The 56,252-nt window shown below is 59.0% G+C and carries 56 protein-coding genes and 1 pseudogene (1 of these 57 running past the window's edge); 29 read left to right on the top strand and 28 right to left on the bottom strand.

Annotated features, from left to right (window positions below; all coding sequences use genetic code 11):
- Positions 1–926: the 3' portion of an ABC transporter substrate-binding protein gene (locus JJQ51_RS24580; RefSeq protein ID WP_269245425.1), read on the top strand. 691 nt of this gene lie to the left of the window's left edge; the window shows 926 of its 1,617 coding nt (coding positions 692–1,617); its start codon lies off the left edge, out of view; its stop codon occupies positions 924–926.
- Positions 927–988: 62 nt separating this feature from the next.
- Here JJQ51_RS24580 and JJQ51_RS24575 read toward each other — a convergent pair whose 3' ends face one another.
- Genes JJQ51_RS24575 through JJQ51_RS24545 form a run of 7 tightly spaced genes read right to left on the bottom strand, consistent with a single transcriptional unit; the run spans position 989 to position 8,678 of the window.
- The gene (locus JJQ51_RS24575; protein WP_269245424.1) at positions 989–2,410 is read right to left on the bottom strand and encodes an FAD/NAD(P)-binding protein; all 1,422 of its coding nucleotides are present in this window, start codon (positions 2,408–2,410) and stop codon (positions 989–991) included.
- Positions 2,411–2,413: 3 nt separating this feature from the next.
- A complete protein-coding gene (locus JJQ51_RS24570) occupies positions 2,414–3,649 on the bottom strand; it encodes an acyl-CoA dehydrogenase family protein (protein WP_269245423.1) in 1,236 nt (411 codons plus the stop codon).
- Between the two features lie 60 nt (positions 3,650–3,709).
- Positions 3,710–4,768: an aldo/keto reductase gene (locus tag JJQ51_RS24565; protein WP_269245422.1), complete on the bottom strand. Its 1,059-nt coding sequence runs from the start codon at positions 4,766–4,768 to the stop codon at positions 3,710–3,712.
- 14 nt (positions 4,769–4,782) lie between these two features.
- Positions 4,783–5,718 (bottom strand): ABC transporter ATP-binding protein, encoded by a 936-nt coding sequence (locus tag JJQ51_RS24560; protein ID WP_269245421.1) that lies wholly within the window; start codon positions 5,716–5,718, stop codon positions 4,783–4,785.
- Positions 5,696–6,691: an ABC transporter ATP-binding protein gene (locus JJQ51_RS24555; protein ID WP_269245420.1), complete on the bottom strand. Its 996-nt coding sequence runs from the start codon at positions 6,689–6,691 to the stop codon at positions 5,696–5,698. Before JJQ51_RS24555 ends, JJQ51_RS24560 begins: the two co-directional genes overlap by 23 nt.
- Positions 6,688–7,692, bottom strand: a complete 1,005-nt coding sequence (locus tag JJQ51_RS24550; RefSeq protein WP_269245419.1) for an ABC transporter permease — start codon at positions 7,690–7,692, stop codon at positions 6,688–6,690. Before JJQ51_RS24550 ends, JJQ51_RS24555 begins: the two co-directional genes overlap by 4 nt.
- Positions 7,689–8,678: an ABC transporter permease gene (locus JJQ51_RS24545; protein WP_152095080.1), complete on the bottom strand. Its 990-nt coding sequence runs from the start codon at positions 8,676–8,678 to the stop codon at positions 7,689–7,691. Before JJQ51_RS24545 ends, JJQ51_RS24550 begins: the two co-directional genes overlap by 4 nt.
- 288 nt (positions 8,679–8,966) lie before the next feature.
- On the opposite strand from JJQ51_RS24545, the gene JJQ51_RS24540 reads away from it, so the two are divergent.
- Genes JJQ51_RS24540 through JJQ51_RS24525 form a run of 4 tightly spaced genes read left to right on the top strand, consistent with a single transcriptional unit; the run spans position 8,967 to position 13,987 of the window.
- A complete protein-coding gene (locus JJQ51_RS24540) occupies positions 8,967–10,571 on the top strand; it encodes an ABC transporter substrate-binding protein (RefSeq protein ID WP_269245418.1) in 1,605 nt (534 codons plus the stop codon).
- A gap of 23 nt (positions 10,572–10,594) precedes the next feature.
- Positions 10,595–11,773, top strand: a complete 1,179-nt coding sequence (locus JJQ51_RS24535) for an LLM class flavin-dependent oxidoreductase (RefSeq protein WP_152095078.1) — start codon at positions 10,595–10,597, stop codon at positions 11,771–11,773.
- An 11-nt stretch (positions 11,774–11,784) separates the two neighbouring features.
- Positions 11,785–12,822, top strand: a complete 1,038-nt coding sequence (locus JJQ51_RS24530) for an ABC transporter substrate-binding protein (protein WP_152095077.1) — start codon at positions 11,785–11,787, stop codon at positions 12,820–12,822.
- Between the two features lie 16 nt (positions 12,823–12,838).
- The gene (locus JJQ51_RS24525) at positions 12,839–13,987 is read left to right on the top strand and encodes an acyl-CoA dehydrogenase family protein (RefSeq protein ID WP_152095076.1); all 1,149 of its coding nucleotides are present in this window, start codon (positions 12,839–12,841) and stop codon (positions 13,985–13,987) included.
- 37 nt (positions 13,988–14,024) lie between these two features.
- On the opposite strand, the gene JJQ51_RS24520 is transcribed toward JJQ51_RS24525, so the two are convergent.
- Positions 14,025–15,626, bottom strand: a complete 1,602-nt coding sequence (locus JJQ51_RS24520; RefSeq protein WP_269245417.1) for an ABC transporter substrate-binding protein — start codon at positions 15,624–15,626, stop codon at positions 14,025–14,027.
- 326 nt (positions 15,627–15,952) lie between these two features.
- Positions 15,953–16,531, bottom strand: a complete 579-nt coding sequence (locus JJQ51_RS24515) for a TetR/AcrR family transcriptional regulator (RefSeq protein ID WP_269245416.1) — start codon at positions 16,529–16,531, stop codon at positions 15,953–15,955.
- A gap of 138 nt (positions 16,532–16,669) precedes the next feature.
- Between JJQ51_RS24515 and JJQ51_RS24510 the strand changes: the two genes are divergently transcribed.
- The 11 genes from JJQ51_RS24510 to arcC all read left to right on the top strand — a co-directional run bounded on the left by JJQ51_RS24510 (position 16,670) and on the right by arcC (position 27,469).
- Entirely contained in the window at positions 16,670–17,404 is a 735-nt protein-coding gene (locus JJQ51_RS24510; protein ID WP_152093911.1) for an SDR family NAD(P)-dependent oxidoreductase, read from the top strand.
- Between the two features lie 33 nt (positions 17,405–17,437).
- Positions 17,438–18,232 carry an SDR family NAD(P)-dependent oxidoreductase gene (locus JJQ51_RS24505; RefSeq protein WP_269245415.1) on the top strand — a complete coding sequence of 265 codons (795 nt, stop codon included), beginning with the start codon at positions 17,438–17,440 and terminating at the stop codon, positions 18,230–18,232.
- A 28-nt stretch (positions 18,233–18,260) separates the two neighbouring features.
- Positions 18,261–18,860: an NADPH-dependent F420 reductase gene (locus JJQ51_RS24500; protein WP_145636434.1), complete on the top strand. Its 600-nt coding sequence runs from the start codon at positions 18,261–18,263 to the stop codon at positions 18,858–18,860.
- Positions 18,861–18,870: 10 nt separating this feature from the next.
- Positions 18,871–19,353 carry an NADPH-dependent F420 reductase gene (locus tag JJQ51_RS24495; protein WP_269245414.1) on the top strand — a complete coding sequence of 161 codons (483 nt, stop codon included), beginning with the start codon at positions 18,871–18,873 and terminating at the stop codon, positions 19,351–19,353.
- A gap of 283 nt (positions 19,354–19,636) precedes the next feature.
- Positions 19,637–20,626: an AraC family transcriptional regulator gene (locus JJQ51_RS24490; RefSeq protein WP_173004543.1), complete on the top strand. Its 990-nt coding sequence runs from the start codon at positions 19,637–19,639 to the stop codon at positions 20,624–20,626.
- 57 nt (positions 20,627–20,683) lie between these two features.
- Positions 20,684–21,892, top strand: a complete 1,209-nt coding sequence (locus tag JJQ51_RS24485; RefSeq protein WP_113353490.1) for an MFS transporter — start codon at positions 20,684–20,686, stop codon at positions 21,890–21,892.
- Positions 21,893–22,171: 279 nt separating this feature from the next.
- Positions 22,172–22,666 (top strand): NUDIX domain-containing protein, encoded by a 495-nt coding sequence (locus JJQ51_RS24480; protein ID WP_113353491.1) that lies wholly within the window; start codon positions 22,172–22,174, stop codon positions 22,664–22,666.
- A 145-nt stretch (positions 22,667–22,811) separates the two neighbouring features.
- Positions 22,812–24,278, top strand: coding sequence for an arginine-ornithine antiporter (gene arcD / locus JJQ51_RS24475; RefSeq protein ID WP_113353589.1), 1,467 nt, complete (start codon positions 22,812–22,814; stop codon positions 24,276–24,278).
- A 14-nt stretch (positions 24,279–24,292) separates the two neighbouring features.
- Entirely contained in the window at positions 24,293–25,510 is a 1,218-nt protein-coding gene (locus JJQ51_RS24470; protein WP_113353492.1) for an arginine deiminase, read from the top strand.
- A 17-nt stretch (positions 25,511–25,527) separates the two neighbouring features.
- Positions 25,528–26,529, top strand: coding sequence for an ornithine carbamoyltransferase (gene argF / locus JJQ51_RS24465; protein WP_113353493.1), 1,002 nt, complete (start codon positions 25,528–25,530; stop codon positions 26,527–26,529).
- Position 26,530: 1 nt separating this feature from the next.
- A complete protein-coding gene (gene arcC / locus JJQ51_RS24460; RefSeq protein ID WP_152093906.1) occupies positions 26,531–27,469 on the top strand; it encodes a carbamate kinase in 939 nt (312 codons plus the stop codon).
- 212 nt (positions 27,470–27,681) lie between these two features.
- Here arcC and JJQ51_RS24455 read toward each other — a convergent pair whose 3' ends face one another.
- From JJQ51_RS24455 to JJQ51_RS24430, 6 genes are all read right to left on the bottom strand, one after another.
- Entirely contained in the window at positions 27,682–29,172 is a 1,491-nt protein-coding gene (locus tag JJQ51_RS24455; RefSeq protein ID WP_113353495.1) for an acetyl-CoA hydrolase/transferase family protein, read from the bottom strand.
- A 207-nt stretch (positions 29,173–29,379) separates the two neighbouring features.
- Positions 29,380–30,639 carry an MgtC/SapB family protein gene (locus tag JJQ51_RS24450; protein ID WP_331275831.1) on the bottom strand — a complete coding sequence of 420 codons (1,260 nt, stop codon included), beginning with the start codon at positions 30,637–30,639 and terminating at the stop codon, positions 29,380–29,382.
- Between the two features lie 72 nt (positions 30,640–30,711).
- Positions 30,712–31,833, bottom strand: coding sequence for an ABC transporter permease (locus tag JJQ51_RS24445; protein WP_269245412.1), 1,122 nt, complete (start codon positions 31,831–31,833; stop codon positions 30,712–30,714).
- Position 31,834: 1 nt separating this feature from the next.
- Positions 31,835–34,552 carry a ribosome-associated ATPase/putative transporter RbbA gene (gene rbbA / locus JJQ51_RS24440; protein ID WP_269245411.1) on the bottom strand — a complete coding sequence of 906 codons (2,718 nt, stop codon included), beginning with the start codon at positions 34,550–34,552 and terminating at the stop codon, positions 31,835–31,837.
- Positions 34,549–35,583, bottom strand: coding sequence for an HlyD family secretion protein (locus JJQ51_RS24435; protein WP_113388834.1), 1,035 nt, complete (start codon positions 35,581–35,583; stop codon positions 34,549–34,551). Before JJQ51_RS24435 ends, rbbA begins: the two co-directional genes overlap by 4 nt.
- A 275-nt stretch (positions 35,584–35,858) precedes the next feature.
- Positions 35,859–36,029, bottom strand: coding sequence for a hypothetical protein (locus JJQ51_RS24430; protein ID WP_173002517.1), 171 nt, complete (start codon positions 36,027–36,029; stop codon positions 35,859–35,861).
- A 167-nt stretch (positions 36,030–36,196) separates the two neighbouring features.
- On the opposite strand from JJQ51_RS24430, the gene JJQ51_RS32990 reads away from it, so the two are divergent.
- A complete protein-coding gene (locus JJQ51_RS32990; protein ID WP_113388835.1) occupies positions 36,197–36,646 on the top strand; it encodes a DUF2267 domain-containing protein in 450 nt (149 codons plus the stop codon).
- A gap of 91 nt (positions 36,647–36,737) precedes the next feature.
- On the opposite strand, the gene JJQ51_RS24425 is transcribed toward JJQ51_RS32990, so the two are convergent.
- Positions 36,738–37,097 carry a hypothetical protein gene (locus tag JJQ51_RS24425; protein ID WP_113388836.1) on the bottom strand — a complete coding sequence of 120 codons (360 nt, stop codon included), beginning with the start codon at positions 37,095–37,097 and terminating at the stop codon, positions 36,738–36,740.
- Positions 37,098–37,115: 18 nt separating this feature from the next.
- Positions 37,116–38,717: an MBL fold metallo-hydrolase gene (locus JJQ51_RS24420; protein ID WP_113420644.1), complete on the bottom strand. Its 1,602-nt coding sequence runs from the start codon at positions 38,715–38,717 to the stop codon at positions 37,116–37,118.
- A gap of 126 nt (positions 38,718–38,843) precedes the next feature.
- Between JJQ51_RS24420 and JJQ51_RS24415 the strand changes: the two genes are divergently transcribed.
- Positions 38,844–39,677, top strand: coding sequence for a universal stress protein (locus JJQ51_RS24415; protein WP_113388865.1), 834 nt, complete (start codon positions 38,844–38,846; stop codon positions 39,675–39,677).
- A 326-nt stretch (positions 39,678–40,003) separates the two neighbouring features.
- Entirely contained in the window at positions 40,004–40,651 is a 648-nt protein-coding gene (locus JJQ51_RS24410; RefSeq protein ID WP_113353504.1) for a BON domain-containing protein, read from the top strand.
- A 97-nt stretch (positions 40,652–40,748) separates the two neighbouring features.
- Here the strand turns inward: JJQ51_RS24410 and JJQ51_RS24405 are convergent, their stop codons facing one another.
- Positions 40,749–41,255, bottom strand: coding sequence for an Hsp20/alpha crystallin family protein (locus JJQ51_RS24405; RefSeq protein WP_113353505.1), 507 nt, complete (start codon positions 41,253–41,255; stop codon positions 40,749–40,751).
- A 285-nt stretch (positions 41,256–41,540) separates the two neighbouring features.
- On the opposite strand from JJQ51_RS24405, the gene JJQ51_RS24400 reads away from it, so the two are divergent.
- Together JJQ51_RS24400 and mgtA are read left to right on the top strand one after the other, a co-directional pair.
- Positions 41,541–42,362, top strand: a complete 822-nt coding sequence (locus tag JJQ51_RS24400) for a universal stress protein (RefSeq protein ID WP_269245410.1) — start codon at positions 41,541–41,543, stop codon at positions 42,360–42,362.
- A gap of 259 nt (positions 42,363–42,621) precedes the next feature.
- Positions 42,622–45,222: a magnesium-translocating P-type ATPase gene (mgtA, locus tag JJQ51_RS24395; protein ID WP_269245409.1), complete on the top strand. Its 2,601-nt coding sequence runs from the start codon at positions 42,622–42,624 to the stop codon at positions 45,220–45,222.
- 37 nt (positions 45,223–45,259) lie between these two features.
- On the opposite strand, the gene JJQ51_RS24390 is transcribed toward mgtA, so the two are convergent.
- The gene (locus tag JJQ51_RS24390; RefSeq protein ID WP_269245408.1) at positions 45,260–46,252 is read right to left on the bottom strand and encodes a zinc-dependent alcohol dehydrogenase family protein; all 993 of its coding nucleotides are present in this window, start codon (positions 46,250–46,252) and stop codon (positions 45,260–45,262) included.
- Positions 46,253–46,507: 255 nt separating this feature from the next.
- Between JJQ51_RS24390 and JJQ51_RS24385 the strand changes: the two genes are divergently transcribed.
- The gene (locus tag JJQ51_RS24385; protein WP_267903952.1) at positions 46,508–46,630 is read left to right on the top strand and encodes a hypothetical protein; all 123 of its coding nucleotides are present in this window, start codon (positions 46,508–46,510) and stop codon (positions 46,628–46,630) included.
- Complete coding sequence (locus JJQ51_RS24380; protein ID WP_442967345.1) at positions 46,627–47,685, top strand: ABC transporter transmembrane domain-containing protein; 1,059 nt, start codon at positions 46,627–46,629, stop codon at positions 47,683–47,685. Before JJQ51_RS24385 ends, JJQ51_RS24380 begins: the two co-directional genes overlap by 4 nt.
- Here JJQ51_RS24380 and JJQ51_RS24375 read toward each other — a convergent pair.
- From JJQ51_RS24375 to JJQ51_RS24350, 6 genes are all read right to left on the bottom strand, one after another.
- The gene (locus JJQ51_RS24375) at positions 47,659–47,832 is read right to left on the bottom strand and encodes a hypothetical protein (RefSeq protein WP_269245483.1); all 174 of its coding nucleotides are present in this window, start codon (positions 47,830–47,832) and stop codon (positions 47,659–47,661) included. The genes JJQ51_RS24380 and JJQ51_RS24375 overlap by 27 nt on opposite strands.
- A gap of 255 nt (positions 47,833–48,087) precedes the next feature.
- Positions 48,088–48,342: a toxin-antitoxin system HicB family antitoxin gene (locus tag JJQ51_RS24370; RefSeq protein WP_269245407.1), complete on the bottom strand. Its 255-nt coding sequence runs from the start codon at positions 48,340–48,342 to the stop codon at positions 48,088–48,090.
- The gene (locus JJQ51_RS24365) at positions 48,339–48,758 is read right to left on the bottom strand and encodes a putative toxin-antitoxin system toxin component, PIN family (protein WP_269245406.1); all 420 of its coding nucleotides are present in this window, start codon (positions 48,756–48,758) and stop codon (positions 48,339–48,341) included. Before JJQ51_RS24365 ends, JJQ51_RS24370 begins: the two co-directional genes overlap by 4 nt.
- 56 nt (positions 48,759–48,814) lie before the next feature.
- Positions 48,815–49,039, bottom strand: a complete 225-nt coding sequence (locus JJQ51_RS24360; protein WP_269245405.1) for a hypothetical protein — start codon at positions 49,037–49,039, stop codon at positions 48,815–48,817.
- Positions 49,029–49,241 carry a helix-turn-helix transcriptional regulator gene (locus JJQ51_RS24355; RefSeq protein ID WP_269245404.1) on the bottom strand — a complete coding sequence of 71 codons (213 nt, stop codon included), beginning with the start codon at positions 49,239–49,241 and terminating at the stop codon, positions 49,029–49,031. Before JJQ51_RS24355 ends, JJQ51_RS24360 begins: the two co-directional genes overlap by 11 nt.
- Before the next feature lie 446 nt (positions 49,242–49,687).
- Complete coding sequence (locus tag JJQ51_RS24350) at positions 49,688–49,936, bottom strand: helix-turn-helix transcriptional regulator (RefSeq protein WP_269245403.1); 249 nt, start codon at positions 49,934–49,936, stop codon at positions 49,688–49,690.
- 122 nt (positions 49,937–50,058) lie between these two features.
- Between JJQ51_RS24350 and JJQ51_RS24345 the strand changes: the two genes are divergently transcribed.
- From JJQ51_RS24345 to JJQ51_RS24325, 5 genes and pseudogenes are all read left to right on the top strand, one after another.
- Positions 50,059–50,763, top strand: coding sequence for a hypothetical protein (locus JJQ51_RS24345; RefSeq protein WP_269245402.1), 705 nt, complete (start codon positions 50,059–50,061; stop codon positions 50,761–50,763).
- A gap of 63 nt (positions 50,764–50,826) precedes the next feature.
- Positions 50,827–50,973, top strand: coding sequence for a hypothetical protein (locus tag JJQ51_RS24340; protein ID WP_269245401.1), 147 nt, complete (start codon positions 50,827–50,829; stop codon positions 50,971–50,973).
- Positions 50,974–51,172: 199 nt separating this feature from the next.
- On the top strand, positions 51,173–51,499 hold the full coding sequence (locus JJQ51_RS24335) for a conjugal transfer protein TraD (RefSeq protein ID WP_269245400.1): 327 nt from the start codon (positions 51,173–51,175) through the stop codon (positions 51,497–51,499).
- Position 51,500: 1 nt separating this feature from the next.
- Positions 51,501–51,755: a conjugal transfer protein TraD gene (locus tag JJQ51_RS24330; RefSeq protein ID WP_269245399.1), complete on the top strand. Its 255-nt coding sequence runs from the start codon at positions 51,501–51,503 to the stop codon at positions 51,753–51,755.
- A gap of 111 nt (positions 51,756–51,866) precedes the next feature.
- Positions 51,867–52,004, top strand: a pseudogene (locus tag JJQ51_RS24325) (DUF2026 family protein); the annotation flags it as partial.
- 73 nt (positions 52,005–52,077) lie between these two features.
- Here the strand turns inward: JJQ51_RS24325 and JJQ51_RS24320 are convergent.
- Positions 52,078–53,307, bottom strand: coding sequence for an MFS transporter (locus JJQ51_RS24320; protein WP_269245398.1), 1,230 nt, complete (start codon positions 53,305–53,307; stop codon positions 52,078–52,080).
- Between the two features lie 647 nt (positions 53,308–53,954).
- Between JJQ51_RS24320 and JJQ51_RS24315 the strand changes: the two genes are divergently transcribed.
- Positions 53,955–54,623, top strand: coding sequence for a response regulator transcription factor (locus tag JJQ51_RS24315; RefSeq protein WP_269245397.1), 669 nt, complete (start codon positions 53,955–53,957; stop codon positions 54,621–54,623).
- 236 nt (positions 54,624–54,859) lie between these two features.
- On the opposite strand, the gene JJQ51_RS24310 is transcribed toward JJQ51_RS24315, so the two are convergent.
- Both JJQ51_RS24310 and JJQ51_RS24305 read right to left on the bottom strand, forming a co-directional pair.
- Complete coding sequence (locus JJQ51_RS24310; protein ID WP_269245396.1) at positions 54,860–55,534, bottom strand: type 1 glutamine amidotransferase domain-containing protein; 675 nt, start codon at positions 55,532–55,534, stop codon at positions 54,860–54,862.
- A gap of 623 nt (positions 55,535–56,157) precedes the next feature.
- On the bottom strand, positions 56,158–56,252 hold a 95-nt coding region (locus JJQ51_RS24305), incomplete at its 5' end, for an integrase core domain-containing protein (RefSeq protein ID WP_143556301.1).

The raw sequence follows: 56,252 nt of genomic DNA, 5'->3' as shown, positions 1-56,252 counted from the left end.
TGGTTCGCTTCGTGCCCGATGGCGCTGCCCGCGCGGCGGGCTTCGAGACCGGAGAGTTCGATCTCGGTGGCGACAATCCCATCCCGCTCGCCGATCTCGAGCGCATCAAGGCGCTGCCGAATATCGGCATCGATTCCCGCGGCTACGAGACGAAGGGCGACCAGACGCAGCTCATCCTCAACCTCGATAATGAATACCTGAAGGATGTCCGCGTGCGTCGCGCGATCGCGCATGCGATCGACCTCAACGTCATCCTCAATACGGTCTGGTATGGCTATGGCCACGTCTCGCCAACGCCTATCAGCACCTTCCTGCCGCAATATCTCAATGCCGCGATCAAGCCCCATGCCTTCGATCTCAAGGCGGCGGAGCAATTGCTGGACGAGGCCGGCTATAAGCGAAACGGCGGCGGCACTCGGTTTGCGCTTCGCCTGACGCACAATTCCTACAATGAAGGCTTCAAGCGCGTCGCCGAATATCTGAAGCAGAACCTCGCTCGCATAGGTATCGACGCGAGGATCGATTCCTACGACTTCTCGACCTACATCCAGAAGGTCTATACCGAGCGCGCCTTCGACCTTACGGCGGAATATCTCGGCAACCAGTTCGATCCGACGCTCGGCGTGCAGCGCATCTACTGGTCGAAGAACTTCAAGCTCGGATTGCCTTTCTCCAACGCCAGCCACTATCAGAATCCGGAGGTCGACAGGTTGCTCGAGACAGCTTCGATCGAAGTCGACGAGGCAAAGCGCAAGCAGGAATTCAACGACTTCCAGAAGATCATCGCCGATGAGCTGCCCGTCATCAATCTGATCTCGCTCGAAAACGTCACGGTCTTCAATAAGCGCGTCAAAAACCACACGATCGGCGCGGAAGGCGTGCAATCGAATTTCGCCGATGTCTATATCAAGGAGGGCGAAGGCTGACACTAAAAGCAGTCCGTTCTGCTTTGAGGGGGCGATGCGGCGCCCCCTTCCTTTATGTCGGATTATGAGGCGGCAAGGGCGAGCGGCGTCAGTTTGGCGAGAATACGATCGGCCAGCGCAATCGCCTGCGCCCGTTGCTCCGAGATCGAGCTTGACTCCCAGGCAACGCCGCGCAGCGGATGACCAATGGCGCTGATGTTGCGGTGAACACGCCCCTCTTCCGAAATGACATCCCCTTGTTCCGTGGCATCGAGGCCGAAACCGGTGCTGTGCGGGCGAACCTCTCCGCTTTCGATGAGGCTCCTGACGAAGGGATCGGAAATGCGTCGCCAGTCGTGTAACTGATGGCCACGGCAATCGATGACGCCGCCGAAAGAATGGGACTCGGTACCCGAACGCGTCTTCAACGTCGCCGTGATCAAGCGGCCAGCGGGCTTCATGGAAAGCAATCGCGCGGGCCCGTGCCGGAGCCTGCCTTCGGCAATCGCCTTGGAGACGGCGCGATAGCTGTCAGGCGCGGCGCGATGCGCCGTAACATCCCAGAATGCCCGCAGATGACGTGCGAACCGCGCTCTCTCGACATCGTCAGCCTTTTGCCACAAAGGCAAAATGTAGGGCCGGATGGCGAGCGGCAGCGCCTGCCAATCCTTGGCCTCGGCCGCCAGTGCGCGACGTTCGGCCTTGACGATCGACAGCAAGGACCGCGCGGTGGTCGGTAGAGGTCTCTCCGCGAGGAAATCACGCTCCAGCGCAACATTGCGCCGATCCTCTATGAATTGACCACGCCTGGATATGACCTGATAGCGGCCCTGGAAGCCTCGCGCTTCCATGCTTGCGACCGCATCGACCATCGACAGGCTCGAGCCGATGAGCAAGATCTCGTCTGTTTCCACCAGGCGATCGAGGGCTGCGGCATCCCACGGAGATGCGGCAAAACCTGGATGACGGGCAACGGATGCTTCCTGTCGCGCAAGGTCGGGCTGGAAGACGCCGAGGGCCAGAACTACCTCGTCCGCTTCGATAGTCTCGCCTTCACTTGTCGTGATCTCCACCCTGTGCGGAGCGGAAACGAGACGGCTCGCCGCGGCCTTGACATGCCGGAATGTCGATCCGGAGCGTGCTGTCGATATCGCCCGGCGCAGCTCATCGCGGACATAGGTTCCATAAAGGTAGCGCGGCGGAAAACTGCCTGCGATATCGGCAGGCGGCGTCCAGCCGTAACGTAACGCGTTCTCCGCCAGCCAATGAGTAAGATGGTCGGGCTCTTCCGGATGAAGGGAAAAGGTACCGGCGGGGCCATTGACGAGATGCACGCCCTCGGTCGTGCTATAGGCGACCCCACGCCCAAGCTCCTCGCGGGGCTCCAATATCGTGATCGAAAGCGGCACCTCCGTCTTGTCGAGCAGCTTGATCGCGGTCAGCGCACCGGCAAAGCCGCCGCCGACAATGACGACGGAATGATGGGAATGCGGGTCTATGTGCATGGCTCAGAAGACCTTGCCTTCTTCCAGATGCGTCGTGGTGCCGTTGATGTAATAGTCGCCGACCACCCGCGCCTTGTGCAGCAGCGGATTGTGGTTAAGCACCGTGCGGATGTTGCGCCAGTGGCGATCGAGGTTAAGTTGCCGCGACGTCGCCGAACCGCCGCCGAGCTCGAAGACGTTGGTCGCGGCAGCAAGGGCAAGCTGCGATGCAACGATCTGGGTGCGCGCCGTCGTCAGCGCGCTTTCGACCAAAGCCGTCTCCAAGATCTGCGGATCATCGCCCGCAAAAGCCGAGGCCGTCCGATCGAGCCCGCGGGCGCTTTCGCGGATCAGCGTATCGACGGCAAAGGAGTTTGCCGCGATCTCACCCAATATCTTCTGGACGAAAGGATCGGCATTGGCCGTCTCGGCCGCACTGTGGGCTGCCGAGCGCGCCTGTCTGCGTACATATTCGGTGCCTTCCGCCAGCGCGCCGCGGACCGCGCCCGCCATCGAGGCGGCAAGATGCAGCTGACGCAGTGTGGACGTGTGCCTGCCGATCAGCGTGTTCAACCCGCGCCTCGAAATCTCGTGCGGCAGCACTTCCACGTCGTCGAGCAGCACGCCACCGCTTGCCGTCAGACGCTGACCCATGCCGTCCCAATCGTCGAGGATGCTGATCCCCTTGCGATCGACGGGCAAAAGCACGCTGACGAGTTGGTCTTCATCATCCTTGGCGCTAAACGAGGCGAAATCGGCAAATGCCGTGCCGGTCGCATACCATTTGCGCCCGTTGAGCCTGTAGCTCTCGCCGGATTTCGTCAGCCGCGTCGTGACCTCGCCGGGACGCTTCGTTCCCTGTTCCGTATGGGCGCCGCCGAAGAGCTTGCCGCCAAGGACGCGGGCAAGCTGCGTGCGATCGACCGAACTGCTCGGATTGAGCAGCAGCGCTTCCGTGAAATTGAAATGGCTGCGGAGCGCGTGGGCGACATTGGAATCGGCCGCACCGATCGTCATCACCATCTCGATGTAATCGAGCACCGATCCGCCCGGACCGCCAAGCGCTGTCGGTATACGCAACGCGCCAAGGCCGGCCTCCTTGAACAGCTTGAAAGCCTCATGGGGCAGCTCGCGTTCGAGGTCTCGACGCGCAGCGCCTTTTGCGATCTCCGCAGCAAGATCGGGTATTCTTGCAAGCAACGTCGCCCGATTGGTTTCAACGGGTACGGAGGGCACGGCTGATGAAACTGTTATGGGCATGAAAGGCTCTTTGCGCCGGAAGGGGAAGGCCCCGCTCAAGCAGGGCCTTAGGCTGGATGATCAGGCTACGGCGCGAGCAAGCGGCACGACGTTTTCATTGTCGCCGGCGGCACTGACGGGAACGCGACCCTCGACTGGATGGCTCGGATCATTGAAGCCCGGCGTGGACGGATGCCCTGTCGTGACCAGACGGTCGACCAGAGCCTCGTCCTCAGCAGTCAGCTTGACGTCGAGGGCTCGGATATAGCTATCCCAATGCTCTTCCGTGCGCGGGCCGGTGATCGCCGAGGTGATCAGCTTGTTGTTCAGCACCCAGGCGATGGCGAATTCGGTCGGCGTGACCTTCTTGGCGGCGGCGTGAACGGCGATCTCCTTGGCGATGGCGATCGATTCCGGACGCCATTCGGTTTCGAGGATGCGCTTGTCGCCGCGGCCGGCACGGGTATCGGCGGCCGGCTCCTTGCCCGGCTCATACTTGCCCGTCAGCACACCGCGCGCCAGCGGCGAATAGGAGACGACGCCGAGGCCATAATGATGAGCGGCCGGAAGCTGCTCGGCTTCGGCGGTGCGGTTGACGATGTTGTAAAGCGGCTGGCTTGCGACCGGGCGATCGATACCGAGCTGGTCGGCGAGATGCGAGATCTCGGCGATGCGCCAGCCGCGGAAGTTCGAGACGCCGAAATAGCGCAGCTTGCCCGCGCGGATAAGATCGGCAATCGCACGCACCGGCTCCTCTAGCGGCGCGTCGAAGACGGCGCGATGGAAATAGAGGATGTCGATATAGTCGGTGTTGAGACGGCGCAGCGAATTTTCGACCGTCTCGATCACCCATTTGCGCGAATGACCGCCGAGATTGGGACCCTTCTTATGCGAGTTGACGAACTTCGTCGCAAGCACCCAATGATCGCGGTTTGCCTTGATGCCGCGGCCGACCACCTCTTCCGATTTGCCGTCATGATAGACGTCGGCGGTGTCGATGAAATTGATGCCCTGATCGCGGGCCTTGTCGATGATGCGGAAAGAGACCTCGTCGGGCGTCGGGCCGCCGAACATCATCGTCCCAAGGGTGAGAGGCGATACCTTCAGCGCGCTGCGCCCGAGATAGCGATAATCAACCATGTCATTTCTCCATTTCATTGTGCATGATGGCAGGCGACCGTGTGACCACTGCCCATTTGCCGATAGTCCGGATCATCGCTCCGGCAGATGTCTGTTGCGAGCGGACAGCGCGTATGAAAGCGACAGCCGGACGGCGGATTGTGCGGGCTCGGCAGATCGCCGGTGATCGGTGCCGCCTGCTTGCGCCGCGACGGATCGGGCACCGCGGCTAGCAGCGCGCGCGTATAAGGATGCTTGGCATCGCTCCAGAGCCTTGCCGTCGGCGCGCTTTCGACGATGCGGCCGAGATACATGACCAGCACCCGATCGGCGAAATAGCGCACGACCGACAGATCATGGGAAATGAAGAGGTAGGAAAGCGAAAGCTCCGTCTTCATCTCGACGAGAAGATTGAGGATCTGCGCCTGGATCGAGAGATCGAGCGCGGACACGGGCTCGTCGCAGATGACAAGCTCAGGCTGCAGGATCAAAGCCCGGGCAATCCCGATGCGCTGGCGCTGGCCGCCGGAGAACTCATGCGGATAGCGATCGAGCGAATCCGCCGGCAAGCCGACGTGAAGAACCATAGAAGCGGCGATAGTGTCACGGCTCTTGCGATCACCGATGCCGTGAACGGCGAGCGGCGCTGTCAGGATTGAGCGGATCGTCTGGCGCGGGTTGAGCGAGGCGAACGGATCCTGAAAGATCATCTGAATATGCCGGCGGACGGATTGCAACTCCCTGCCCGACATGGCGGCAACATCGCGCCCCTTGAAGGTAACACGCCCGGAACTGGGATCGACGAGGCGCATCAGGGATTTGCCGAGCGTCGACTTGCCGCAGCCGGATTCTCCCACAAGCGCTACGGTCTCCCCTTCGAGGATCTCAAGCGATACGTCATCCACGGCCCGCACCGTTCCGGCCGCAGCCGGATAATGCGTCGAAAGCCTATCGACCGACAGAAGCGACATGGGCTCTCTCCGTAAGGACTGGAACATAGGGACAGGCCACTTCACGGTCGATTGAGACCTCGACAAGCGCCGGCACGGATATGCCGCAGGCCGCTCGCGCCACCGGACAGCGCGGCCGGAACGAACAGCCCTTTTCGCCGACCGCAGAAACGATCGAGCCGCGAATTTCCGTCAATGGCCCATCGCGATAGTGATAGTCGGCCTTCAATCGCGGTGAGGCCGCGAGCAGCCCCTGCGTATAGGGATGATACGGCGTCTCGAACAAGGCATCGGGCAGGCCCTGCTCGATCTTTCGCCCCGCATACATCACGACGACCCGGTCGGCCCATTGCGCGACGATACCGAGGTCGTGCGTGATGAGGATGACCGCCATGTTGAGCTGACTGCGCAGGCGATCGAGCAGTTGCAGCACCTGTGCCTGGATCGTGACGTCGAGTGCCGTGGTCGCCTCGTCGGCAATCAGAAGCCGTGGATTGCAGGCGACCGCAATGGCGATCATGACGCGTTGACGCATGCCGCCCGAAAGCTGATGCGGATAGTCGTCGATACGTTTTGCCGCCTCTGGAATGCTGACGAGATCCAGCAGATCGATCGCGCGCTGGCGCGCCTGCCTGCCGCTCAGTTTTTCATGAATGCGCAGCACTTCGACGATTTGGGCGCCGATTGTCAGCACGGGATTGAGCGACGTCATCGGCTCCTGAAAAATCATGGCGATGTCGTGCCCGCGAATGCTCCGCATCTCCCGTTCGCGCAATTTCAGGAGGTCGCGGCCGTCGAACAGGATTTCGCCCGCCGTCTTGGCGTGCCGAGGCAGGAGCCCCATCAGACCGAGCGCGGTCAGCGACTTGCCCGAGCCTGACTCGCCGACAACAGCCAGCATCTCGCCGGCTGCCGCCGTGAAGCTGACGCCCTTGACCGGCTGGGCGCTCCCGAAACCGACCGAGAAATCGCGGACGTCGAGAAGTCCCGTCATCGACGCTCCTCCGAAAAACGCGGGTTAAGGGCATCGTTCAGGCCATCGCCAATGAGATTGAGCGACAGCACCGTGAAGACGATGGCAAGACCCGGCAAGGCGGTGAGATACCAGGCGGTGCGGATGACATCGCGCCCCGCGCCGATCATCGAACCCCAGGAGACACGATTGGGATCGCCAAGCCCCATGAAGGACAGCGCCGATTCCATCAGGATCGCGCTCGCCACCATGACGGACGACGTGACGATCAGGGGCGGCAAAGCATTCGGAAGGATTTCCCGAAAAATGATGCGGGCATGGCCGAAGCCGAGGCTGCGGGCAGCGAGAACATAGTCTTTCTCCTTTATGCCGCGAAACTCGGCGCGTGTCAGACGTGCGACCGTCGGCCAGCTGACCAGTGCAATCGCAACCGTCACCGTCGTCGTGGTCGGCTGTGCGATTGCCACCAGCACGACAAGCAGGACGAAACTCGGCATGGTCTGGAAGATCTCGATGAGCTTGACGAGGAGGTCATCGACCACACCGCCGAAATAGCCGGCAAGCGCGCCGACCGTCACCCCGGCGCCAAGGCCGAGCAGGGTCGCGGCAATGCCGACGGTCAGCGAGATCTGGGCACCATGAAGAATGCCCGCCAGCACATCACGCCCCATGGAATCCGTTCCCAACGGATAGGCCGGATTTTGGCCCGGCCAAAGGAAGGGTCGCGCCACCATCTCCAGGGGATCGCCAGGATAGAGGATCGGCGCAAGCAGGGCCGCAAACACGATTGCCGCCAGAACGGCAATGCCGAAGAGCGCGTTGGGGTTGGAAAGAAAGATCCTGAGCTCACGCCGACGCCCTTGCCAGCGCGGGGCCGAAACAGCCGTCGTGCGGGCATCGGGCGCATGGATGTGGGTCCAACGGCGTTCGGGAACGGGTGCGGCCTTTGCCGCTGTTTCGGACTCCTCGGCACTGAAATCGCGCGCCGCGTCCGCATAGATCTTGAGTTCTTGCGCTTTCATCGATTCGCTCCGATCCGCGGGTCGAGCCAGGCTTGCAGAAGATCCACAGCAGCGTTGGCGATGATGACGAGAAGTGACGAGAGCAACAGGATGCCAAGCAGAACGCTGAAGTCGCGGGCCATGACGGCCTCGAAAGCCAACCGCCCAAGCCCGGGCCAGCTATAGACCGTCTCGACGACGACGGCGCCGCCGAGCATGCCGCCGAAGTGCATTCCAGCCATTGTCGTGATCGGGATCAGCGCGTTGCGCAACACATGCCGCGTCGTCAGCTTGAACGGCGAAACGCCCTTTGCCCGCGCCGTGCGCACGAAATCCTGCGACTTGACTTCAAGCATGGCGGCGCGCGTCAATCTTGCATAGATCGCGAGGTAGAAGAGTGCGAGCGATATGGCCGGCAGCACCATGTAGCGCGCCCGGTCAAGCAGCGCCGGCAGGCCGGTGAGCCGCGAACCGATGGTGCTGTCGCCGCCGCTCGGCAGCCATCCGAGCTTGACGGAAAACAAGAGGATCAGCATCAGCCCGATCCAGAAACCCGGGATCGAATAGAAGAGGAGCGAGACGATCGAGATCAGCCGATCCGGCAGCCGCCCAGCAAATGTTGCCATCAGCGATCCGAGGATCAGGCCGATCGCGATCGCGGCGGCGAGTGCAGCCACCATCAGCGTCAGGGTACCGGGCAATCGCTGGCCGATCAGATCGGCGACGGGCATGCCGTAGCGCGGCGAAAAGCCGAGACTGAAATGCGCGAGATTGTTCAGATAGTTGGCGAGCTGCACGAGGACCGGATTGTCCAGGCCGAAGCGCTCGCGCAGCGCTGCCATGGTCTCGACCGTGGCCGAGCCGGCCTCAGCCGCCATGACATCGGCTGCATCGCCCGGCGCCAGCTTGAGCAGAAAGAAATTCAGGATGACGATGCCAAGCATCGTCGGCACCGCCTGCACGGCCGTCCTGCGTAGCGTTCGTCCTATCCGCATATATGCCGACATCGAAACTCCTCGGCAGCGCCTCCGAAATTTCAAGCGCTGCATCGCAATAGTAGTTGACTAAATCTGTAGGTTTTGTCAAATCGATATCGGTAGATATTTCTGAAATTTCTCAAATCGACGATGTAAATTAGAATAAATTTGCAGAGATCTGAAATTTACGCATCAATTTTCCCAAGAAATGAGCGCAAGGCAACAAAGCAACCTACGAGAACCGCTCCCTTCGAGAACATAAAACCAGCAACCGTTCAGGCTCGGTAGCCCCACCTTAGACAGACGAGGCAACTTCAGATGACCAGGCTTTCCACAATTACACGCCGGAGTTTCCTGCTCTCGTCGGCAGCGCTCGGCGCGATCGCCGTAACGGGAACAACAGTCCATGCGGTTCCATCGCGTGGCGGTACCGCGACGCTTCTGCTTTCGGCTGAACCGCCGGTCCTGACGACGATCGCCCATACGGCCTTCAACTCGGTCTATGTCTCGCCGAAGGTGACCGAGGGGCTGTTGACCTATGATTTCGATCTCAATCCGCAGCCGCTCCTCGCCAAACAATGGGCCGTCAGCGATGACGGGTTACGCTACACCTTCAAGCTGCGCGAAGGCGTCAAATGGCACGACGGCAAGCCTTTTACCGCCGATGATGTTGTCTTCTCGATCAAGACGCTCAAAGATGTCCACCCGCGCGGACGCAACACCTTTCTGAACCTCGTCGAGATCGAGACACCCGACCCCCTGACGGCGATCCTGGTTCTCTCCAAACCAGCCCCTTATCTGATTACCGCTCTCGCCGCATCGGAATCGCCAATCGTTCCCCGCCATCTCTATGAAGGCACGAAGGTCGCCGAAAATCCGGTCAATCTGGCGCCGGTCGGCACCGGACCGTTCAAGTTCAAGGAATGGATACGCGGCAGCCATATCGTCTATGAGCGCAATCCCGATTATTGGGACCAGCCTCGTCCCTACCTCGACCAACTGATCGTCCGCTTCATTCCAGACGCCGCCGCGCGCTCAATCGCGATTGAGACCGGCGAGATCGATCTGGCGCCATCGACGCCCGTTCCGCTCAGCGATCTCGATCGCCTCAAGGGCGTGGCGAGCCTCGCCTTCGAAACAAGGGGTTATCAATATTCGAATGGCGTCAGCCGTATCGAATTCAACCTGGAAAGGCCGGTGTTCAAGGATGTCCGCGTCCGGCGGGCCTTCGCGCATGTCATCGACCGCAAGGTGATCCGCAACACCATCAATTATGGCTATGGCGAAGCGATCCCCGGCCCGATCAATCCCAATCTGGCGAAATGGTTTGTCGCCGATCTCAAAACCTATCCGATCGACCTTGCCGCGGCGGAGAAGCTGCTCGACGAGGCCGGCCATCCGCGCGGTTCGGACGGTGTGCGCCTGCGCCTCAATCTTGACTATGTGCCGAGCGGCGAGCCCTACAGCCGCGGCTCGGAATATATCCGCCAGGCGCTCGCCAAGGTCGGCGTCGAGGTGACGGTGCGCAGCCAGGATTTCGCCACCTATACCAAGCGCATCTACACCGATCGCGATTTCGATTTCGCCTATGAAGGAATGAGCAATCTCTTCGATCCCACGGTCGGCGTGCAGCGGCTTTACTGGAGCAAGAACTTCAAGCCGGGCGTGCCCTTCTCCAATGGCTCCGCCTATAGCAATCCCAGGGTCGACGCCCTTCTCGAGGCCGCCGCCATCGAAGTCGATCCCCAGAAGCGGGTCGAGCAATGGCGCGAGATCCAGACGATCCTCGTCGAGGATCTGCCGGCCCTCGACATCGTCAGCCAGCCGGAACTGACCATCTACAACAAGCGTATTGCCGACCACACGCTCGGCGGCGAAGGCATCGCCGGCAGCCTTGCCTACGCCTACATCGCAACCGCCTGAAGCACCGAAAGCAAGGGAACGCCATGTCCATCCAGCACCGTCCCGGCTCCATCGTGGGCCTGCCGAAATTCGCCGCGCCGACCGATTTTCCCGATAGCCCGCTATCGCAGGCCCTGAAGCAGCCGGTTCTGCTCGGCCTTTTTCTGCCGATTCAGGCCGGAGGCTGGACGCAATCGACGCTGGAGCGCTCCACCGACTGGCGCTTCGACTACAACAAGGCGCTGACGCTGCGAGCGGAGGAGCTGGGTTTCGATCTGGTGTTCGCCCTGTCGCAATGGCTTCCCAAGGGTGGCTATGGCGGCGTCTTCGACGGCCACGCACTCGACAGCTTCGTCTCGACCGCAGCACTTGCAGGCCTCACCAAGAAGATCATGCTCATCTCGACGATGCATGTTCTCTACGGCCCGTGGCATCCGCTGCACCTTGCCAAGTTCGGCGCCACGCTCGATCACATCACCCGTGGCCGCTGGGGCATCAATGTCGTCACCGGCCACAGGGCCGTCGAGCACGAGATGTTCGGCTGGCAGCGCATCGAGCATGACAGGCGCTATGAGCTTGCGGCGGAATTTCTCGAAGTCGTGCAGCGGCTTTGGAGCGACGACGAGAACTACTCCTTCGAAGGTGAAAGCAGCTGGAAGCTCGGTGGCGGCTACGTGACACCGAAACCGAATTTCGGCCGCCCGATCCTGGTCAACGCCACCGGATCCGATGCAGGCATCGCTTTCGCCGGCCGCTACTCGGATATCGTCTTCATCACCAGCCCGACCGGCGCGGACATCGACAGCGCCCTCGCCTCCCTGCCGGCTCATAGCAAGAGGGTGAAGGATGCCGCCGCCGATGTCGGACGCAGCGTGCGCACCCTGCTCAATCCGATGGTCATTTGCCGTCCGACCGAGAAGGAGGCATGGGAACTCGCCGACCGGATCGTCGCCCATGGCGACCAGCGTTCCCGTAAGGGCTTCCAGTCGCTGGATTCCGACGCCCATGCCTGGAAGGGCCGCGACGCCCAGGATCCCTATCGCTTCATCGGCGGCAATATTCGCGTCATCGGTTCGCCGGAGCAGGTGGTCGACCAGTTCGTCAAGCTGAGGGCGGCCGGAATCGACGGCTTGCAGCTCAGCTTCTTCGATTTCCGAGATGACCTTGAATTCTTCGGCAGCGAGGTCCTGCCGCTGATGAAACAGGCCGGCCTGCGCCACTGAAAGGAACGATCATGACCAGCAATGCCATTTCCGAAATCTGGTACACGCGCTGCCCCGTCCCGACGCCTGTGGGACTGGCCGCACAGCTCGGCTACCTCGAAGACGGCTTTCGCAGCGAAGGCGTCGCCCTGAAATCCATCATCGACTCTCCGGACAGGAACATCCGGCGGAGCCATTTCAACCACACACTCGACTGGTCCTTCCGCCATGGCGGCAATGTGCCACCCATTCGTGCGCGCTCGGAAGGACGCCGCACCCGTCTCGTCGGCATTACATGGACGGACGAGTTTCAGGCGATCATCACGCTGCCGGAAACCGGCATCAGGACGACCAGGGATCTCAAGGGTCGCCGCTTCGGTATTGCCCGCCGCCCCGAAGGGATCGTCGACTTCATGCGTGCCACGGCGCTCAAGGGATTGATCTCGGCTCTGTCGCTTGAAGGCTTATCCATCAACGATGTTGAGATTGTCGAGATTGCGCTCGCCGATTCCGTGCTCGCAAGCCAGGAAGGCCCCTCCCTCTTCGGCCTCAAGCGAAGGCAGGCCTATGGCGAGGAGATCGCCGCTCTCCTGCGCGGCGAGGTGGACGCGATCTATGTCAAGGGAACCGCCGGGATCAATGTCGCCAATCTCATCGGCGCGGTGCAGGTTGCCGAATTCGGTTTTCATCCCGATCCGAAAATCCGCATCAATTCGGGCTCGCCGCGGGTGCTGACGGTCGATGAACTGCTGGCGGAAGAACGGCCCGATCTCGTGCGCAAGCTGATCGAGGCGATTTTCAAGGCAGGCGCCTGGGCGGAAGCCCATCCGGAAGAAACCCGCCGCTTCGTGGCGCGTGAGTCCGGAGCGACGGAGGAGCAGGTTCTTGCCGCCAATGGGCCGGAAATCCACCGCCATCTCGGCCTGGGATTGGAACCGGAACTCGTCGGCGCAGTCGAACACTACAAGAATTTCCTGCGCGACTTCGGCTTCCTGGCCGGCGATTTCGATATTGGCGAATGGGTGGACCGCCGTCACCTCGAGGGTTTCGCCACACGCGCCGTCGCCTGAACCACGTTGTAACGAAATGACAGAGACCATTGATGATCTGATCGGCAAGGCGAAAAACCTTGCCGAGGACTTTTCCAGGAGGGCCGCGCATCACGACGCAACGGGCGCCTTCCCTTTCGAGAATTTCGACCGGCTTTTCGATGCCGGCCTGCTCGGCCTCGTCAGCGACCGGGATCATGGCGGCCACGGCGAGGGCCTGACATCGGCGCAGGCCATCATCAGCGAGATCGCCCGTGGTGAACCCTCGACCGCGCTGGTGCTCGCCATGCACTACACCTCGCATTTTACAATCCGCCGCCTTGGCAAATGGCCCCGCCATCTCGCGGAGCGCGTCCTGTCGGCAAACAGGCAGGGCGTGGCGCTGATCAACAATGCGCAAGCCGAGCCGCGCATCGGTTCGCCCGCCCATGGTGCCCTGCCCGAGACGATCGCGCGCCGTGACGGCGATCGATGGTGCATTTCCGGCCATAAGAGCTATGTGACCGGCATCCCCGTGCTGAAATGGGTGTCGCTTTTGGCCGTTACCGACGAGGAGGAACCGCGCCTTGCCTCGTTTCTGGTGCCGACCGATGCCGCCGGCTTGCGGATCGAGAAGAGCTGGAATGCGGCCGGCATGCACGCGACGGCGAGCGATGACATCATTCTCGAAGACGTATCGGTACCGCTCGATGATCTCATCGAGGCGCAACCGGCCAGCGAACCGATGCGCCGCGACGAGCATGCCGCCGCCTTCTTCTTCGGCTTGCTCGGTGCGGTTTATCATGGCGTTGCCAGAGCAGCGCGGGACCGCGTTCTTGGCTTCGCGAGCAAGCATAGCCCTGCCAGCCTTGGCGCACCAATCGCGACGGTGCCGCGCGTCCTGGATGGCCTCGGTGAAATCGAGGTGCGGCTTGCGACGAACGCCCGGCTGCTGCGCTCGCTTGGGGAAGATGTTGATGCCGGCCGGCCGGTGGGAATGGACGGCATGCATGTTCGCCATGTCGTCATCGACAACGCCGTCGCGGTCACCAGTCTTGCGCTGGAGCTCGCCGGCAATCCCGGCCTCAATCGCGATTTCCAGCTTGAACGCCATCATCGCGATGCGATCACCGCCCGGGCGCACGCACCGCAAAGCCATATGATCCGCGCGATCGCGGCCAGGAACGCATTGAACCGGCTTGGATAAGCCGGCTCCCGTTCACAAACGGCCCTGCCTACCCTGTTCAGGCGCTTGGGCTCAGCCATATCTGGCCGAAACTGTTGTTGATGCCTTGCGCCCCGGGCGCGAAATTCTTCACGCGCTTGTTGGCAACGATCTGCGCGCCTGCCGCCACCAGATCGACGGAAACCACGTCGTCGTGGATAATATGCTGGAACTTGTACCAGAGCTGCCGGCGCTTGGTCTCGTCCGGCTCGATGGCGGCCGCTTCAAGAACCGCGTCGACCTCCGGATTTGAATAGTGGCTGGCATTGGAGAAGACCAGACCGATCTTGAAATTCTTCGACCAGTAGGCGCGCTGTACGCCAAGGGTCGGATCGAAGGTGTTGGACAAGGATTCGATCACCAGATCCCATGCACGATCCGTATAGACCGTCTTCAGGAAGGTGGCGAGATCGAGCTTGAGTATCTCGGCATCGATGCCGACCGCGGCAAGCGACTGCTTGATGAAGTCGGCATAGGAGGGCTGCAGGAACGAATTATAGGCGAGCCGCAGCTTGAAGCGCGTGCCATTGGCACCGCGCGGATAGCCGGCATCGTCGAGCAGCCTGTTGGCTAGCTTGGAATCGGGCACGCGGGCCTTGATGCTGGGATCATACCATTTCGGCAAGGCTGTGCTGATCGGGCTCGGTGAGACCTGCGCATAACCGAAGAGGGCGATGTCCACGAGCTTCTGCAGATCGATGGCATGCGCGATCGCCAATCGCACATCCTTCTTCTTGAGAATCTCGTTCTCATAATTGAAGAACAGCTGCTGCTGTGGCCCGGAATAGGCGTAGGTCGTGGTGTCGACAACGAGGTTGGTATTGGCCCTCAGCCGCTCGATGTCGGATAGCGGCACGGGATTCGCGCCAATATCGATCTCTCCCGTCTCCAAAGCCGCGGCCCTTGCCGCTGGATCGAGGATGACGCGCAGGACGACGCGGTCGAGATAGGGTTTCGGCGCGTCCCAATAATTCGGGTTACGGTCGAAGATCAGATGGCTGCCAGGCACCCATTCCTTCAGGATGAAGGGACCTGTGCCGATCGTCTGAGCGAGGGTCGGCTGCTCGCTCGGCTTGAAGGTCTCGTAGACATGCTTCGGTACGATCGGTGATTCCGAACTGCCGAGCGCGGAGATCAGATAGGGAGCCGGTTTGGACAGAACGATGACAGCTGTGCGCGGATCGGGCGTTTCGACCGATGTCACGTTCTGGAACGTAATGCGCCCGCGCGGATGCGCCTCCTTCAGGCGAAAGATGGTGAACTTGACATCCTCGGAGGTGAAGTCCTTGCCATCGTGCCATTTGACGCCCTTGCGAAGCGCGAAGGTGTAGCGCAGACCATCGTCGCTTGCCGACCATGACGTCGCCAGAAGCGGCTTCGGGTTGAGATCGTAATCGAAATCGAGCAGTCCCTCGTTGATTTTCGGTCCGATCGCCTGGCCCGTACCGGAGGACGTGTTGATCGCGATCAGCGCCGTCGGATCGGGATAGTAGGCCCAGTTCAGGGTTCCGCCGCTCACCGGCGTTTCCGCGGCGCTTGCCCATGACGGAGAGCCTCCCCAGGCAAGACCCGCGCCGCCAAGGAGCAGCAATTGGTTGAAGTGACGGCGATTGATCGACATTTGCTCGCTCCGAAAATTGGCGTTACCGGGCACCAGTCCCGTCGCGGAAATGATCGTGTCGAAACCCGAAGATCCAAAGGCAGTTTTTCTAGCGTGAGGCGAAAGCAATCCTTCCCGCCAGCATTATCTGGCGTCCGCCGCATGGAGCGGTGCAGACGTCCACTCCCCTTCCGATCACAAGAAATCATGTGGGTTGGCGGCCGCATTTCATGGCGTTCGCGCGGCCGCGTCAGGTTTCCGCTACTCAAAGGCGTGGCTTTGTGCCAGGCGGCGATCCAGTCCGCTTCGTTGCATGGGCAATTTGAGGAAAAGTGCCCGGACCTTATTCAACCCGCTGCCTTCTTCACATCATCGCGAGGCCAATGTGTCAGGATGGCGCTCGCCACGAGGTGAACGAGATGATCCGCCCGTGGCGCGAATGAGGGTTGATCGACCGCCCAGCCGAGAGCCGTTATCAAGGCAAACAGGTCGTCCCCATTCATATCGGGGCGCGCCGTTCCCTCGGCCTGGGCGCGCAGCAGTAGTCGCGCGCCCGCCGCGTGCACGGCCGCGCACGAGGCATAAAGGGCGGAGTCGGGGTTCGTGTGAGCGGCCGCCATCATGGCGACAACGCCCCTAGAGCTTTGGGTGAATTCCACCAATTCTCGAAACCAGGAGAGAAGTGCTTCGGCGGCCGAAGTCGACAGTTCGAGTTCGGCTGCCCTCCGGGTCAGTGCGTCCAGATGGGTACACAGCAGCGCTTCGAACAACGCTTCCCGCGTCGGGAAATGACGGAGCAGCGTGGCCAAGCCGACGCCGGCCCGGCGGGCAATGTCACGCATCGACGCGTCCACACCATGCTCGGCGACAACGTCACGCGCGACGGTGAGAATTTGGCTGCGATTTTTTTCCGCGTCGGCTCGCATGGACTACCTTGCTAAATGGATCAGTGATCCATATATGTGGATCGGTGATCCGGTTATGAATCGGATCAGTGATCCATTAGATAGCGTCCGTCGGCGCAAATGACAACAGGCGCTGTCGACAGGGCGTAAGGAGACGTCATGGGAAAGCTTGAGGGTAAGATTGCAGTCATTACGGGTGGCGCCACCGGCATCGGTCGCGCCGCGGCGAAGCGGTTCATCGAGGAAGGCGCCTTCGTGTTCATTTTCGGCCGCCGGCAGGAAGCGCTCGATGCCGCCGTGGTCGATCTCGGGCCGAATGCCCGCGCGGTGACGGGCTCGGTTTCCGATGAAGCCGATCTGGATCGGCTCTATGCGGCGGTAAAGGCGGAGCGCGGAACCCTTGACATCGTCTTCGCCAATGCCGGGGCGGGCAGCTCGCTTCCGCTCGGCAAGATCACCGCAGAGCATATTGACGAGACTTTCGACACTAATGTGAAAGGCACGATTTTCACGGTCCAGAAGGCGCTGCCGCTGATGGGCCGGGGCGGTTCGATCATCCTGACCGGATCGAGCGCCGGCACCACGGGCGCCCCGGCATTCAGCGCCTATAGCGCGAGCAAGGCGGCAGTGCGCAATCTCGCGCGGACCTGGGCCGAGGACCTGAAGGGCACGGGCATCCGGGTGAACGTGCTGTCGCCCGGGGCGACGGCGACCGAACTCGCGAAGGAAGCGCTCGGCGAGGAGGGCCAGAAGGCCTTCGCCGCGATGACACCGCTCCAGCGCATGGCCGATCCGGCGGAGATCGGAGCGGTGGCCGCCTTCCTCGCATCCGACGACAGCAGCTTCATGACCGCCAGCGAAGTCGCCGTCGACGGCGGCCTCGCCCAACTCTGACGTGCCACACACTGCCGGGTCAGTCACCCAATTATGCATACATCCACGGAAGGAAATGAAATGGCACATCCTCTCAAAGGAAAAGCCGCTCTCGTAACCGGGGCGTCGCGCGGCATTGGTCGTGCCATCGCCGAGCGCCTCGCAAAGGATGGCGCGACGGTCGCGCTAACCTACAACACCTCCAAATCTGGCGCCGACGAGGTGGTGGCGGCCATCGAGAATGCTGGAGGCACCGCGTTTGCGATCCACGCGGACCTCGTTGACCCGGCGACCGTCCCGATCTTATTCGAGAGACTCGACAACGAGTTCACCAAGCGAAACGGAAGCAAAGCCCTCGACATTCTGGTCAACAACGCCGGCAACTCCGGCTGGGTTGGCTTCAAGGACGCGACGCCGGACAGTTGGGACACCCTGATCGCGGTCTATGCCCGAGCGCCCTTCTTTATCATTCAGGCGGCCCTGAAGCGTCTCGCCGACGGCGGATGCATCATCAACATCTCTTCCGCCGCCGCCACGAAGCCCGTGACGGCCGCGCCTGTCTACTCGATGGCCAAGGCGGCCATCAACAACCTGACCCATGCGCTGGCGGCGGAACTGGGACCGCGCGGAATTACCGCGAACGCTGTCGCGCCCGGCTACACGCGAACGGATGTGAACGCCGCCATTCGAGAAAACCCCGAACTCATCAAGGCGGTCGAGGCCGAAATCGCGATGGGACGCTTTGGAGAGCCTTCGGAAATCGCCGCCGTCGTCGCGTTCCTGGCCTCCGATGACGGCCATTGGGTGACGGGCCAGACGATTGAAGCAAGCGGCGGCTACAAGCTCTGACCGCGCCGAACAATCGAAGGAGAATGTGATGAGCTACGCGATTATCGGCTTCGGCAATATCGGCCGAGCTCTGGCCAAAGCGTTTTCCCGCAACGGCATCGAGGTGTCCGTTGCAACCACGCGCGACCCTGCAAGCTTCGCATCCGATGCAGCCGCGATCGGGCCCGAGATTATTCCCAAGACCCTGACGGAAGCTATAAGGGCGGATGTTATCTTTCTAGCTGTCCGCTTCGAACAGCACCCGGACGTCGCCAAGGTGCTGTCCACGTGGCAGGGGAAGACGATCGTCGATGTGACCAATGCCTACGGCGTGCCTCCCGAGAAACTGGGAGGGCAGCCGTCGTCCAAATTCGTTGCGCAGGCCTTCTCCGGTGGAAGACTGGTCAAGGGCTTCAATCATCTGGCTGCCGCCGTGCTCGGCCAAGATCCGGCCGTGCATGGTGGCAGGAGGGTCGTGTTCCTGGCGAGCGACGACGGCGGCGCGACAGCGGAGGTTGCCGCGCTTGCCGAACAACTCGGTTTCGCGCCGATCAACCTTGGCGGCCTTTCGGAAGGTGGGCTGCTCGTTCAGGCGCGCGGCAACGACTGGGGTCATCTGATCTTTAAGGATCTGGTCAAGTTCGATTGAGGAATCATGCATGAGCACTATCAGCATCATTGGATCCGGCGGCATGGCCGCGGCAATCGGCGGCCTTGCCGCCAAGGCCGCGCATACCGTCGAGGTGGCCAGCCGCGATCCCGCCAAGGCGCGGGCGCTCGCCGAGCAGATCGGAGCCGGAGCGACGATAGCGACTTATGGCGCCGCTCCGACCGGGGATATCGTCGTCCTGGCAGTGCCTTACACCAGCGCCGCGGCTGTGATCGCCGATTACGGGAACTCGCTTGACGGCAGGGTGATCATCGACATCACCAACCCCGTTGCCCCCAACCTTTCGGGTCTCGTCACTCCGCATGGCGGTTCTGGCGCGCAGGAGATCGCCAAGCGCCTCCCCGCCCGCGCGCCTGTCGTGAAGACGTTCAACACCATCTTCGGTCACGTGCTGGCCAAGGGTGAACGCCTCGACGCGTTCATCGCAGCCGACGACACGAAGGCGAAGGGCACGCGTCTCGACCTTCCTTGAAAGTCTAGGGCTCCGTCCGTTTGACGTTGGTGGCTTGCACATGGCCCAGACGCTGGAAGCGCTCGGCTTGATGATGATCAGCCTGGCCAGGAACGGCGCCGGTACCTGGGATTTCGCCATGAAAATCGATCTTGGCTGAACCATCGGCGGCGGGCCGGATATTGGGAGCCCGCGTTTGACGGCATTCGTATGATTGAGACAGCGTTCCTTGCTGGCTAGGAGCGATCACATTTGCATCGCTGACCCGCTTGAATGCTGGACGCTTGGGACCTAAATTGGCTCGATGCTTGATCATTCGTCTCAACCATTGTCGCCGTCAAATGTCCCAATGGACGCCCTAAGCGAAGTCCTGCAAGACTTTCGCTTGAGTGGCGTCAATTATGGACGCTGCGAACTCAGACATCCATGGAGCATCGCCTTTCCGCAACAACAGCTGCTTCGTTTTCACTTTGTCAGCCAGGGTCCGTGCTGGATCCATACCGAAGCGCAAGGATGGCAGGAGTTGAACGATGGCGATCTGGTTCTGCTGCCGCAAGGCGTCGCGCACCGGTTGGCCAGCGCGCCAGATGTCGAGGGTGACTCGCGCAAGAGCTGCCAGATAACAAGATTGGGAAGCAACGTATGCGACGTGGTGCGGGACGGAACGGGTGCGACGAGCACCCTCTTCTGCGGCTCCATGGTCTTGGGGGCGCATGCACTTAATCCCTTGGTCGCCTTGATGCCGCCAATCATCAAGGGCTGCGATGTGGCCGGCAATGACCCGATCGTTGGCCCCCTGCTGGCGGCCATGTCGGCGGAGGCGACACAGCCACAGATGGGAAGCGCGACCGTCTTGTCGCGCATGGCCGACTTGCTCGCGGCACGGCTCATCCGCTGCTGGGTCAATTGCAGCGGGGGCTCGACCACCGGCTGGCTCGCCGCCATCCGCGATCCCCATGTCGGACGTGTGCTGGCGGCCATGCACCGAGACCCCGGCCGTAACTGGACCCTCAAAAGTCTCGCGGGCTTGGCGGGTCAATCGCGTTCGATCTTCGCCGAGCGCTTCAACGCCATGTTAGGAGAAGGCGCGGCCCATTATCTCGCCCGTTTGCGGATGCAGCTTGCCCGCGACCTGTTGGGGCAAAGCGGCATGTCAGTCGCCGAAGTTGCTTCTCGGTTGGGCTATGAATCCGAGGCATCCTTCGCTCGCGCCTTCAAACGCATCACCAGCGTCTCACCGGGCGTTGTGCGACGCACAAGTTCCGGACGAATGGACATGGATTTCGGATTTTAGGACACATACCGTCCCGAATAGTTCGTCTATGACCTCTCCTAACTTAAGGAGATACCTATGACGGACACGACATCGCAACTTGATGGGGTAACGATTGAACCGGATACCCCGGAACCATCCACGTGGAGCGCGGCGACCTGGTTCGCCGTCCTTTCAATGGCGGCCACCAGCTTCGCGCTGGTATCGGCTGAATTCCTGCCGGCGGGTCTGCTAACCCCGCTGGCGCGCGATCTTGCGATTACCGAGGGAACAGCCGGACAGGTCGTCACCGCCACAGCTTCCGTCGGCGCTGTCACCGCCCTATTGAGCAATGTTCTGATCGGCAGGCTGAACCGCAAGACGGTGTTGGTCGGCCTCAGCGCCTTGGCGATCGGCTCCAATGTCCTTGCATCATTGGCGACGGACTTTTGGCTATTGTTGTTGGGCCGGGCTGGGCTGGGCATCGCGCTGAGCGGTTTCTGGGCGCTTTCAGTCGCCGTCGTGGCGCGACTGGTCGGCGCCAATTCGACGGGTCGGGGCATGGCCATCGTCACCCTCGGCGTCTCGCTCGCCACCATAGCTGCGCCCTCGGTTGGAGCTTTGATCAGCGACTGGCTGGGATGGCGCGTGGCAATGGCGATGACCGCCGGACTTGCCGCGCTCGCCTTGCTGCTGCAGCTACTGAGCTTACCGACACTGCCCGCGAGCACAAGCAACAGCCTCGCCGATGTTTTCCGGCTGACGCGGCGGCGTAGCGTTCAGCTGGGGATGCTTGCCATTCTTTTGCTGATGACGGGCCATTTTGCCGGCTCGGTCTATGTGCGTCCCTTCCTCGAACAAGTGACGCTCCTTGAAACCAGATCGATCGCCCTGGCTCTGCTTGGGTTTGGCATCGCTTCCGTGATCGGCAATGTGGCCGGTGGCCGAATGGCCGACGCCAGCATTCGCCTGGCCCTGGCTCTCACGGCGGCGCTGATGGCGTTTGCCGCGCTTGCCTTGGTGCTTTGGGGCGCTCAAACCGGTATTGCCTTCGGCCTCGTGGCGCTTTGGGGCTTCGCCTTCGGCATGGCACCGGTTGTACTGCCGACCAATCTTTCCCGCGGGGCAACCGACGCTTTGGAGGCTGCCGGCAGCCTGATGGTCGTCTCTTTTCAGGTCGCCATCAGCATCGGCGCGGTTTTTGGCGGCTATATCGTCGATCGCTATGGCGCTGTCGGCCCTCTGACGCTTACCGCCATCCTGGCCGTATGGACACTCGCCTTGGCGCTGACACAACCTCGCGGCTAATCTGTTTTTTGAAAAACAGTATAACAATCGAAGAAAAAGTCGCGAGATGTCGTCAGTGGCGGCATAGCCATCCTGACGATCCGACAATCATTGTGCTGCGGCGAGAAACAATTCTCTGCCGTTGTTCGTACCTTTGTTGGAGGCCTGTGAATATCTTGCTGATCAGGATAGTGTGGGTCGGTTAACCACTTTATTAGCACATTCAAACGCGGTTCTGGCTGTCAACAAATCCGAATTTGCATAAGGGCCAGTCTCGCCTCCCGGCGGAAATGATCAGCCATGAAGAAAAGCGCTGGCATCTTAATGTACAAAGAGGCGGAAAGCGGTTTTTTGATCCTGCTTGTCCACCCAGGCGGCCCCTTCTGGCACAAGCGAGATGAGGGCGCGTGGTCCATTCCCAAGGGCGAGTATAAGGAGGATGAGGAAGCTGAGGCCGCGGCCCGGCGGGAATTTGCCGAAGAAATGGGACACGTGCCCGAAGGCAAGCTGCAACCGCTTGGCCAATTACGCCAGAAGAGCGGTAAGCATGTCATTGCCTTTGCGTTGGAGGGGGAATTCGACACCTCCAGCCTGCGCAGCAACATGTTCGAAATCGAGTGGCCGCCGCGAAGCGGACGCATGCAAGCATTCCCCGAAGTCGATCGTGCCGAGTGGTTCGCCCTGGCCGAGGCGCGCCAAAAGATCGTCAGCGGCCAGGCCCCCTTCCTGGAACGTCTGGAGGAGCTCCATGTGGCAGCCGCGCGACGCGTCGTCGACCAGACGGGCAAAAAGTAATGCTGTATTACGCCGGCTGACATTCGAACGACAGGACGTCGACGTTCGCGAAAAATGACAATTTACTTGACCAGGATCAAGGTTTATCGCCGCCGCCCAGTGTCCAGTGTCTCCCATGGATATTTTCGATCCTTGGGAGAAGATCATGACTTCGATCGGCATAAAACTTGTTACCTCGACCGAGCCGGTCGCGGTTAATGGGAAATTGCGACTGGGTTCATTAACGGCGTTGGTCATCGGCTCGATGATCGGCTCCGGTGTCTTCAGCTTGCCACAGAACATGGCCGCAGGCGCCGGCCCGTTGGCCATCGCAATCGGTTGGGGGATTACGGCGATTGGCATGCTGTCGCTGGTCTTCGTATATCAGTCCCTGGCCACCCGCAAACCAAACCTTAACGCTGGTCCCTATGCTTATGCAAAAGCCGGCTTCGGACCATTTATTGGCTTCAACAGCGCTTGGGGCTACTGGCTGAGCGCATGGATCGGCAATGTATCCTATGCGGTTATCGTTTTTAGCGCCCTATCCTATTTCTTCCCATCCTTCGGCGATGGAAACACTTGGCAGGCGGTGCTCGGTGCGTCGATCCTGCTATGGTTGATCCACACGCTTGTCCTTGCGGGCATCCGCCAGGCGGCGGTCGCGAATCTTATTGTCACCATCGCAAAGATCGCGCCGATTGTATTGTTCGTCGGGGTCAGCGTCGTCGCCTTCAAGCTAAATGTCTTCTCGCTCGATTTCACCGGTCTGGGCAATGCTAGCCTCGGCTCGATCACCACCCAGGTCAAGAGCACCATGTTGGTCACTCTCTGGGTATTCATCGGCATAGAAGGTGCCAGCGTCTTCTCGGCCAGGGCAGAGCGACGGAGCGATATTGCGACAGCAACGGTGCTCGGCTTTTTCACCTGCCTCGCATTCTACGCACTCGTGTCCCTTCTCTCGCTCGGCATCCTCAACCAACCTGCGCTTGCTGCGCTGAAAAATCCGAGCATGGCCGGGGTACTTGAGGCGGTGGTCGGCCCCTGGGGTGCGGCTCTCATCAATATCGCGCTTGTCATTTCGGTGATCGGTGCCTTTCTGAGCTGGACGCTTCTTGCAGCCGAGATTCCCTTCGCGGCGGCCAAGGACGGGACCATGCCGAAATTCCTCGCCTCGGAAAGTGACCGCGGCGTCCCATGGGCTTCGCTGCTGATCACCAATCTTCTTGTCCAGACGTTCCTGGTCGTTACGCTCTTTGCTCATAGCACCTATCAGGCGTTGTTTTCCATCGCATCAACCGCGATCCTCGTGCCCTACATCTTCTCGGGCGCCTATGCTGCGAAGCTTGCCATATCAGGCGAAAGCTATGCACTGGGTGAGCAGCGCACCGCTCCAATGCTCGTCGGCCTTCTGGCAACGTTTTATGGGTTGTGGCTCGTCTACGCGGCCGGCCCGGCCTACCTGTTCATGTGTGCGATCCTCTATGCGCCGGGCATTCTCTTCTATGTTCTGGCCTGCAGAGAGTCAGGTCAAAGGCCCTTCCGTCTATTCGAAGCCGTGCTTGCCGCCGCGCTTGTGGCAGTGGCCCTCCTTGCTGCCTACGAAATGTGGGCCGGCCTCGTCAGCCCATTTTGACAAGGAGCAGCGTCATGAATGTTCTCGGGGTTCATTCGGAAGTCGGTCGTCTCCGCGAAGTCATGGTTCACCGCCCTGATCTGAGCCTTCGGCGCCTGACACCTGACAATTGCAGGGCCCTGCTTTTCGACGACGTGCTTTGGGTCAAGCGTGCACGCCAGGAGCATGACGTCTTCGTCGATGCATTGCGCGAACGCGGCGTGATTGTGCAGTCATTGGGCGAATTGCTCATGGAAACGATGGCTTTGCCCAAGGCGCGCCGCTGGCTGCTCGATCGCCGGGTCGAATCCGCGGTTGTCGGACGTGACATGGTCGACGAACTGCGCGGCTGGCTCAATGAGATGCCAGCGGATCAGCTAGCGACCTGCCTCGTCGGCGGCATCGCGCGTGCCGAATTGCCATTTGAACCGCTTGGGCTGACTGGACGGACACTGGCGCCGCAGGATTTCGTGCTACCACCGCTGCCGAACCAGCTCTTTACCCGTGACAGTTCCTGCTGGATCTATGGTGGCGTTTCGGTCAATGCCATGTATTGGCAGGCGCGGCGGCCAGAGGCTGCAAATGTCGAGGCGATCTATCGTTTTCATCCTCGGTTCAACGCAGCCGACTTCACATTCATCTCGCCCGAGAGCTCGGTCACCGGAACCAGTCTTGAAGGTGGTGACGTGATGCCGATTGGTGATGGTGTCGTCCTGGCCGGCATGGGTGAGCGCAGCACTCCGCAGGCGGTCGGCACTCTTGCTCGAAGTCTCTTTGCAAGCGGTATCGCAAAACGCGTCATCGCGGCCCTTATGCCGCGCGATCGCAGCTTCATGCATCTCGATACCGTCTTCACCTTCTGCGACCGGGATCTGGTGACCATGTATCCTCCCGTCGTCGATCGCTTGCGGAGTTTCTCGCTGCGGCCGGGCGATGCCGAAGGTTCGGTGGATACTCGGGAGGAGACATCTCCGTTTACCGACGTGGTTGCGCAAGCGCTTGGATTGAAGAGCTTGCGTGTCGTTGCGACCGGCGGCGACCGCTATGAAGCCGAGCGCGAGCAGTGGGATGACGGCAACAATGTCATCGCCATCGAGCCCGGCGTTGTCATCGGCTACGACCGTAACGTCTATACCAACACGCTACTGCGTCGTGCAGGTATCGAGGTGATCACCATCGACGGAGCGGAACTCAGCCGTGGCCGCGGCGGCGGTCATTGCATGACGTGCCCGATTGCTCGTGCCCCCCTTTAGTTGCGAAGGAACTTGTCATGCCTATCAATCTTCATGGTCGCAGCGTTCTGTCCCTCGATGATCTGGATGCCGAGGAGATTCGGTATCTGCTACGCCTTGCCGCCGATCTCAAGGCCGCGAAACTGGGCGGTTACGAAGTGCCGCGCCTGACGCGAAAGAACATCGCACTTATCTTCGAAAAGGACTCGACACGCACCCGAACCGGGTTCGAGGTGGCAGCTTATGACCAGGGCGCCCACGTCACCTACATGGGTCCCACCGGCAGCCATATCGGCCACAAGGAATCGATGAAGGATACTGCACGCGTTCTCGGCCGCATTTATGACGCCATCGAATATCGCGGGTTCGCGCAGCGTGCAGTCGAGACGCTGAAAACCTATTCCGGCGTGCCCGTCTATAATGGGCTGACCGACGTTTCTCATCCGACGCAAATTCTCGCCGATCTCATGACCATGCGCGAATTCACCCACAAGCATCTGTCTGACATGGTCGTGGCCTTCCTTGGCGACGGGCGCGACAATGTGGCGATGTCGCTGGCGCTAGGCGCCGCCAAGGTCGGAATCGATTTTCGCCTCGTCTCGCCGACGGCCTTGTGGCCGGACCAAGCGTTTGTCGATCATGTGAAATCGGAGGCATGGAAGAGCGGCGGCAAGTTCGCTTTGATGGAACATGTCGGTTCAGGGGTACTGGGGGCCGATTTTGTCTATACGGACGTCTGGCTTTCAATGGGCGAGAGTGAATCGGCTTGGGAAGAGCGCATCGGGCTTCTTTCCCCATTCCGGGTTACCGCCCAGGTGATCGAGGCGACCGAAAACCCCTATGCGAAATTCATGCATTGCCTTCCAGCGTTTCACGACACCGAGACGGAAGTCGGCGCCCGCATCGCTAAGGAATATGGCATTGATTGCATGGAGGTGACGAACGAGGTTTTCGAGTCTCATGCCTCCATTGTTTTCGATCAGGCCGAAAATCGCATGCATACGATCAAGGCCTTACTCGTCGCGACGATTGGAGGCTGACATGCTGATCGTCGCTGCGCTCGGCGGGAACGCACTTCTGCGCCGCGGCGAGCCGATGACCGCTGAACATCAGCGCGCCAATATCCGGGTCGGTGTTGCCGCCTTGGCTGATCTCATTCATGCCGGTCACTCTTTGGTCATCACCCATGGCAACGGTCCCCAGGTCGGGCTCCTTGCTCTGCAGGCGGAAGCCTCCAACGGCAATGGTTTCCCCTTGGATATTCTGGGCGCCGAAACAGAGGGGATGATCGGCTACATGATCGAACAGGAGCTAGGAAATCTCCTGGAGAACAATCCAATCGCAACCTTGCTGACCATGGCACGGGTAGAGGCGGCCGACCCCGCCTTTTCACATCCGACTAAGTTCATCGGGCCGGTTTACGATGCAGCAACCGCGCGACGGCTCGCCAGAGAGCGGGGTTGGAGAGTTGCGCCAGACCGTGAAAACTGGCGGCGCGTCGTCGCCTCGCCAAAACCCTTGGCAATCGTCGAGGCAAAAACCATCGCCTTGCTGGTCAATCACGGCGTGACCGTCATTTGCACCGGCGGCGGAGGCATCCCCGTGATTGAGCAGGCTGATGGCAGACTTACCGGGATAGAAGCCGTGATCGACAAGGATGCCGCCAGTGCGCTGCTGGCAAGGCAGCTAAATGCCGACATGTTGCTCCTTCTGACAGATGTCGATGCGGTCTATCTGGACTACGGGACACCAAAGGCTCAACGCTTGGGTCGCATTGATCCGGAGATGTTATCTGACGTGAGGTTCCCACCAGGCTCGATGGCGCCAAAGGTCGCCGCCGCGATCCAGTTCGCAAAGGAAATGGATAGACCGGCCGGCATCGGCAGGCTGGAGGACGCGGGCGCCATCGCCTGCGGCGAGAAAGGAACCTTGCTCGACCCGCGTCTGTCGGCAAAAGGTTGCTATAGGCAGCAGGCGTAGGCCGGTTCATTCCGTATGCGAGATTCGATCTCCCTCGTAGCAACGATCAATATTGCATGCGTCGACACTCCGATTTCAAAAACTCCCTGTTTCCGCAGGCATGTCTAGACGCTTCCTCCGGATAGTGATGAACGTTTCCATTCTGGCACACAGATGCCGTCGGGAGCGTCCATCAGAGGCCGATCGTGAATAAATGATCCTCGATATCCAAGCTAGGCCAGCATCCGGCCAATTTCGCGCAGTGAGCTGTGCCATTTGAGTGCCTCTTCGATGACGTGCGGCGTTTGTCCACCCCGCGCAAGGGCTCTTTTGTGGTAGTCGAACAGGGCTCCGCGGTAGGCCGGATGCACACAATTGGCGATGATGGTGGTAGCGCGTTCCCGCGGCGCGAGACCGCGAAGGTCAGCCAGTCCGGTTTCGGTCACCAATATATCGACGTCGTGTTCGGTATGGTCCACATGGCTGACCATGGGCACGACCCTTGAAATCGCCCCGTTCTTTGCCGTCGATTTCGTGACGAAGATGGACATGTAGGCGTTACGGGCAAAATCGCCCGAGCCGCCAATCCCATTCATCATATGTGTTCCACCGACATGGGTCGAATTGACATTGCCGTAGATGTCGAACTCCAACGCGGTGTTGATTCCGATGATCCCAAGGCGACGAATGACTTCCGGATGATTGCTGATTTCCTGCGGGCGCAGGATCAGCCGCGGTTTATATGCTGCGATATTTGGAATGACCTTGCGATACATGTCGGCGGACAAGGTCATTGAGGAACCGGATGCAAATGTGAGCTTTCCGGCGTCGATCAGATCGAAGGTCGAATCCTGAAGGACCTCGGAATACATGGTCAGATCGTGAAACGGCGTATCGATGAAACCGTGGAGTACGGCGTTTGCGATCGTGCCGATGCCGGCCTGAAGCGGCAGCAGGCTTTGGCTCAAGCGTCCGAGTTTGACCTCATGCATCAGGAATTCAGCCAGATGCCCGGCAATCGCCCGCGTTTCAGCATCCGGCGGCTGGATGGTCGAAGAACTATCGCTGTTTTGCGTGACGACGACAGCGGCGATCTTCTCCGGAAGAACCGGAATGAAAGGAACGCCAATCCGGCTGTCTGGTGACATGACGGGAATTGCCTCGCGGCTTGGCCGGCGCGTCGGGATATAGATATCGTGCAGCCCTTCCAATTCCTGTGGCTGCGACTGGTTGATTTCGACGATGACCTTATCGGCCAGGATCGCGAAGCTTGCCGAATTGCCGACCGATGTCGTCGGAATGATCCCGCCGTCTTCGGTGATGGCCGTCGCCTCGATCACGGCAATATCGACCGGCGAGATCTGGCGGCTGCGAAGAAGTTCCACCGTCTCGGACAGATGCTGATCGATAAACATGACTTCGCCGGCATTGATCGCGTTTCGCAGAACCGGATCGGACTGAAAAGGCAGTCGACGGGCAAGCACATGCGCCTCGACCAGGGCCTTGTCGAGATTGTTGCCCAGTGATGCGCCGGTCATCAGCGTGATCTTCAGCGGATCGTCCTTGGCGCGCTTGGCAAGCGCCATGGGCACGGCCTTTGCCTCGCCCGCGCGCGTAAAGCCGCTCATGCCGATGGTCATTCCGTCCTTGATCAGCCGGGCGGCATCGTCCGCGCTTACAATGCGTTCGAGCAGCTCCCTGTTTCTTATGCGCCCGCGAAACATGGCGATCCTTCCTCAGATCATGGATATCTGGAACAAGAGCCGAGTTTGCGACATGCGCTGCATCTCGGTCTTTCGGGGTAAAGGGGACGAGAAGTCGGGACATTTTCTAAGCCGAGTACGCAATGCTGCATTGATTTGCGTCAATTGAGCTCGGTGCCGGCCATGATTTCACGGGGGATCGCGATGTCCTGGCTCCCCGGCCGGCGGTCACGCCAAGGTGCTACACCCGAAATAGGCAGCAACGGCGACGACGAGCGCCGTCGACGTTGTCACAATCAATGCTGTGGCGTAGGCGCGACTTCCGAACATGATGGCCAGCACCATCTTCACTATCAGATTGGCGGCCGCGGCCAGAGAGATCGCGATCATCGCAACCTCCGTCGTCAGCACCGAGCCCGCCATGCGTGCCGTCGACAGGGTGATGGCATCAAGATCGGCAAGTCCCGAAAGCAGCGCGACGACAAATATCATCGATGGCCCGATCTGGTCGATCGTGAATTTCGATAGGAAGCTTATGACGCCGAGAAATGCTCCGAAACGGAGAACCGTGAGCAATTCGAACGGATTATCTGGATTGATGTCGGTTGCCTTATCGTCGGCCTTCGCTCCCCTGAGCATCAGGAAGGTCGCCGAAAGAAAGACAAGAATGACGGGAACGAACGCGACAGCCAGCTTGGGAATGAGTACAGGCGCCAATATGCCACTGATGACCAGTGCCCGTCCGATGGACATTGCTCCGGCGATCGACGCGCCGGCAGCGAGGCTGTCGGTCGCCTGAGTGCTGCGGCACGATAGACGCGCAAAGGACAAGGTGACAGCGGTTGACGAAATGAACCCGCCTGCAGCCCCACTAAAAAGGATTCCATGTTTTGCTCCGGCGATGCGGACCGCCAGATAGCCGACATAGGAGATGGCGGCAATCATGATTGTCAGCAGCCATAGCTGGAATGGATTGATGGCATTCCAGGGATCGATTGTTCTGTCGGGAAGGAGGGGCAGCGCAACGAGTGTCATGGCAAGCAGCACGAGTGCAGCTCTAAATTCCAGCCATGTCAGGTTTCGCAGAAATCCATGCAGACTATAGCGAGCAGCCAGCAACGCAGTCACCGCGACGCCTCCGGCCGCAGCGACGGTCATGTCGGAAACGGTCGCTATGACCCCAAGGACGAAGACGGCGAGAGCCGCTATGACGCTGGTGACGCTGTAGTCTTCTTCCTGCTCGGCCTCGTATCTGCTGAAGACGACAAATGCAATGCCGAAAACAACGAAAACGGCGGCCGGCAGGATCGGTCCGAGCTTGACCTGCAGGAAACCTGCCAAGCCGCCGAGAAAGCCGGACAGGCCGAAGGTGCGAATACCGGCCGTTCTTTTACCGGGCTCCGTCTCGCGCTCCTGCCAGCCGCGCTCAACCCCGACCAGAATGCCGATGGCAAGAGCGAGGCTGAGACGCTGAAACGCTTCGATCATATCCATTTCATGACAATAGTAACGAGCGAATGCACAAGCAATCTGGACTACCAAATTCCACCGGGAGGCACCTCACTGACCGCTGAGAAGCGACTTGCGAAAACGCAGCGTAGCCACGGCAAAGAATGCCGCTCCGATGCCGAAGAGCGCCAGCATTTGCGGCCATATGATCGCAAATCCGGCTCCCCGATAAAGCACGGCCTGGGATAAGGCGACGAAATGTGTCGATGGCGAAAGCTGCATCACATTCTGCAACCAGCCGGGCATGCTCTCCATGGGTGTCGTGCTTCCGGATAAGAGGTTCATGATGATAAGCACCGGCATCACAATCAGTCCGAACTGCGCCATCGAAGTGGAAACGGTGGCAATCAAGATGCCGAGTGACGTCACCGAAAACTGGTAGAGGACGGCCGCGGTTACAAAGAGGCTCACAGATCCGGCGACGGGCACACCGAGCAGGCGCTCGACGACGGCGATAAGCGAGAAGATCGCAGCCACGACGATGACGAGGCCATTCGCCCATATTTTTGCGAGCATGATTTCGATCGGGGTGACCGGCATGACGAGCAGGTGCTCGATCGTTCCATGTTCGCGCTCGCGGATCAGTGCCGCGCCCGTCAAGATAACCGAGAGCATGGTGATATTGTTGATCACCTGCATCACGGCCGTGAACCATTCGGATTTGAGGTTGGGGTTGAATTTCGCCCGTACGATCAGATTGATCGGTTGTTTCTGATCAACTCCGGGCATTGCCGTCAGCACCTCCTGCAGGATGATATTCTGGATATAGGAGGCTCCATTGCCGGCCTGCGACATCGCGGTCGCGTCGATATCAATCTGGACCGATGGATGGCGCCCGGCAATCACGTCCTGCTCGAATTTGGGTGGAATCTCGACGACAAAAACGAAGCGGCCGGCATCCATCGCAGCATCGATCTCGTCGGCATCGATCAATTCCGGAGGCTTGAAAAATGGCTGTAGCAGGGCATCGCGCAATCGTGCGGACAGCATCGAACGGTCTTCATCGACGATCGCCACCGCGGCATTCTCAACCTCGAATTTCGCGCCCGTCGCCACGGCGTAGATGGCGAAGGTAAATGTATAGACGATCAGCGCGACAAGGACAGGATCGGCCTTGAGGCTGTAGAGCTCCTTGATGCCCAGGCGAAGGATCCGGAAAAGACGGGCAGCCATGTCAGGCCCCTCTCTTTCGCAGTGAAATAATCGCGGCCGCGATGAACCCGAGTCCAAAGAGGCCGATCACCAACATATCGAACCAGAGATCGGCAAAACCCAGCCCCTTTGCTAAGACACCGACGCTGACCGGCTGATACCATGCCGACGGGAAGGCAAGCCCCATGAGCCGTCCGCCCCCCGAAAGCGACGAGACTGGGACGAGCAGTCCGGAAAAATTCACCGCCGGGATAATGGCGATGATGGCTGTCGCGAAAATGGCGGCGACCTGACTGCGGACAAAGCTCGATATGAACAGTCCGAAGCCGGTCGTCGCGAAAACATAAAGCAGCGATCCGGCAGCAAAGGCCAGGAGGGAACCTTTGACCGGCACTGCGAAGACAAAACGAGTCATCAGCACAAGAAGAATGAAACTCAGGAACGCGATCGCGACATAGGGCAACTGTTTGCCAAGAAGGAATTCGATCTTCGTGACGGGCGTCGACCGGAAGTTGGCGATGGATCCGGTCTCTTTCTCCTTGACGACGCCAAGCGCGGTCATGATGGCGGGAATGAGCACCAGCATCAGCACGATGACACTTGGCACAATGGCGTTGGCGCTTTTGAAAGCCTGATTGTAGCGAAAACGACGTTCAATTTCTATGGGATAGGGGGATGTGGCGCGACCGCTTTGACGGGCGGCATTATCCGTCATGTAGCTCGTGGCAAGCCCTGAGACATAGCCGCGCGCCGTCTCCGCTCGGAAAGGCATGGCGCCATCGAGCCAGACCGAGACTTCCGGATGGATCTGACGCAGCAGATCCCTGCCGAAATCTGTCGGAATCTCGATCGCCAGCTTCAGCTCGGCGCTTTTGAGACGAGTCTCAAGGTCATCGATGGAGGACACCGCCGGTTGCTCATCAAAATAGCGCGAACCCTGAAAGCTCTCCAGAAGTTGCCTGCTTTCAGCCGATTGGTCCTGATCGAAGACCGCAAAGGGAAGACGCTCCACATCGAAGGAGATGCCGTAGCCGAAGGCCAGGAGGAGAATGACCGGACCTAGAAATGCGAAGATCAAACGCGTGGGGTCGCGGCGTATTTCCAGGTTTTCGCGCCATGCATAGGCCCATAAGCGGCGAAGGTCGAAGATGCCCGGCTTCGAGACGTCGGCAGCCTTCGCCGCAGTTGCGATTGGCGGCGTGTCGTCCCGTCCCATCCCCGCCTCAGTGAGCACGTCGATGAAGACATCCTCCAGCACCTCGCAACCGCGCTGCTTTTTCAACTCCGCCGGACTGCCGACGGCAAGCACCTTGCCCTCGTGCATCATGGAAATACGATCACAACGTTCGGCTTCATTCATGAAATGCGTGGAGAGGAAGATCGTCACGCCATCTTTGCGTGACAAGCTCAGGAGCGAACGCCAGAAACTGTCGCGGGCGACGGGATCGACCCCGGATGTCGGCTCATCCAGGATCAGTACCTCCGGGCGATGGATGACCGCCGCCGCCAGTTGCAGGCGCTGTCGCATGCCGAGCGGCAGGCTCTCCGGGCGACGATCGGCAACGGCTGTCAGTTCAAAATCGGCAAGCATTTCCTTGACACGAACCGTTACCTGCTCGGCCGGAAGGCCGAACAACTGTGCATGCAGCACCAGGTTCTGGCGGACCGACAGTTCGCTATAAAGAGAAAATGCCTGTGACATATAGCCGACGCGGCGACGCGTTTCCAAATCCCCGGCCTTGAGCGGCTGACCGAAGAGGCGCGCCTCGCCTTCGCTTGCGGGAAGCAAACCCGTCAGCATCTTCATCGTGGTACTTTTGCCGCTGCCATTCGAGCCGAGAAAGCCGAAAATCTCGCCCCTTTCGATACGAAAGCTTACGTGATCGACCGCAGTGAAGTCATCAAAACGTCTGGTAAGTCCCTCAGCTTCGATCGCGGGGATACCATCTCCAGCCAGGCGCGGGACCACGAGAAGCGGCGCATCGGCTCTGCGTAGTTCCTCCGGCAAGAGTGCAACAAAGGCGCCCTCCAGGGAGGATTGTCTTGTGCTTCGCTTGATCTCCGCCGGGCTCCCCGTCGCGATGACCCGGCCTCCATGCATGGCGACAAGCCAATCGAAACGTTCGGCTTCTTCCATGTAGGCAGTGGCGACGATGACGCTCATCCCCGGCCGTCTGGCCCGCATGCGTGCGATCAATTCCCAAAATTGCCGACGCGACAGCGGGTCGATGCCTGTCGTCGGTTCGTCGAGAATAAGAATGTCCGGATCATGAATAAGAGCGGCGCAGATGCCAAGTTTCTGTTTCATGCCGCCTGACAGCTTACCGGCGGGGCGATCCCGAAACGGAGCAAGCCCAGTGATCTTGAGCAGTTCGTCCATATGTTCCCGGCGCTCGTTGCGATCCATCGCGAAGAGGCGACCGAAGAAATCGAGATTTTCCGCAACGCTCAGCGTCGGATAGAGATTGCGGCCGAGACCCTGGGGCATATAGGCAATGCGGGCACCAGCGAGACGGCGCTGATGCGCGTCGGACATATCGCCGTCGAGGACGTGGATGTTCCCCTGTTGCGACCTTGTCACCCCGGCAGCGAGCGCGAGCAGCGTCGACTTTCCAACGCCGTCCGGGCCAATGACGCCTGCCATGCAGCCCGCCGGAACAACGAGATCGACCCCGTCGAGTGCCACTTTCTTCCCATAGCGATGCGTAACGCCGGCGAGGCTGATAACTTCGCCCGTCATTGGGGTAACTTCACGGCGAGTTGCGGCGGCCATGCAGCGGCAGGATCGGTGCGCACGTAACCCACGCCGCGAACCCCCGTCTTCACCCGGGTTTCGTACTGCTTGAGCAAATCGGAGGCGATACGAAGTTTGACGCGGAACATCAGCTTCTCGCGCTCGTCCTCGGTCTCGACCGTTTTCGGCGTGAACTGCGCCTCCGCGGCAACGAAGGAGATGGTCGCAGGTACGACATAACCGGGCGCTGGATCGAGAATGATTCGCGCCTCATCACCAAAAGCGAGGCGCCCAGCGGCCCTCGCTGGCAGAAAAACGGTCATATAGACGTCAGTCAAATCCAGGAGTGTCGCGATCGGCGCACCGGCTGCCACCACTTCGCCCGACTGCACCAACTTATATTCCACGCGCCCTCGTCTGGGCGCCTTTAGGATCGCATCGTCGAGCTGCGAGCGAATGCGCGCAACCTCGGCGCGGGCGGCGTCCAGCCCAGCCTGAGCCTCATCGCGGCTTGCGAGCGCGGAACGAGAGACCGCCTCGGCAACGGCGAGCTGGCTGCGACGCAGGTCGAGTTGTTGCCGCGTACCGCTGCCGGTGGCACTGAGATCGGAGGCTCGTTCAAGTTCCAGGCGCGCAAGTGTGAGTTCGCTACCACGCTGCGCGATGGTCGCCTCGGCAGTTGCCACGCCGGTTTCGGAACGCCGAACTTCCGCCTCCGCGCCCGAAAGCTGCGCATCAAGCTCGGACGTGTCCATCCGCGCAATGACAGCGCCGGGATCGACTATCTGTCCCTCCTCGACAAGAACGTCCGCGACACGGCCAGCGAATTTCGCGGAAACCAGAACCTGTTGCGCCTCGATGCGGCCGTTGGACGTCGCGATGCCGGGCACCTGCTCGCTGCCGCGCAGCTTGTTCCAGAGCTCTTGCACGTGGTCGCTCAACGTTGCTGCATCACGCGCCACGGCGTCGTGGCTTCCTGCATTCAGGCTCAGGATCGCAACAACGGCAAAAAGAAAAGGGACATGGGATTTGTGCAAGAAACGGCTCCCGAAGAACGAACTGAATGGGTGCTGCCGGCGTGGCGAACCACTCAGGCGCTGCGTTCATTATTCACGGGTGGGATTCCTCGTCATTGACGTAGATCATCTGCTCAGTGCAAGCGTCGCGATCAGTCATTGTTCGATCCGATCCGTGAAGAGAGATCTTCCGTCCTTTGAGAAGAGACTTCGGCTGGCCGGAAGCAGCAAAAGGCCACGGGATCTCACATCCCTCTGCCATTCTTTCGGCCTGATAGACATGTCTCGCTTCGTCTCTACTGGTCGATCACGGCATGACCGCCGCCTGCACGGGCGGCGGAGACGCCCTTGTGATCGAACAGACGGACGGTGGACTTACCGAGATTGAGGTCGTCATCCACGAGGATCCCGCTGATCCGTGGCGGGAAGTTCCCAGCGGCTCTATAGCGCCGAAGGTCGCTCTTCATAAGTAATCCATGGAGACCGTTCAACTCGGGGGGAGATAGTTCTGTCATCGTCAAAGCCGGCAAGACGTCGCCTCAACATCCCATGCAAATAGAACCGCGATGTTGATCCAGGACAACGCGCATCATCGGGAATTCGGTGACGATAGTCTCGATCAAGGAGGCTTATCATGAACTTTATCCCTTCCCAGACCTTCTCGGATTCTGCGCACCAAGCCGAAACATGGGTCGTAGAATTGTCCGAATATCTCCATTGTGAACGGAATGAGGCCTATGAGTGCCTGCGCTCCGTCCTACACGCGCTTCGAGATTCAATGAGCCAGAAGGCAATGGCTGACTTCTCAGCGCATCTGCCGCCATTGATCCGCGGATTATTCTACGAAAACTGGCGGCCTGAGCACACCCAACCGTGCTCAAATAGAATGGCATTCCTTGCGAGCGTAGGCACGCGATCAGTGAGGCTGAATGACATAGGCGTCGAGCAGGCAGCACAGAATGTCTTCAAGTTGCTGGATCATCGCTTGAGCCCACCTGCGATCAAGAAAGTCAAGCTCGCGATGAACCCGTCCCTTGGGTCGCTCTGGCCCGAGCGCCCACAGCAATCAAATAGCGCCGCGTAGCTTAACAAGACGAACACCGGCAAACCGCGATTTGAGAAACGCGTGGGCTTGCGGCGCTGCCTTTATTCCGGCTGGTTGCTGCCGTGCGCTGTCATTTCATGCTCGCTATGCGCCGCAATCGGCGGACGGTCTCGCAACCACCGGACTTCGCGGTGGTATCAGCCTGGTTGCCTGCGACTTCGGCTGCCGCATCAAGTAGCTCCAAGGCATATACTACCCCCGCATCGGTGTCCTCGTGACAAAGGCTTGCGTTTGTGCAGCGCGCATCAAGGGCTTGTCTGATCCTATTCTTGATAGAGAGCATTCCCGTGCTGCCGGAATAGGCCGAAAGCTCATGCAGGCAAATTGAGGCGACAATCTCCGACGCGATGACCTTGCCCTCGACCTCTCCGAGCGTCGGAATGGCAAATCGCTGCCCTCCCCTTCTGCAATCGCGATCCGTCATCAGCATGGTCTTACTCCGTTGTGGCTAGCTTGAACGCCCGTCATCCTCAATAGCTCTTTTGACGCGCCGAAGAATAACGGCGCGCGCTTTCCGGTCGGCGGTTTGACGCAACCGCTCCTCGAGATCGAGGACGATCGATTGATAGTCATTATGCCAATCCGAATGGCCGACATCCTGGGGCGCTAGGCGCGGAGGCGGCGTACCGCGTGCGAGCGGTACGGCGGCTGTTTTCGTCAGACTGTAGCTGTCGTCGAGCGATGGCACGACAATGGTCGCTTCCGGCTTCTCGACCAACAGACGAGATTTCAGACTGTCGCGCGCGGCAGGCTCGCCATGAACCAGAAACAGCCCCGAGCGAATCGGTTCCCTGGCTCCTATCCAAGCTCTCAATTCGCTGGCGTCGGCGTGACCGCTATAGGCATCCAGTGATCGCACAGTCGCGCGGACAATGATCTCCTCACCCTGGATTTTTACGGTGCGCGCCCCGTCTTCAAGAATTCTCCCGAGGGTGCCGGCTGCCTGGAATCCGACGAGCAACACAGTGCCTTCATCGCGCCAAAGCCAGTTCTTGAGACGGTGACGAATGCGGCCGGCCTCACACATGCCGCTGGCAGCGATGATGATATGGAAGCCGCGAATGAGGTCGATTGCTTTTGATTGCTCGGCCGTTTCCGTAAAGCGTACATTTTTGGCATTCAATGCTTTGATCAGTAGGTCGCCGTTGGGGATGGAATGCGCATGCTGCTTGAAGATTGCGGTCGCGCGCGAAGCCAATGGAGAGTCGATGATGATGGGACAGCGGGATATCTCACCAGCATCCATCAGCCCATTGATATCAGCCACCAATTCCTGTGTGCGTTCGACCGCAAATGATGGAATCAGCAGAGCACCGTTGGGATGATAGGCCTTGAGAAGGATCTCGCGAAGTTGCCCGCGACGAGCGACGTCGGAAACTTCGTCTCGTTCACGATCCCCATACGTGCTTTCGCAGATGACGTAATCGAAATCCTTGGGAGCATCCGGTCGGGCCTCCAAAAGCTTGTGTTGCGGACCAACGTCACCGGAAAACAGTATGCGGATGGGGCCATTTTCGGTCGCGAGTTCGATCTCGACCGAAGCCGAACCGAGCAGATGTCCGGCGTCCCAAAGCCGAAATCCAAGTCCGCCCTCCAATCTCTGCCATTCTTTGTAGGCGACCGCTCGAAACTGCATCATCGCGGCGCGCGCGTCTTCTGCGGTGTAGATGGGTTGTAACGTGTCGCGCGATCTATGCCGGTAGCGGCGATTCAGCTGATCGACTTCCGATTCCTGAATATGTCCGGAGTCTTGCAGCATGATCGAGCACAGATCCAAGGTCGCCGGCGTGCAATGAATAGGCCCTTCGAAGCCGGCTTTCACCAGCTTCGGGATAAGTCCCGAATGATCGATATGCGCATGGGTCAGAATGACGGCGTCAATCAGAGACGCATCGAATGGGAACGGCCTGTAATTCAGTTCCTTCTCGGTCTTGGAGCCCTGGAACATGCCACAATCGACCATTATGCGGGTGCCGCGGTGCTCAAGGACAAAGCACGAGCCGGTTACCGATCCGGCCGCACCGTGGAAATGTAAAACTGAATCCGTCATCTGGTTCCCTCGCATGCATCCAACCTTATGCGCAGCGGATCAGGCTCGCTTTGCGGAAGATCAAGGAAATGAGATTGAAAGTGAGGTTTGCTGTCCTTTCCTCCAAACAAGAAAGGCGATCCGACCATGTCCATCAAAACCGTCTTGAGTATCCTCGATGTCAATCAATTCAAGGATGACCTGAAGGGCGCCGTCGATTTTTGCCAAACGCACGGTGCCCATCTTACCGCATTGGTGGTTTCGATGTGCGCCACGCCTCCACTCACCGCACATGATGCCCTCTCCACGATCAGGCTCGGTGAGCAGCAACGTGAAATAGATAGATTGACCGAAAGAGCAGCCGATATCAAAACGCTGCTCAGCGGGAGCGCGTCCTCCTATGACGTGCAGGAAATCTACACGGAATTTGCCTGGGCAGACGATGACATAGCCGAGCGAGCTCTTTATGCCGATCTCGTCCTCATCGGTCCGGAGGCCGCCCGCAACGAGGAACTTCGGCGAAGAGTGATCGACGGGGCGTTATTTCAGTCGCCCGCACCGGTGCTTGTCACCCCGAGCGACAAGATGGTTCGGCTCCCGCCGAAAACAATTTTGCTGGCCTGGGACTCTGGCGAGGAGGCCGCGCGCGCCGCGCGCCAGTCGATCGACTTCTTGCAAGCCGCCGGAACGGTTCATGTCACGCTTGTCGATCCCCTTGCTGCGCGCTCCGTCAATGGCGAAGAGCCTGGCGCAGATATCGCTGCTTTCCTCACGCGACATGGTGTCAAGGTCGATGTCGATTGCGTTGCGAGCGGCGGTCGATTGGTCGATGAAACGTTGCGACAACACGCAGCAGACATCGCAGCAGACATGATCGTCATGGGAGCCTATAGTCATCCACGCTTGCAGGAACGCCTGTTCGGTGGAGTGACACGATCGATGCTGAAAGACTCGGACATACCGTTGTTTCTTGCCCACTGACAGCAAGCGCCAATGCTGTTTTCCTGGCATGCCTCCTTGATGCTTGCCAGCATTGTAGACGTCGCATGATCAACAGATAGCCCGATAAGAGAGCAAGCGCGGCCAGTCAGCCATCGACTGAAGACGAAACTTGATAGCCCCTGAATCCGCGCACCAGGGGACCCAGTTCCAGACGACCCCGGGTGTACCCACCGGTCCCGACCGACCAGACGGAGCTCGCCAAGACACGGTTTCGTCTTTGACCCAACGCAATGACACTGGACGCCAGATTGACGAGATTTGATTTGAGGCGCGAGCCTCGATCAATTGTCTTCAAGGAGGACATCATGAGTGATCTGAAGATACGTCGGGATATTCTCGATGAACTGGAATTTGATCCCAGCATTGACGCCGCCGCGATCGGCGTTTCGGTGCAGAATGGCGTCGCGACACTATCTGGCCATGTGAAGAGCTGTGCCGAGAAAATGGCGGCGGAGGCAGTTACTCGGCGGGTGAAAGGCGTCCGGGCGATCGCCGATGAGATCGATGTGCGTTGGCCCGAGCAGAAAAGGCATGCCGACGATGAAATCGCAGCCCGCGCACTTAATATTATTACCTGGGACACTGCGTTGCCCGATGGCGCCATTGACGTCAAGGTCCAGCGCGGGTGGGTAACACTCTCTGGCGAAGTACGCTGGCACTTCCAGCGCATGGCGGCGGAAAATGCCGTCAAAAAGCTTGGCGGCGTTGTTGGCGTGACGAATATCCTAACCATCCGGCAACTTGGCGGCGCATCGGATATCAAGGAACGGATCGAGCAGGCACTACGGCGAAACGCCGAGATCGAGGCGGATGGAATCACAGTTCGCGTCGCCGACAGCAAAGTCGTTCTTGAAGGCGACGTTCATGCTTGGAGCGAGCGTCATGCGGCAGAGCAAGCAGCATGGTCCGTCCCCGGCGTGGCCGTTGTTGAAAATCATCTTCATGTCGGCTAACGCCGAAGGGAGGGGTTAGCCCCTCCCTTCTTCTGCCGCCGGCCCCCTTGGCAACCTACAGCTGAGCCGCGACGGACAAGTGTAAAGCGCTTGTGGGCTAGCCTGCCTTGATTGCAATTTTCCGATCATTCTTGTGAGCATTGGCTGTCTTCGGTAAAACGACCTTCAATACGCCATTTTCGAAGGAAGCGTTGATACTGTCTGTATCGACGCCGTTGGGAAGTTGGAGACTGCGCTGGAACGACCCATAGCGCCGTTCGCTGAGATAGTATTCCTTCTCCTTTTCCTCCTTGCGTTCGTGCTTTTCGCCTTTGACCGTCAGGATGCCGTTCGCGAGCGTCAAATCCAGCTCCTTCGCGTCGATCCCCGGAAGCTCAACTGTGAGCTCATAGGTCTTGTCGGACTCGACGAAGTCAGCAGCCGGCACGCCGCGCGTGAAGGCATTCGGGAAACGAGCAAACGTCCGGTCGAAGAAACCCGGAGTAAAGTCATTGAAGACGCGATCAATTTCCGATCGCAGGCTCTCAAATGGCGCCCAGCGCTCCATAGCGGGCGCCGTCTTCTTCTCCGTGCTCACAGGAAGCTTTCTTGCCATATCGGCCATATCTTTTCTCCTCTTCGTTACGGGGACCATTGGAGGGCGACTTTGCCTCGGCCCCTTTCCAAACCGTCTTTAATAAGACGTGGTGTCATCAAAAACGGTGTCGCGAGACTGTTCATTGATCAGCATCAAAATGGCGTGCAATCGCGCGTCCCGAGGCGATCGCACGCCATTTTGCCGATCATGAAATCGATCGGCGCCGCCTGCGAGCCGGACACCTTGATCTTCATCAAGGCGAAGGCGAGGCGCCGACGCGATCATTACGGCCACCCCTCGGAGGAGACTGACATGAAACCGCAATTTCATCTGCCGTTGATCACCTATCCCACAGCCAGTTCGCTTTCCGTCGTTCAAAACGCGATCGACTTGGCGCGACATCAAAAAGCGGATCTCATCGCCAGCCTCCCGCAGATCAAGATGCCGCTCGTCGGTCAATCATCCCCATGGGTCGACGATATCGAAAGATTGGGCTCGGAGGCAAAACGCTTCAGCCGCGACAGCGGTGTCACATTGAGCGAGGCATTCTGCGACTACGCCCACAGCGCAGGCATACGCGCCGTTATTCAGACATTCGAAACGTCAGAGCCGCAAATTCCTGAGACTCTGGTGGAAATCTCGCGTGCTTATGACCTGTCAATTGCCGAGGCGTCCGAGACCATGATGCCATTGCTTGAGAAGCTTCTGTTCGAAAGCGGCCGATCTCTCGTCCTGTTCCCTGCGAACCACGTGTGCGGGCGGATCGACACGGTGGCAATCGCATGGGATGGAAGCGCGCCGCTGTCGACAGCATTGACAGGCGCCAGATTATTCCTGGAAGGCGCATCGAAGGTCATTTTGATATCGATCACCGATGATGGCTCAATGAATGAAAGGAGCCGGGCCCGATACGCGGAGGTGCTACGTAACAGCGGCTTGGATGTAGAGATTATCGTGGCCGGCGCAAATGGCGAAGAGGTAGCCGTCGCTATCCAATCGACCGCGAGAGCCTTGCACGCAGATCTGATTGTCGCCGGAGCCTACGGGCACTCCAGAATCCGCGAATTTGCCCTTGGAGGGGTCACTCGATCACTGCTAGTCGATCTTGAGATGCCCGTTCTTGTTGCTCACTGATCAAGCAGCGGAAGATTGATATCAACGTTTACTTCCCGCTCCCGAACTTCGGATGCCGGATATCTATCGTTCCGGCTCAGGCCAATCTCTACATTTCGACCAGCGCGTTTCCCGTACCGTCGCAGCGGCGGCGCATCCCAGTAGATAATCACGGCATGACGGCTTCAGCGGGCGGATTGCCGACAGATGATCGCCTGTTGACAAAGGTCAAGGCGCGCGCCGTGTGCAATGACTATTAAGCCATCAGAGGTGACCGCCGATGGCTATTGAAATTGACGAAACCACCAAGAACGCTCCGCCTAAAGGACCGGCTTCCTCAAACCGAGATACGACGGTGTCGCCGTCGCCTTTTTGGTCGAAGAGCGAGGATGTTCTGCTGCACGATCTCGGCTCGCGGACAAAAGGCCTTTCGGCTCAAGAGGCAATTTCGCGGTTAGAAAGCTACGGTCCGAACACGGTCGTCGCGATGACGCACACGAATGCACTTCATATTCTGGTGCGACAATTTCTGAATCCCCTCGTTCTCATTCTTATCTTTGCCGCGACGGTATCTTCGCTGGTCGGGGAGATGCATGATGCCATCATCATAAGCCTCATTGTCCTCGCGAGTTGCTTGCTTGGCTTTTCTCAGGAATACGGGGCAACCAAGGCGCTAGAGGCGCTGAAGAAAAGTATTTCATTATCGGCGACGGTCGTAAGGGGCGGGATGGAAACCCTTGTCCCGGCAAGCACCGTCGTCCCAGGGGATATCGTCAAGCTTGCTGCCGGCAGTCTTGTGCCGGCCGATGGCATGATCCTTTCGTCACGTGACTTGAACATCAGTGAGGCCGCTCTGACGGGCGAGACCTTCCCGGTTGGCAAGGTGGTGGGTGTCTGTCCTCCCGACGCCCCGATCGCCGCCAGGACCAATTGCGTCTTTACCGGCACATCCGTTCGCAGCGGCACGGCAACTGTTATCGCTGTAGATACGGGCGCGCGCACCGAGTATGCGGCCATCGCCGGCGCAATCGCGGGACAGATCCCCGAAACGGATTTCTCGCGAGGCATACGGCGCTTCGGTTATCTGATGACACGGATCATGTTGATGATCGTCATTACGGTCTTTGTTGCCAACTTGCTCCTGCATCGGCCGTTGATCGACTCGTTGCTATTTTCTCTGGCGCTGGCGGTCGGGCTCACTCCAGAGCTTTTGCCGGCGATTATCAGTATGACGCTCGCCCGCGGCGCGCACGCCATGGCCGCTGGCGGCGTCATAATTCGCCGGCTCGACGCGATTGAAAATCTCGGCAGCATGAATCTTCTATGTACCGACAAGACCGGCACGCTGACGGAAGGCACTATAAAACTCGACGATTGCGTTGATCCAGGCGGCATGCACTCGCAACGCGTCCGCTTGCTCGCCGTTTTGAATGCTTCGTTGCAGGCCGGCCTCAAAAACCCGCTCGACGATGCCATACTGACATCCGGCGAGACTGACGCGGATCTGAAAGCCTTCGTGAAGAAAGACGAGATTCCATACGATTTCATGCGCAAGCGGTTGTCGGTCATCGTTGGTGAGGTCGGTCAAGGTACGATGATGGTCTGCAAGGGCGCGGTCGCCAACATTCTTTCCAGCTGTACCACTGTCAGGACGGGCAATGCTATCGAGCCCCTTGATGACCGGTGGCATGCGGACATCGACGCGCGTTATCGCAAATGGGGCGAGGACGGCATTCGGGTAATCGCAATCGCCACCAGGCGTTTCGCGCAAGACAAGGGATCTTATGACACGGACGACGAGCGCGAGCTGTGCCTCGAAGGCTTTCTATTGTTTCTTGATCCGCCGAAGGCAGGTATCAAGAACGCACTGGCGGGGTTGAGACATCGCGGCATCGGCATCAAGATCATATCCGGCGACAACCGCTACATCGTCAAACATCTGGCCGACACGATCGGGCTGAAAACGAAACAAATTTTGACCGGCGCGGAGCTGGCGTCGATGAGCAGTGATGCCCTGTTTGCCCGTGCGCCAAAGACAGATCTGTTTGTCGAGATTGATCCCAATCAGAAAGAGCTCATTATCAAAGCGCTGCGGCGTTCCGGCCATGTCGTCGGCTATATGGGTGACGGCATCAATGACGCTCCAGCCCTTCATGAGGCCGATGTCGGCATTTCTGTCGAGGGTGCGGTCGATGTCGCCCGGGAGGCTGCGGATCTCGTCCTGTTGCAGCAGGACCTCAATGTGCTGATTCGCGGAGTGGACGACGGTCGGCGAACCTTCGCCAACACCATGAAATACATATCGATCGCAATCAGCGCGAACTTCGGCAATATGATCAGCATGGCGATCGCCTCTCTGTTCCTCCCCTTCCTACCGCTGCTCGCCAAGCAAATTCTGCTTAACAACCTCCTTGCCGACATTCCAGCCATGGCCATTGCCACGGATCGGGTTGATCGACAGCAAGTGCAGCACCCAAGGCGCTGGGACATCCGCAGCATCCAGCGCTTTATGATCTTCTTCGGTCCGATCAGTTCGCTGTTCGATTTCGCGACATTCGGATTTCTGCTTTTCGTCGTGCATGTATCAACGAACCAGTTCCGCACGGCTTGGTTTGTGGAGTCGCTCATTACACAGCTTGCGACCATGCTGGTCGTTCGTACGACCATGACGGCATGGAAAGACAAGCCGGGCCGTTTGCTCCTATGCTCGACCGTAGTCATTATACTCATTGCGCTTGTCCTTCCTTACATTCCAATGGCTGCGATCATATTCGATTTCACGCCGCTCCCGGCGCCGTTGATGGCAGGTCTGATCGCAATCTCCGCGATTTACGCGGCTGCGCTCGAGCTGGTGAAACGCTTTTATTTTCGTCCGCGATGACTGCGCCGGAAATATTGGCAAGGGCAGCTTAATCGGGTTAACTTGCCTCGGGCACCAATACCGCTGCGCCGACGAGACGCCCGGCGCGCAGGTCGGCGAGCGCCTCATTGGCCCTCGCGAGCGGATAGACCTTGGTGTGGGTTCGCACGCCGGCCATCTGGGCAATCGGGAAAAACTCAGCTGCGTCCGCACGTGTCAAATTGGCCACTGAGACAAGCTCGCGTTCCCCCCATAGAACGGCATAAGGCATCGCCGGTATGTCGCTCATGTGAATTCCGCCGCACACAACCAATCCGCCCTTGCGAACCGCCTTGAGCGCAATCGGCACGAGATCGCCTGCCGGTGCAAAGATGATGGCTGCGTCGAGCGGAATTGGAGCGGCCTCTTCTGACGAACCGGCCCATACCGCGCCAAGCTCCAGCGCAAACTCCTGCGCTGCACGGTCGCCTCCGCGCGTGAACGCATAAACGTCGCGCCCTTGCCAGATGCAGAGCTGGGTCAGGATGTGCGCGGCGGCTCCGAAGCCGAAAAGACCGATGCGCTTGCCGTCACCGGCCTTCTTGAGCGAACGCCAGCCAATCAATCCGGCACACAAAAGAGGCGCGAGGGATATTGGATCGGCGTCCGCATCGAGATCGAATGCAAAGGCTGCGTCGGCCACAACATGCGTCGCGAAACCGCCGTCACGCGTGTAGCCGGTGAATTGCGGCCTGTCACATAGGTTTTCAGCCTTCATTTGACAGAAAGAACATGTTCCGCATGCATGACCGAGCCAGGGGACGCCGAGGCGGCGACCGAGTTTGGCGATTTCGATCCCGGGGCCTACGGCATCGACAATACCCACGATCTCATGACCCGGCACGAGCGGAAGCTTTGGATTGTCGAGATCACCGTCCACGACGTGAAGATCAGTTCGACAGACGGCACAGGCCTCGACCTTGATCCTCAGCTCGCCTGGGCCGGGCTCTGGATCATCACGTTCGACAAATATGAGCGGTTTCCCGATTTGTTGAAGAACCATCGCTTTCATGGCTGAAACCCATCCAAATTGGGGCTCGTTTCGAAGCTAAATGTCGGAAGAAAAAGCCGGGAAACGGCACGTCCATCTGCGTTTCAAGCAACCTTTTCCGCCAACTGAACGACTTTCGGCGAGCGGTGTTATTTACCACCCTTCTCCTTCCATACAAATGGTGGTTCGGCCTTGACCCGAATCAACGCGCACACAGCAAAAACGTGAAAACGTCCAAGGGCGTGGCGACTTGTGTGACACGTCAGGAGGGCATCGGTGCAAAAGCTATTGCTGATCATATTGATCGTCATGATCGCCACGATCATCGGCATTTTATGGGTGAAGCCGATTACCGGCACCGGGCGACAGACGCCAATTGAGAAGTCGGCAACGCGATGACCATCCTGAAAACATTTCGCCATCCGAAGGCTGCTCTATCGCGCCCGGTCCCAAAGGAAATAATGCTTCCTCGAACGCTATATGGTTTCGTTTTTCGGGCATCGGGATGGCATCAACTGGCCACCGCGATCCTATCCATCGTGCTCTTTACAGCGGGAACCATTCCGCTGGAGGTACAGCGACGGGTCGTGAATGCGGCAACGCAGAACGGCTCCTATCGAACGATCGCCTTTTTGGTGTTGATATACGTCCTTTTGGCCGTGACCGAGGGAGCCGTGAAACTCGTACTGAAGATCTACAGCAGTTGGATCGGAGAAGCGGCCGTCCGATGGCTGCGTTTGCAAGTATTCGAGGCATCGCGAACATCGGAGACAGGCGACTCCATGATGACCAGCGAAGGTGTCCAGCTCTCGATCATCCTGGCCGAAGCCGAACCCGTCGGTGGCTTCGTCGGCACGAGTATCTCGGAGCCTCTGTTGCAGATCGGCATATTGACGGCTGTTTGTGGCTATCTGGTCTATCTGCAGCCACTCATCACGATCGTCGTCGTCACGATCTTCCTTCCGCAAAGTGGTTTCGTCCCGATCATGCAGGCAGCGATCAACCGTCGCGTCGGAAAAAAGATCAGCATCATGCGCAATGTTAGCGAGGACATCGTCCAAATGGGCCACGCAATCGACACAGACGGCCATCAGGCATCGCGTATCGGAGATGTCTTCCGGATCAACATGAGCATCTACAAAATCAAGTTCACGATGAATTTCATGATGAATCTGATGACACAGATGGGTTACGCGGGCATCTTCGCGCTGGGCGGTTATTTCGTGGTTACCGGGAAGACCGAAATCGGAACAGTCGTCGCCTTCGTGTCTGGTCTCTCGAAAATAAATGACCCTTGGGGCGATCTCGTCAACTGGTACCGCGATCTGCGCGTGACACAGGTTAAGTACGGCCTCATATACAATTCTGCTCAGATTGGCACCGCGTCAGCGGGTGAATTGACGGGCCCTTCCCCATTGCCTGGAGACTCATTCCCGAGATGTGAAGATGTGTAAACCTCCGCTGACGATCACGGCCACCGGCGTCGGGATATTGCGGAAAGCGGAAAACTCATGTTTCGATTTGTCACATCGAATAGCAATCGTGCTGCCAACGGCATTCGCGCCGGTGCTGATCCCGGCAAAGCCGGAGCTGGTCTTCAATCGACGCCTCGCTCTGGCTGTCGGACGAACAGCGGGCATAAAGGGCTGCTCGGGTCATGGTCTGGCTTCTCCTCTTATTCGGCAATGTTCTGTGACTGCCGACATTGGCGCCGGGTCGTAGCGGCTGGCGCTGCCTGCCAGGCGCATGCTCTGCCTTTACTACTTCAGAAGCCTACGCCGGGCCGTTTTGTTCCGGCCCAATCGCTGCAAGCCAAAAAGGCTTTCAGCGCATCTGTTCAGGCCCGATGTATTGCATCAAATGGTGTCTTCTTTCAGCGGCGGCACATCCGGCGCTTTGTCCAGCAAGCCTGTCAGCGCACCGCGCTTCGTCGTGCCTGCACGCGCGTTCAGGAACTCGCTGGCCGTCTCCACCGCCCCAATCTTCTGCGCAACCGCAGAGATGATCCACTGATTGAGCGACACGCCGTCTTCTTGTGCCAGACGCGCCGCCGTCTCCTTGAGCGACTGCGGCAGTAGCAGCGGGTATTTGTAACGTTGGATCTGCGTCATGTGTTCAGCCTCCTGACGATCTCTCCCGGTGTTATCACGGTCACGCCCAATCCGAGCGCCGGACGGAAATCCTTGACGTTATGCGTCACGATAGCCTCGGCCTGTCCGTTCAAGGCAGCTTCCAGCACCATTTCATCGGCGACATCGGAGAGCATCGGCCGCGTCCGAAACGAAATATCGACGCCCTCAGCAATGGCGGCAAGCACGCTCATCACCAAGGCGACATCCTCAAGGCCGTGGCCGGTTGCCTTCCGGGTTTCCTCCCGGCTCAGCACCGCCTCATATTCCAGAAACAAAGCTGTCGAACAAAGCGGCGTCACCATGCCCTTGTCAGCGAAACGCAAAAGGAGGTTGCTCGCGCCATTGCGGCTGCGGAACGCCGCCCCGATCACATTGGTGTCCAGAACCAACCTCATGGGAGATAATTTATAGACATCCCAGAAGATGTCAATGATTTGGATGATGGCTCCCGTCATCCATCATCATCCGACGCGCTCCCGTTCCGATTGTCGTTGGCGGCCCACAACGTCTCGAAGTCTTCCCGCGCCATCTGTCGGCCGATCAATCGGGCAATGGACAGCACAACCGCATCGAGCTTTTCGGAAGCATCGGCCTTGCCTGCTCCCTCCTCTTCAACGGGCGAGCGGTCGTCATTCGCCGGTCTGTCTCTGTCTGAGTGGTTTCCGTCATCGGCCATCACGGCGCTCTTCCTCCTGCCGCCATGCGACGGGGTTTGCGATCCAGCGATTGATCTCGGATTCATGCCATCCCGCACCGTTGACGCTGATCCTGAGCTGGGCAGGGAAGGTGCCCTCGGCGATCTTGCGGTAGATGGTAGAGCGGGAAACACCCGTGCGGGAAAGCACGGTATCCAGGCGGATGATACGGCCTGCGGGCATGGCAGCGCTGCCTCCTGCTGGTTGTTCCTGGCTGACCCTGATCCAGTCAAAACACCAAAATATCGTTTTGCAAGAGGTGTTTAGCCGTCGTCGTACTGCGGCGTACAAAGGGCGGAAAAAAGGAAAAACCTGGAGTCCGATTTCCGGCCCTGCCCAAGATCGTTACAGCGACGGAAGGCAAATCCAAGGCCGGGTCTGCTGCCCGACTCAAATGCCATGCCGAGCGCAATTTTGCGATTGGCAGGGATAGTTCCCGGTTATCGATCGCAGTCAAGGCTGGCGGGGTGCGCGCCGCCACGGCAGCGGCATCGCCTTGAGGAGCTATCTTAAATCGTGGTCTCCCAGCGCGTTCTCGTTTCCCACCTTTGCTGCTTTCCTCCGATATGTCTGCCCGAAGGGCGTGCCAATGCACTTTCGGAGCCTGAGAAACGCACACCACTCGACGTTCACTCCGCCGAGGAAGTCTTCCTCAAACGAACCCCAACGCCGCCGTCGCCGTTCTCCGGAATGAACTCTACCCCCGCTGCTTCAAGAGAGAGTTTTAATGCTTGCGCAATCGATCGCGACGGCAGTTTGTCTCCTTGTTCCAGTTGAACAATAGTTCGCAAACTGACCTGTGAAATGTCAGCGAGACCTTGCTGCGTCAGATTGAGCAGCCCGCGCGCGGCTCGAACCTGAGATGGAAAGTTCTTCATTCAACTCCGATATCAATGTTTGCACAAAAAGCGCAGATATACATATTATGTGAAGTCGACCGAACAAGTGCTCGCAACACTTGCCCGGCCTGACCACAATCAAGCTGTACGGAGCTCAGATCATGGCTGATTCTGACAATAACACGACTTTGCCTTGCGTCACGCGCAGGATGTTGCTGACAGGCACGATCGCAGCCACGGCGACGTGGCCGTTTGACTATGGCGCGGGCGCCGCCGAGGCGCTGGCCGGCAATGCCGTCTCCGATCCCGCGCTGGACCTTTGGCAGCAATGGCTGGCGGCACACACTGAAACGCAGCGGCTTTGGAAAATACAGCTTAACCTTGAAAGCAGGATGGTCGCCGCCGTCGGATTTCCGCAGGTGGAAATCACACTGCCCGGAAAAAAGGAGCCGGTTCGTGCTTTCAGTCTGGAAGACACAGACCGAATATGCGGCGATGCACCCGGGCATCAGGCTGTGAAGGCACAAGCAATAGCCGCCTTCCGGGAACGGCAGGAAGCCTGGGATCGCCTCGATAACGCTTTGGGATATAGTCGTGCCGAGAAAGCCGAAATCCGATCTGACCGCATGGAAATGAAATTGGCCGACGCCCTGATGGCCACGCCGGCCACGACGCTTGCTGGTGTGGCGGGCAAGCTTGATGTGATCTTGTGCGGAGGCGAACATTTCGACAAAGGCCCGGACTTCCCCTCGCTGCAAGTGCGTGCGGCGCTGGCCGATCTAGTGCGTATCGGGCAGGTCCTGCAGCCCGGTCAATTCATGCCCGGAAGCGACAGGCTCCTCGGAGCCAATTGCGGCGCATCATGAACAGCCTGCTCGGGGAAATAAGACGGCAAAGCCCTCCACGGCACACTTGCACCGGAGGCTGCCGTGTCTGTGACGCTTGCTGAACGCCTCAGCCATCTTCCCGAGAACAAGCGCCGTGAACTGGAACGGGTCGCACGAATCCTTTTCGATGAATTCGAGGATGCGCAAAAGGGCAAACTGTCGGACAAGCGGCCAATGACCTTGACGTGAAGATGATAGATCGCCATCGCGACCAGATCATCAGCACGGAAAAGCGCCACGTCGGAACGACGTATAAGCGCGCCCTCCCTCGAAAAAATCTAGGGCGGGACCAACCCGTGCCAGACCGTCCCGGCAACATAGAAGCACTTTCGCGCATGCTCAACTATCATGGCCGCATCGATCAATTTCGACCGGAAGGACAAAGACGATGCGGAAACCACGAGATTTCGACGCGGAGCTGAAGGCACTTGAGGACAAGACTAAAGAATTAAAGAGCCGCAAGGTGCAGCAACTCGGCGAACTGGTGATCGCCACCGGGGCCGATGCGCTAACCGTCGAGGAACTGGCTGGTGCGCTGATCGTGCTGGCGGAAACCGGAGAAGCCGCGAAACGGGAGGCGTGGGCCACGCGCGGCGCGGGGTGGTTTCGGAGCAAATCGCGGCGAACTGCTGCAGCAAACAACGACGATAATGGCGGCGCTCAATCGCAACAGGGTGGCACGCAACCGCCATCAGGCGACAAAGGCGCGACATGATATGCGAAGCTGGCAGGTCGAGCGCCGCAAGCGTACAAGGCATCTGATCGAACTCGGTGGCCTCGTGGTCAAATCCGGCGTCGTTGACCTAACAAACGACGACCGCGCCATGATCTACGGCGCGCTACTCTGGATGGCTGATAAGCTCAACAGCGAGGGCGGCGATCGGGCGCGGGAAGTATGGGCCAGAAGGGGGAAAGAGGCGTTCGCGGCGGAACGCCCGGCAAGCGTGCAAGGCAGAACTCAACCGCTGTAGGATCGAGCGTTGCCGAAAGCGGCCGGTACGGGTACCCCACAAATTGCGGCGATTAACGCCATGGAGGCAATGCCGTGCAAATGCTTGCCTCTTGACGAATTCTGATCGAACAAGCAAAGCGACTATCATCGGATCTACAGGGTCATCAATAGCTTGCTGATCAACGAAAACGCCGATCCCGCCACGGCTTCCATGCATTTCACACGTTTCGGGGCCTTCATTCTCGAACGTCACTTCAAGGTCAAGGCAAAGGCAGGGGCGTCCACCCCATCAGAGCCTTCTGTCGAGCGCCTCGACTTCCGCTGTCCGCGTTTTGGAATCCTTAGGCCGTTACCACTTCCTGATCGCGTGGCAATGTGAGACCGAATACGGCTAGTCCAGCGAGCGTCAAGCCAAACCCCGCCCAGCCGGCCGCCAGGAATCCAAAGCCAGCCGAAACGGCAAAACCTGCCGCGGCCGCGCCGATAGCGTTCGAAACATTGAAAGCTGCCAGGCTCATCGCTCCCATCAAAGTGGGCGCATCGGGCGCAAAGGTCGTCATTCTCACTTGAATAGTAGGTATGGCGACAAACATCGTCGTTCCGACGCCGAAGAGGCAGAACATCATGACAACCAAGTTCGATCCAAATGTAGCCAGTACTACAAGTACGATCAACGCTACCCCGAACCCAACTATAAGGCCCCGAGCTGGGAAGTTATCGGCCAATTTACCCCCTATGTAATTGCCGACTGTCATTCCCACGCCGAAGATCGCGAGAGCCAAAGGGACCCATGCGCTGTCGATCTTGGCAACATCCGTAACGAACGGTCCCACAAAGGTGTAAATCGCAAAGATACTGGATACCCCAAGCGCCGCCACCAACATCATGGCCCAAACGGAGAAGCGGCGCAGTGCGCCCAGCTCTTGCATGATCGGGCCTCCGTCCAGCTCTTTCGTTGCAGGAACCCACGCCCAAAGTGCTGCGAGAGCCACGCCACTCGCAGTCGCGACAGTGAGGTATGTATTCCGCCAGCCAATAGTCTGACCCAGAAACGTCGCCAGCGGCGAACCAACGATAGTGGCCACGGTTAGCCCCATCATGACTAATGCGAAGGCCTTTCCCCCACGCCCCGGTCCCATAATATAGGACGCAACGACCGCGCCGGCACCAAAATATGCGCCCTGCGGAAGGCCGCTTATGAAACGCGCGACGGCAAACATCGCAAGATTTGCCGAAAGCCCCGATAGCACGTTGCCGACTACGAATAATGCCATCAAAAGCAATAGCAGCGTTCGCCGATTGAGGCGGGCCGCCGCCAGAGTCACTATGGGAGCACCGATGACGACCCCGAGTGCATATGCGGTGATAGCGTTTGTTGCCTGTGGGATAGTGATCTGCAGCGATCGGGAAAACAGTTGAAGGATTCCCATACTTGCGAATTCGGATGTTCCAATACAGAAGCTACCAAGCGCAAGGGCGAAAAGAGTGAAGCCACACATTTGCCTCTGCTTAGGATCGCTGCAATGAGTACCTATCGCGGCGATCTGACCATCGTAGGATTTGTTCAACATCGGCTTCAAGCTCCCTTGGTTCCACGCGCACCCGCGGCGCGTTTCGTCGTCAGAAGTCATTCACTAAAGGTCCGATCAGAATGTTAGGCCACCTCGGGCGCAAATTGCTGCGAAGAGTTGTTAAGCTTCGAGAATAGTATTTCTCCGGCCAGCGCTGGAGCTTGGAAAACTCGCGCATCACGCGGCGCAGCACTTCCTTTCGAAGCAGCTGACCGTCGGTGTCGGTGGTTGGTGGGGCTAGGGATCGGATCTGTAAGCATTGGCCAGCTCAATTCTCGCCCCTTGAGCTCCGGACAAATCCGACGGCGATTGAAGATCCCAAGCTACGAAATTGGCTAGCGATACAGGATCAGATGGCAATGCGTCCCAAACGGTTCGCCGCAAACGTCAGCGTCAGGAACCATTTCGAACTAGGTGCAGTTCTTTCGGACCTTGTGCTGAAATTCGTGCGATGGCCTTGGAAATCGCCTCTCCCCCAGTTGCAGCGCTTTTTGCTGCAGGAGATCTCTGCCGGCATAGAGCGGATTTACAAGAAGATCATCTATCCGAATTAAACGTAAGTATACCTCGGCCTATCCGAGTGTTTCCTCTACGCAGTCTGCGTTCTCGGCTAAGATATGACGGTTCCACTCGAAAGGAATATGGCCATGTCCGAGAGACGGGTTCTCGTTGCGGATGCCGAAATTGAGGCGAGCTCACGACTTATCCAGGCGCTTAAGGCTAAAAGTTATGACGTGTCGTTAGCAAAGAGTGTCGGCGACGTTCTCCGAAATCTAGAATCGACGCCGTTCGATTTTGCGATTTCAGAGCTCAAGTTCACGGATGGTGACGGTATAGACGTCATCGCAGCTATGAAGGCGGAGAGTCCAATGTGCCGGCTTGTGCTCAGCAGCCGGTTTTGCGATATCGCGACCGCCGTACGCGCGGTAAAGGCGGGAGCCAGCGACGTTGTCCCGAAGCCTGTGCCGGACGATATCCTTATCGCTCTTCTACTCGACGAACCTCTCCAAGCTCAATCGACATACCTTCCGGACGCGAAAATGATAACGCAGGAATGCGTGAAAAATGCTCTGAACTTTTATGGCGAGAACGTTTCAAAGACAGCGCGTGCTCTTGGAATGCACCGAAAGACACTTCAGCGAATGGTGAATAGAGCACCGTGGCTTCTATCCCGCGCCTTAAAAGACGGTCGATCGGTCGGTAGGAACATCATGCTCATGCCGCTGCCCTCATCGTCGCCGGCGTCTGCACCCAGCGGTCGGCAGATATCCGCTTTGCGCTCGCTGACGAAAGCGCTTGACGAACCGGTCATTTGATTGACGTCGAGCGGGTCCGGGAAGACCTACATTTAAGCCGGACCGACGGTGGAAGTAATCCGATCCACCTGAGTTCTTGCTGCGAGCGGCACCGATATTACCCTTAACGACTTGGTGCCCACCACGCGAATGATGGGCACCTATTCAGACTGTTGCACCGGAAGCAGTTTTAGCGAGTCGCGATCATCAAATTTCCTTTATCGACTGCGACTAGCGCAGTCGATATGCACGGCTCGTCAGGCTAGCTTCTTCAAGGCGGCAAGTAGCTCTTTCGCCAGTGGTCCTGCCGAGGCCGGATTTTGTCCGGTGATGAGGCGACCATCGACAACCACATGGGCTTCCCAGTTCGCAGCAGACGAGTAAGTGGCACCCTCGGCCCTTAACGCGTCCTCAAGTTCGTATGGCACGTCGGCGCGCGCATAATCGAACTCCTCTTTCTTGGAGAAGGATGTGATCTTCTTGCCCTGGACAAACGGTTTGCCATCGCCCAAGTCAACGCCGAGCAAAGAGCATGGACCGTGGCAAACGGCCGTAACGAACTTATCGGTTGTCCAAGCGCGCGTGATTGCTCGCTGGACGTCCGCGTTGCGCTGAACGTCTACCATTGGACCCAGACCGCCCGGAATCAGGATCGCGTCGTAGTCGGCGGCATCCACTTCCGATAGTTTGCGACTTCGGTTCAACCTGCGGAAGGCTTTGCTCTCGAAGAACTCCTTCTGCGCGGGATCCTTCTCGTCATATGCGTCGTAGGGGGTCCACCCACCTGCGGGCGATGCGAACTCCACGGCGATGCCTGCTTTGTCCAGAACGTCGAAGGGATGGGCAACTTCAGCAAAGAAGAAGCCCGTTTTACGATTGTGCGGACCGATCACGGCCGCGTTCGTAACGATGAAAAGGACATGCTTTGTCATAGGTGTCTCCTGGTTTCATCAGCATGCATTAGAGTTACGTTGCAATGGCGGCGATCACTTCGACGCCGCACTCGACGGAGACAGGATGATGTCCTCCGCGATCTTCCAGTCAGGAAGGTTGCACTTTTGACGTAGCAACAATGGATGAGCATGCGGAAAAGGACGAGTTAATCGTCGTGAAATCGCGTAAAACCATCCCGGTTCGCAGCTGCCCGGCCGCCTACACCATCGTATAAATTTCGGTCACACAATCCCGCTGTTACCCTGCGACATCGAGTTTTCGACCAAGCGTTACTCACGTCGCAACAACGCGGATGATTGAGACACTCTTTTGGAGCGGCAATGCAGAAAGACAGTAATAGATGCCCGAACGCGCCCGTTCGGCGATTGATGCTTACGGGAAAGCGTAAGTCTTACGCGGACCCTCAATTCTTCGCAAAGCGATCGCGTACAGATTTGTTAAACTGGAAGGAGGCCAGGCTGGTATCCGCCGGACGGCTCATGTTTCCGATGATATTCAATGAACTCGATGATCACTACTATGCGGTAGAATGGGGACATTGCTTCAATCTTATTAAAGAGCGAGCTGGATGGAGTGCTCCCCGTTTCACCGGACATGTCGGCTAGTTTGATTTAGCCCTGATGAACTGCCGTGGGGAAGCCATCTTGAGCGCGGAATGGGGATGGATTTCGTTGTAGTCCTCGATCCATCCGTCAA

Origin of the sequence: Rhizobium sp. AG207R (assembly GCF_027109195.1) — a bacterium.
In the GTDB taxonomy this organism is placed as follows: domain Bacteria; phylum Pseudomonadota; class Alphaproteobacteria; order Rhizobiales; family Rhizobiaceae; genus Rhizobium; species Rhizobium dioscoreae.
Note: the sequence above shows the minus strand (reverse complement) of the source record. Positions and strands in the feature narration are given on the sequence as shown.

Bases quoted from the DNA above. Each gene is read 5' to 3' on its own strand.
- JJQ51_RS24555 (WP_269245420.1), bottom strand. From the start codon at position 6,691: ATGACGGGACTTCTCGACGTCCGCGATTTCTCGGTCGGTTTCGGGAGC.
- JJQ51_RS24535 (WP_152095078.1), top strand. From the start codon at position 10,595: ATGTCCATCCAGCACCGTCCCGGCTCCATCGTGGGCCTGCCGAAATTC.
- mgtA (WP_269245409.1), top strand. From the start codon at position 42,622: ATGGCTATTGAAATTGACGAAACCACCAAGAACGCTCCGCCTAAAGGA.
- rbbA (WP_269245411.1), bottom strand. From the start codon at position 34,552: ATGACGGGCGAAGTTATCAGCCTCGCCGGCGTTACGCATCGCTATGGG.
- JJQ51_RS24540 (WP_269245418.1), top strand. From the start codon at position 8,967: ATGACCAGGCTTTCCACAATTACACGCCGGAGTTTCCTGCTCTCGTCG.
- JJQ51_RS24410 (WP_113353504.1), top strand. From the start codon at position 40,004: ATGAGTGATCTGAAGATACGTCGGGATATTCTCGATGAACTGGAATTT.
- JJQ51_RS24565 (WP_269245422.1), bottom strand. From the start codon at position 4,768: ATGGTTGATTATCGCTATCTCGGGCGCAGCGCGCTGAAGGTATCGCCT.
- JJQ51_RS24525 (WP_152095076.1), top strand. From the start codon at position 12,839: ATGACAGAGACCATTGATGATCTGATCGGCAAGGCGAAAAACCTTGCC.
- JJQ51_RS24455 (WP_113353495.1), bottom strand. From the start codon at position 29,172: ATGTTTCGCGGGCGCATAAGAAACAGGGAGCTGCTCGAACGCATTGTA.
- JJQ51_RS24355 (WP_269245404.1), bottom strand. From the start codon at position 49,241: ATGCCCGCAGGCCGTATCATCCGCCTGGATACCGTGCTTTCCCGCACG.
- JJQ51_RS24365 (WP_269245406.1), bottom strand. From the start codon at position 48,758: ATGAGGTTGGTTCTGGACACCAATGTGATCGGGGCGGCGTTCCGCAGC.
- JJQ51_RS24505 (WP_269245415.1), top strand. From the start codon at position 17,438: ATGCATACATCCACGGAAGGAAATGAAATGGCACATCCTCTCAAAGGA.
- JJQ51_RS24550 (WP_269245419.1), bottom strand. From the start codon at position 7,692: ATGAAAGCGCAAGAACTCAAGATCTATGCGGACGCGGCGCGCGATTTC.
- arcD (WP_113353589.1), top strand. From the start codon at position 22,812: ATGACTTCGATCGGCATAAAACTTGTTACCTCGACCGAGCCGGTCGCG.
- JJQ51_RS24515 (WP_269245416.1), bottom strand. From the start codon at position 16,531: ATGCGAGCCGACGCGGAAAAAAATCGCAGCCAAATTCTCACCGTCGCG.
- JJQ51_RS24560 (WP_269245421.1), bottom strand. From the start codon at position 5,718: ATGTCGCTTCTGTCGGTCGATAGGCTTTCGACGCATTATCCGGCTGCG.
- JJQ51_RS24370 (WP_269245407.1), bottom strand. From the start codon at position 48,342: ATGACGCAGATCCAACGTTACAAATACCCGCTGCTACTGCCGCAGTCG.
- JJQ51_RS24390 (WP_269245408.1), bottom strand. From the start codon at position 46,252: ATGAAAGCGATGGTTCTTCAACAAATCGGGAAACCGCTCATATTTGTC.
- argF (WP_113353493.1), top strand. From the start codon at position 25,528: ATGCCTATCAATCTTCATGGTCGCAGCGTTCTGTCCCTCGATGATCTG.
- JJQ51_RS24470 (WP_113353492.1), top strand. From the start codon at position 24,293: ATGAATGTTCTCGGGGTTCATTCGGAAGTCGGTCGTCTCCGCGAAGTC.
- JJQ51_RS24575 (WP_269245424.1), bottom strand. From the start codon at position 2,410: ATGCACATAGACCCGCATTCCCATCATTCCGTCGTCATTGTCGGCGGC.
- JJQ51_RS24360 (WP_269245405.1), bottom strand. From the start codon at position 49,039: ATGGCCGATGACGGAAACCACTCAGACAGAGACAGACCGGCGAATGAC.
- JJQ51_RS24430 (WP_173002517.1), bottom strand. From the start codon at position 36,029: ATGAAGAGCGACCTTCGGCGCTATAGAGCCGCTGGGAACTTCCCGCCA.
- JJQ51_RS32990 (WP_113388835.1), top strand. From the start codon at position 36,197: ATGAACTTTATCCCTTCCCAGACCTTCTCGGATTCTGCGCACCAAGCC.
- JJQ51_RS24445 (WP_269245412.1), bottom strand. From the start codon at position 31,833: ATGGCTGCCCGTCTTTTCCGGATCCTTCGCCTGGGCATCAAGGAGCTC.
- JJQ51_RS24510 (WP_152093911.1), top strand. From the start codon at position 16,670: ATGGGAAAGCTTGAGGGTAAGATTGCAGTCATTACGGGTGGCGCCACC.
- JJQ51_RS24415 (WP_113388865.1), top strand. From the start codon at position 38,844: ATGTCCATCAAAACCGTCTTGAGTATCCTCGATGTCAATCAATTCAAG.
- arcC (WP_152093906.1), top strand. From the start codon at position 26,531: ATGCTGATCGTCGCTGCGCTCGGCGGGAACGCACTTCTGCGCCGCGGC.
- JJQ51_RS24530 (WP_152095077.1), top strand. From the start codon at position 11,785: ATGACCAGCAATGCCATTTCCGAAATCTGGTACACGCGCTGCCCCGTC.
- JJQ51_RS24320 (WP_269245398.1), bottom strand. From the start codon at position 53,307: ATGTTGAACAAATCCTACGATGGTCAGATCGCCGCGATAGGTACTCAT.
- JJQ51_RS24330 (WP_269245399.1), top strand. From the start codon at position 51,501: ATGCGAAGCTGGCAGGTCGAGCGCCGCAAGCGTACAAGGCATCTGATC.
- JJQ51_RS24315 (WP_269245397.1), top strand. From the start codon at position 53,955: ATGTCCGAGAGACGGGTTCTCGTTGCGGATGCCGAAATTGAGGCGAGC.
- JJQ51_RS24345 (WP_269245402.1), top strand. From the start codon at position 50,059: ATGGCTGATTCTGACAATAACACGACTTTGCCTTGCGTCACGCGCAGG.
- JJQ51_RS24335 (WP_269245400.1), top strand. From the start codon at position 51,173: ATGCGGAAACCACGAGATTTCGACGCGGAGCTGAAGGCACTTGAGGAC.
- JJQ51_RS24480 (WP_113353491.1), top strand. From the start codon at position 22,172: ATGAAGAAAAGCGCTGGCATCTTAATGTACAAAGAGGCGGAAAGCGGT.
- JJQ51_RS24490 (WP_173004543.1), top strand. From the start codon at position 19,637: ATGCTTGATCATTCGTCTCAACCATTGTCGCCGTCAAATGTCCCAATG.
- JJQ51_RS24500 (WP_145636434.1), top strand. From the start codon at position 18,261: ATGAGCTACGCGATTATCGGCTTCGGCAATATCGGCCGAGCTCTGGCC.
- JJQ51_RS24310 (WP_269245396.1), bottom strand. From the start codon at position 55,534: ATGACAAAGCATGTCCTTTTCATCGTTACGAACGCGGCCGTGATCGGT.
- JJQ51_RS24420 (WP_113420644.1), bottom strand. From the start codon at position 38,717: ATGACGGATTCAGTTTTACATTTCCACGGTGCGGCCGGATCGGTAACC.
- JJQ51_RS24405 (WP_113353505.1), bottom strand. From the start codon at position 41,255: ATGGCCGATATGGCAAGAAAGCTTCCTGTGAGCACGGAGAAGAAGACG.
- JJQ51_RS24485 (WP_113353490.1), top strand. From the start codon at position 20,684: ATGACGGACACGACATCGCAACTTGATGGGGTAACGATTGAACCGGAT.
- JJQ51_RS24495 (WP_269245414.1), top strand. From the start codon at position 18,871: ATGAGCACTATCAGCATCATTGGATCCGGCGGCATGGCCGCGGCAATC.
- JJQ51_RS24545 (WP_152095080.1), bottom strand. From the start codon at position 8,678: ATGTCGGCATATATGCGGATAGGACGAACGCTACGCAGGACGGCCGTG.
- JJQ51_RS24380 (WP_442967345.1), top strand. From the start codon at position 46,627: ATGACCATCCTGAAAACATTTCGCCATCCGAAGGCTGCTCTATCGCGC.
- JJQ51_RS24350 (WP_269245403.1), bottom strand. From the start codon at position 49,936: ATGAAGAACTTTCCATCTCAGGTTCGAGCCGCGCGCGGGCTGCTCAAT.
- JJQ51_RS24450 (WP_331275831.1), bottom strand. From the start codon at position 30,639: ATGATCGAAGCGTTTCAGCGTCTCAGCCTCGCTCTTGCCATCGGCATT.
- JJQ51_RS24570 (WP_269245423.1), bottom strand. From the start codon at position 3,649: ATGCCCATAACAGTTTCATCAGCCGTGCCCTCCGTACCCGTTGAAACC.
- JJQ51_RS24520 (WP_269245417.1), bottom strand. From the start codon at position 15,626: ATGTCGATCAATCGCCGTCACTTCAACCAATTGCTGCTCCTTGGCGGC.
- JJQ51_RS24425 (WP_113388836.1), bottom strand. From the start codon at position 37,097: ATGCTGATGACGGATCGCGATTGCAGAAGGGGAGGGCAGCGATTTGCC.
- JJQ51_RS24400 (WP_269245410.1), top strand. From the start codon at position 41,541: ATGAAACCGCAATTTCATCTGCCGTTGATCACCTATCCCACAGCCAGT.